The sequence below is a fragment of the Cupriavidus gilardii genome, from assembly GCF_013347325.1.
Taxonomy (GTDB): Bacteria; Pseudomonadota; Gammaproteobacteria; order Burkholderiales; family Burkholderiaceae; genus Cupriavidus; species Cupriavidus gilardii.
On sequence record NZ_CP054624.1, the window covers coordinates 57,672 to 114,208 of the forward strand.

49 protein-coding genes (2 of these 49 cut by a window edge) are annotated in these 56,537 nt (G+C 68.8%); 31 read left to right on the forward strand and 18 right to left on the reverse strand.

Going from position 1 to position 56,537, the window contains the following annotated elements:
* On the forward strand, nt 1-1,147 hold the end of the coding sequence (locus FOB47_RS00215) for a bifunctional diguanylate cyclase/phosphodiesterase (RefSeq protein ID WP_244959235.1). It extends 1,670 nt beyond the left edge of the window; the window shows 1,147 of its 2,817 coding nt (coding positions 1,671-2,817); the start codon falls outside the window, past its left edge; it ends in the stop codon at nt 1,145-1,147.
* Between the two features lie 395 nt (nt 1,148-1,542).
* Nucleotides 1,543-2,454, forward strand: coding sequence for a DMT family transporter (locus FOB47_RS00220; RefSeq protein ID WP_174779634.1), 912 nt, complete (start codon nt 1,543-1,545; stop codon nt 2,452-2,454).
* Between the two features lie 15 nt (nt 2,455-2,469).
* On the opposite strand, the gene FOB47_RS00225 is transcribed toward FOB47_RS00220, so the two are convergent.
* Entirely contained in the window at nt 2,470-2,787 is a 318-nt protein-coding gene (locus FOB47_RS00225) for a hypothetical protein (RefSeq protein WP_244959236.1), read from the reverse strand.
* 651 nt (nt 2,788-3,438) lie between these two features.
* On the opposite strand from FOB47_RS00225, the gene FOB47_RS00230 reads away from it, so the two are divergent.
* Nucleotides 3,439-4,389 (forward strand): antitoxin Xre/MbcA/ParS toxin-binding domain-containing protein, encoded by a 951-nt coding sequence (locus tag FOB47_RS00230; protein WP_174779635.1) that lies wholly within the window; start codon nt 3,439-3,441, stop codon nt 4,387-4,389.
* Between the two features lie 46 nt (nt 4,390-4,435).
* Here the strand turns inward: FOB47_RS00230 and FOB47_RS00235 are convergent, their stop codons facing one another.
* Together FOB47_RS00235 and FOB47_RS00240 are read right to left on the reverse strand one after the other, a co-directional pair.
* The gene (locus FOB47_RS00235) at nt 4,436-5,590 is read right to left on the reverse strand and encodes an asparaginase (protein WP_174779636.1); all 1,155 of its coding nucleotides are present in this window, start codon (nt 5,588-5,590) and stop codon (nt 4,436-4,438) included.
* Nucleotides 5,591-5,806: 216 nt separating this feature from the next.
* On the reverse strand, nt 5,807-7,360 hold the full coding sequence (locus FOB47_RS00240; protein ID WP_053824486.1) for a methyl-accepting chemotaxis protein: 1,554 nt from the start codon (nt 7,358-7,360) through the stop codon (nt 5,807-5,809).
* Nucleotides 7,361-7,727: 367 nt separating this feature from the next.
* Between FOB47_RS00240 and FOB47_RS00245 the strand changes: the two genes are divergently transcribed.
* The 5 genes from FOB47_RS00245 (at nt 7,728) to FOB47_RS00265 (ending at nt 12,620) form a co-directional block, all read left to right on the forward strand.
* Nucleotides 7,728-8,411: a PepSY-associated TM helix domain-containing protein gene (locus FOB47_RS00245; protein WP_174779637.1), complete on the forward strand. Its 684-nt coding sequence runs from the start codon at nt 7,728-7,730 to the stop codon at nt 8,409-8,411.
* Between the two features lie 13 nt (nt 8,412-8,424).
* Complete coding sequence (locus tag FOB47_RS00250; RefSeq protein WP_053824485.1) at nt 8,425-8,991, forward strand: DUF2271 domain-containing protein; 567 nt, start codon at nt 8,425-8,427, stop codon at nt 8,989-8,991.
* Nucleotides 8,992-9,062: 71 nt separating this feature from the next.
* Nucleotides 9,063-9,896: a DUF4198 domain-containing protein gene (locus tag FOB47_RS00255; RefSeq protein WP_244959237.1), complete on the forward strand. Its 834-nt coding sequence runs from the start codon at nt 9,063-9,065 to the stop codon at nt 9,894-9,896.
* 22 nt (nt 9,897-9,918) lie between these two features.
* Nucleotides 9,919-11,013 carry an FAD:protein FMN transferase gene (locus tag FOB47_RS00260; protein WP_244959238.1) on the forward strand — a complete coding sequence of 365 codons (1,095 nt, stop codon included), beginning with the start codon at nt 9,919-9,921 and terminating at the stop codon, nt 11,011-11,013.
* Nucleotides 11,010-12,620, forward strand: a complete 1,611-nt coding sequence (locus FOB47_RS00265; protein ID WP_174779638.1) for a sulfite reductase subunit alpha — start codon at nt 11,010-11,012, stop codon at nt 12,618-12,620. Before FOB47_RS00260 ends, FOB47_RS00265 begins: the two co-directional genes overlap by 4 nt.
* A gap of 75 nt (nt 12,621-12,695) precedes the next feature.
* Here FOB47_RS00265 and FOB47_RS00270 read toward each other — a convergent pair whose 3' ends face one another.
* Nucleotides 12,696-14,201, reverse strand: coding sequence for an amino acid permease (locus FOB47_RS00270; RefSeq protein ID WP_174779639.1), 1,506 nt, complete (start codon nt 14,199-14,201; stop codon nt 12,696-12,698).
* A 122-nt stretch (nt 14,202-14,323) separates the two neighbouring features.
* Between FOB47_RS00270 and FOB47_RS00275 the strand changes: the two genes are divergently transcribed.
* From FOB47_RS00275 to FOB47_RS00290, 4 genes are all read left to right on the forward strand, one after another.
* Nucleotides 14,324-15,349: a mechanosensitive ion channel family protein gene (locus FOB47_RS00275; RefSeq protein ID WP_244959239.1), complete on the forward strand. Its 1,026-nt coding sequence runs from the start codon at nt 14,324-14,326 to the stop codon at nt 15,347-15,349.
* Nucleotides 15,350-15,576: 227 nt separating this feature from the next.
* Nucleotides 15,577-17,319 (forward strand): MBL fold metallo-hydrolase, encoded by a 1,743-nt coding sequence (locus FOB47_RS00280; protein WP_217488898.1) that lies wholly within the window; start codon nt 15,577-15,579, stop codon nt 17,317-17,319.
* An 89-nt stretch (nt 17,320-17,408) separates the two neighbouring features.
* Entirely contained in the window at nt 17,409-18,494 is a 1,086-nt protein-coding gene (locus FOB47_RS00285) for a Zn-dependent alcohol dehydrogenase (RefSeq protein WP_174779640.1), read from the forward strand.
* Nucleotides 18,495-18,590: 96 nt separating this feature from the next.
* Nucleotides 18,591-19,556, forward strand: a complete 966-nt coding sequence (locus FOB47_RS00290; protein ID WP_174779641.1) for a LysR family transcriptional regulator — start codon at nt 18,591-18,593, stop codon at nt 19,554-19,556.
* 20 nt (nt 19,557-19,576) lie between these two features.
* Here FOB47_RS00290 and FOB47_RS00295 read toward each other — a convergent pair whose 3' ends face one another.
* Together FOB47_RS00295 and FOB47_RS00300 are read right to left on the reverse strand one after the other, a co-directional pair.
* A complete protein-coding gene (locus FOB47_RS00295; protein ID WP_144425998.1) occupies nt 19,577-20,080 on the reverse strand; it encodes a DUF6630 family protein in 504 nt (167 codons plus the stop codon).
* A 67-nt stretch (nt 20,081-20,147) separates the two neighbouring features.
* Nucleotides 20,148-20,837: an ArsR/SmtB family transcription factor gene (locus tag FOB47_RS00300; protein WP_053824482.1), complete on the reverse strand. Its 690-nt coding sequence runs from the start codon at nt 20,835-20,837 to the stop codon at nt 20,148-20,150.
* Between the two features lie 81 nt (nt 20,838-20,918).
* Here FOB47_RS00300 and FOB47_RS00305 point away from each other — a divergent pair, with 81 nt between their 5' ends.
* The 4 genes from FOB47_RS00305 (at nt 20,919) to FOB47_RS00320 (ending at nt 24,493) form a co-directional block, all read left to right on the forward strand.
* Complete coding sequence (locus FOB47_RS00305) at nt 20,919-22,070, forward strand: cytochrome P450 family protein (protein WP_174779642.1); 1,152 nt, start codon at nt 20,919-20,921, stop codon at nt 22,068-22,070.
* Between the two features lie 51 nt (nt 22,071-22,121).
* On the forward strand, nt 22,122-22,484 hold the full coding sequence (locus FOB47_RS00310; protein ID WP_174779643.1) for an antibiotic biosynthesis monooxygenase family protein: 363 nt from the start codon (nt 22,122-22,124) through the stop codon (nt 22,482-22,484).
* Nucleotides 22,485-22,493: 9 nt separating this feature from the next.
* On the forward strand, nt 22,494-23,249 hold the full coding sequence (locus tag FOB47_RS00315; RefSeq protein WP_174779644.1) for a sulfite exporter TauE/SafE family protein: 756 nt from the start codon (nt 22,494-22,496) through the stop codon (nt 23,247-23,249).
* 92 nt (nt 23,250-23,341) lie between these two features.
* Nucleotides 23,342-24,493 carry an extracellular catalytic domain type 1 short-chain-length polyhydroxyalkanoate depolymerase gene (locus tag FOB47_RS00320; RefSeq protein WP_174779645.1) on the forward strand — a complete coding sequence of 384 codons (1,152 nt, stop codon included), beginning with the start codon at nt 23,342-23,344 and terminating at the stop codon, nt 24,491-24,493.
* Between the two features lie 11 nt (nt 24,494-24,504).
* On the opposite strand, the gene FOB47_RS00325 is transcribed toward FOB47_RS00320, so the two are convergent.
* Nucleotides 24,505-24,849: a 2Fe-2S iron-sulfur cluster-binding protein gene (locus tag FOB47_RS00325; protein WP_174779646.1), complete on the reverse strand. Its 345-nt coding sequence runs from the start codon at nt 24,847-24,849 to the stop codon at nt 24,505-24,507.
* Nucleotides 24,846-25,460, reverse strand: a complete 615-nt coding sequence (locus FOB47_RS00330; RefSeq protein WP_174779647.1) for an IMPACT family protein — start codon at nt 25,458-25,460, stop codon at nt 24,846-24,848. The genes FOB47_RS00325 and FOB47_RS00330 overlap by 4 nt, the downstream gene beginning before the upstream one ends.
* Nucleotides 25,461-25,591: 131 nt before the next feature.
* Between FOB47_RS00330 and FOB47_RS00335 the strand changes: the two genes are divergently transcribed.
* Nucleotides 25,592-26,212: a DUF938 domain-containing protein gene (locus FOB47_RS00335; protein WP_174779648.1), complete on the forward strand. Its 621-nt coding sequence runs from the start codon at nt 25,592-25,594 to the stop codon at nt 26,210-26,212.
* A gap of 48 nt (nt 26,213-26,260) precedes the next feature.
* On the opposite strand, the gene FOB47_RS00340 is transcribed toward FOB47_RS00335, so the two are convergent.
* Nucleotides 26,261-27,025, reverse strand: a complete 765-nt coding sequence (locus FOB47_RS00340) for a sulfite exporter TauE/SafE family protein (protein WP_174779649.1) — start codon at nt 27,023-27,025, stop codon at nt 26,261-26,263.
* A 305-nt stretch (nt 27,026-27,330) separates the two neighbouring features.
* On the opposite strand from FOB47_RS00340, the gene FOB47_RS00345 reads away from it, so the two are divergent.
* From FOB47_RS00345 to FOB47_RS00355, 3 genes are read left to right on the forward strand one after another with little or no spacing between them, the layout of a single operon-like run.
* On the forward strand, nt 27,331-28,764 hold the full coding sequence (locus tag FOB47_RS00345; protein ID WP_244959240.1) for a TolC family protein: 1,434 nt from the start codon (nt 27,331-27,333) through the stop codon (nt 28,762-28,764).
* Between the two features lie 34 nt (nt 28,765-28,798).
* On the forward strand, nt 28,799-29,980 hold the full coding sequence (locus FOB47_RS00350; RefSeq protein WP_053824474.1) for an efflux RND transporter periplasmic adaptor subunit: 1,182 nt from the start codon (nt 28,799-28,801) through the stop codon (nt 29,978-29,980).
* Nucleotides 29,981-29,993: 13 nt separating this feature from the next.
* Complete coding sequence (locus FOB47_RS00355) at nt 29,994-33,125, forward strand: efflux RND transporter permease subunit (RefSeq protein WP_174780795.1); 3,132 nt, start codon at nt 29,994-29,996, stop codon at nt 33,123-33,125.
* A gap of 71 nt (nt 33,126-33,196) precedes the next feature.
* Here the strand turns inward: FOB47_RS00355 and FOB47_RS00360 are convergent, their stop codons facing one another.
* Both FOB47_RS00360 and FOB47_RS00365 read right to left on the reverse strand, forming a co-directional pair.
* Nucleotides 33,197-34,429, reverse strand: coding sequence for a CaiB/BaiF CoA transferase family protein (locus FOB47_RS00360; RefSeq protein WP_174779650.1), 1,233 nt, complete (start codon nt 34,427-34,429; stop codon nt 33,197-33,199).
* A gap of 37 nt (nt 34,430-34,466) precedes the next feature.
* The gene (locus FOB47_RS00365) at nt 34,467-35,309 is read right to left on the reverse strand and encodes an enoyl-CoA hydratase/isomerase family protein (RefSeq protein WP_244959241.1); all 843 of its coding nucleotides are present in this window, start codon (nt 35,307-35,309) and stop codon (nt 34,467-34,469) included.
* A gap of 111 nt (nt 35,310-35,420) precedes the next feature.
* Here FOB47_RS00365 and FOB47_RS00370 point away from each other — a divergent pair, with 111 nt between their 5' ends.
* Both FOB47_RS00370 and FOB47_RS00375 read left to right on the forward strand, forming a co-directional pair.
* Entirely contained in the window at nt 35,421-36,230 is an 810-nt protein-coding gene (locus FOB47_RS00370) for a GntR family transcriptional regulator (RefSeq protein WP_174779651.1), read from the forward strand.
* A gap of 281 nt (nt 36,231-36,511) precedes the next feature.
* Nucleotides 36,512-36,823: a hypothetical protein gene (locus tag FOB47_RS00375; protein WP_082371890.1), complete on the forward strand. Its 312-nt coding sequence runs from the start codon at nt 36,512-36,514 to the stop codon at nt 36,821-36,823.
* 118 nt (nt 36,824-36,941) lie between these two features.
* Here FOB47_RS00375 and FOB47_RS00380 read toward each other — a convergent pair whose 3' ends face one another.
* Nucleotides 36,942-37,382: an HU family DNA-binding protein gene (locus FOB47_RS00380; protein ID WP_053824472.1), complete on the reverse strand. Its 441-nt coding sequence runs from the start codon at nt 37,380-37,382 to the stop codon at nt 36,942-36,944.
* 217 nt (nt 37,383-37,599) lie between these two features.
* Nucleotides 37,600-38,508 carry a DMT family transporter gene (locus tag FOB47_RS00385; RefSeq protein WP_174779652.1) on the reverse strand — a complete coding sequence of 303 codons (909 nt, stop codon included), beginning with the start codon at nt 38,506-38,508 and terminating at the stop codon, nt 37,600-37,602.
* Between the two features lie 279 nt (nt 38,509-38,787).
* Between FOB47_RS00385 and FOB47_RS00390 the strand changes: the two genes are divergently transcribed.
* The gene (locus FOB47_RS00390; RefSeq protein ID WP_174779653.1) at nt 38,788-40,305 is read left to right on the forward strand and encodes a sensor histidine kinase; all 1,518 of its coding nucleotides are present in this window, start codon (nt 38,788-38,790) and stop codon (nt 40,303-40,305) included.
* A gap of 49 nt (nt 40,306-40,354) precedes the next feature.
* On the opposite strand, the gene FOB47_RS00395 is transcribed toward FOB47_RS00390, so the two are convergent.
* Nucleotides 40,355-40,852, reverse strand: a complete 498-nt coding sequence (locus FOB47_RS00395; RefSeq protein ID WP_174779654.1) for an acyl-CoA thioesterase — start codon at nt 40,850-40,852, stop codon at nt 40,355-40,357.
* 375 nt (nt 40,853-41,227) lie between these two features.
* On the opposite strand from FOB47_RS00395, the gene FOB47_RS00400 reads away from it, so the two are divergent.
* The 6 genes from FOB47_RS00400 to FOB47_RS00425 all read left to right on the forward strand — a co-directional run bounded on the left by FOB47_RS00400 (nt 41,228) and on the right by FOB47_RS00425 (nt 48,183).
* Nucleotides 41,228-41,995: a GntR family transcriptional regulator gene (locus FOB47_RS00400; RefSeq protein ID WP_174779655.1), complete on the forward strand. Its 768-nt coding sequence runs from the start codon at nt 41,228-41,230 to the stop codon at nt 41,993-41,995.
* A gap of 107 nt (nt 41,996-42,102) precedes the next feature.
* The gene (locus FOB47_RS00405) at nt 42,103-43,653 is read left to right on the forward strand and encodes an acetolactate synthase large subunit (RefSeq protein ID WP_174780797.1); all 1,551 of its coding nucleotides are present in this window, start codon (nt 42,103-42,105) and stop codon (nt 43,651-43,653) included.
* A 249-nt stretch (nt 43,654-43,902) separates the two neighbouring features.
* The gene (locus tag FOB47_RS00410) at nt 43,903-44,310 is read left to right on the forward strand and encodes a Zn-ribbon domain-containing OB-fold protein (RefSeq protein ID WP_174779656.1); all 408 of its coding nucleotides are present in this window, start codon (nt 43,903-43,905) and stop codon (nt 44,308-44,310) included.
* Between the two features lie 4 nt (nt 44,311-44,314).
* Nucleotides 44,315-45,475, forward strand: coding sequence for a thiolase (locus tag FOB47_RS00415; protein WP_174779657.1), 1,161 nt, complete (start codon nt 44,315-44,317; stop codon nt 45,473-45,475).
* 299 nt (nt 45,476-45,774) lie between these two features.
* Nucleotides 45,775-46,899, forward strand: a complete 1,125-nt coding sequence (locus FOB47_RS00420) for a hypothetical protein (protein WP_174779658.1) — start codon at nt 45,775-45,777, stop codon at nt 46,897-46,899.
* A gap of 300 nt (nt 46,900-47,199) precedes the next feature.
* Nucleotides 47,200-48,183, forward strand: a complete 984-nt coding sequence (locus tag FOB47_RS00425; protein ID WP_174780798.1) for a Bug family tripartite tricarboxylate transporter substrate binding protein — start codon at nt 47,200-47,202, stop codon at nt 48,181-48,183.
* Between the two features lie 169 nt (nt 48,184-48,352).
* Here FOB47_RS00425 and FOB47_RS00430 read toward each other — a convergent pair whose 3' ends face one another.
* From FOB47_RS00430 to FOB47_RS00445, 4 genes are all read right to left on the reverse strand, one after another.
* Nucleotides 48,353-49,246, reverse strand: coding sequence for an HTD2 family dehydratase (locus FOB47_RS00430; protein WP_053824724.1), 894 nt, complete (start codon nt 49,244-49,246; stop codon nt 48,353-48,355).
* A gap of 114 nt (nt 49,247-49,360) precedes the next feature.
* Nucleotides 49,361-50,740 (reverse strand): MmgE/PrpD family protein, encoded by a 1,380-nt coding sequence (locus FOB47_RS00435; protein ID WP_053824464.1) that lies wholly within the window; start codon nt 50,738-50,740, stop codon nt 49,361-49,363.
* Between the two features lie 67 nt (nt 50,741-50,807).
* Nucleotides 50,808-51,977, reverse strand: coding sequence for an acyl-CoA dehydrogenase family protein (locus FOB47_RS00440; protein WP_174779659.1), 1,170 nt, complete (start codon nt 51,975-51,977; stop codon nt 50,808-50,810).
* Nucleotides 51,978-52,120: 143 nt separating this feature from the next.
* Complete coding sequence (locus FOB47_RS00445; protein ID WP_006576792.1) at nt 52,121-53,023, reverse strand: LysR family transcriptional regulator; 903 nt, start codon at nt 53,021-53,023, stop codon at nt 52,121-52,123.
* 148 nt (nt 53,024-53,171) lie between these two features.
* Between FOB47_RS00445 and FOB47_RS00450 the strand changes: the two genes are divergently transcribed.
* Complete coding sequence (locus FOB47_RS00450) at nt 53,172-54,122, forward strand: SDR family NAD(P)-dependent oxidoreductase (protein ID WP_174780799.1); 951 nt, start codon at nt 53,172-53,174, stop codon at nt 54,120-54,122.
* A 1,199-nt stretch (nt 54,123-55,321) separates the two neighbouring features.
* Nucleotides 55,322-56,537 carry the 5' portion of a PrkA family serine protein kinase gene (locus tag FOB47_RS00455; protein WP_174779660.1) on the forward strand. 707 nt of this gene lie beyond the right edge of the window, so only the first 1,216 of its 1,923 coding nucleotides appear in the window; it begins with the start codon at nt 55,322-55,324; its stop codon lies beyond the right edge, outside the window.

Consider the following 56,537-nt stretch of genomic DNA (forward strand, 5'->3'; position numbering starts at 1 on the left):
TGGCGACGATGTGTTGCGGACCATGGCGGACCGGCTGCGCGCCGCCGTGCGCCGAGCCGATCTGGCGGCGCGGATGGATGGCGACGAGTTCGCGGTGGTGTTGTCCGACATCGCCGACGACAGCGAGGCCGAACTGGCGGCCGCCAAGATCGTGGCGCGGCTGTCCGAGGAGCTGCGGCTCGGTGGCGTCAGGCTGCGCGTCGTGCCGTCGATCGGCATGGCGCTGTTCCCGAGCGACGGCAATACCGTCGCCGACCTGCTGCAGGCGGCCGATGCGGCGCTGCACGCGGCCAAGCAGGGCGGCCGTGGCCAGGTGCGCCGCTTCTCGCCGGACATGAAGGAGGCGTCGCTGGCCCGCTTCACCATCGAAGGGCTGCTGCGGCGGGCACTGGCCGAGCAGGAATTCACGCTGCGCTATCAGCCGCTCGTCGATACCGCCAGCCAGCGCATCGTCGGGGTCGAGGCGCTGCTGTCCTGGTACACCGCCGAGCGCGGCGCGATGCAGCCGGGCCAGTTCATCCCGATCGCCGAGCAATGCGGACTGATCGTGCCGATCAGCGAATGGGTGTTGGCCACCGCGTGCCGCGAGATCCAGACGCTGCGGATGCGTACCGGCCTGGACCTGGAGGTCGCGGTCAATATCTCGCCGCCGCACCTGCAGCAAGAGGACTTCCCCGCGCTGGTCGACCGCTGCCTGCGCGAAAGCGGCCTGCCCGCCCGCAATCTGGCGATCGAGGTCACCGAGGGCATCCTGATCGAGGGTACGCCGCAGACGATCGACGCCTTCCGCGGCATTCGCGCGCTCGGCGTCGGCCTGTCGATCGACGACTTCGGTACCGGCTATTCGGGTTTGAGCTATCTGACGCGGCTGCCGATCAACAAGCTGAAGATCGACCGTTCCTTCGTCGCCAATCTTGCCGAAGGCGATGGCAATGGCGAGGACCGGGCCGTGGTCGCGGCGATCATCGCGCTCGGCCATCAGCTGCGGCTGCAGGTCGTGGCCGAAGGCGTCGAGACCGCCGACCAGTTCCGCTTCCTGCGGGAACAGGGTTGCGACGCGGTGCAGGGCTTCCTGTTCGGCGCCGGCGTGCCGCTGGCGGAGCTGATCGAGCGCTGCGAACGCGGCGTGGCGGTACAGGCTGTCTAGCGAAGACATGTCCGCGGTGCGCCCGCAGAAACGGGTACGTTTTTGGCCCGGCATGGCGCCGCTTCGCGACCGCGGTGCCGCCGCACCAAAAAAAGAAGCCGCCAGTTGCCTGGCGGCTCGTCGGGAATGCGTCGGAGGGGTCAATTAACTCTGGCGCAGGTCAGAGTTTAATTTCACTTAAGGCGTTTTGTCACTGCTTGTAATATTTACCCTTTCTGTTGTGGGGTCAAGCTGATGCCGTCACGCAACAGTTGCGTCCTTACATCGCCAAGCCGGACTCCGGGACCATGCGGATGTCCGAAAACGGCTTGCCATCGGTGGCCGACGAGCGTCAAATCCGGCCATCTGCGCACATCCGCGCGCCTGTACCGGACGCCACGAGCGCCGATCCCATCATGACCCCCGCCGATTGCCTCCGTCTGCTCTCGCTGTCCGCCATCTGGGGCGCCAGCTTTCTGTTCATCCGTGTCGGCGCGCCGGTGCTCGGCCCGCTGACCGCCGCCTTCGTCCGTGTGGTCATTGGTGCGCTGGCATTGGCAGCGATCCTGGCCGTGCTGCGTATCCGTTGGGACATGCGCGGCAAATGGGGCCGCGTGATGGTGCTGGGCGCGATCAACTCCGGCATTCCCTTCGTGATGTACTCGGTGGCCGCGCTGTGGCTGCCAGCCGGATATTCCGCGGTGTTCAACGCCATGACGCCGCTGATGGGCGTGCTGATCGGCGCGCTGTTCTTTGCCGAACGGATGACGCTGGCCAAGGCTGTCGGCGTATTGATTGGCGTGGCCGGCGTGGCGGTGTTGACGCGGACCGGCCCGGTCGCGTTCAGCATGGAAGTGATCCTCGGCGCTCTCGCCTGTCTTGCCGCGACCGCCTGCTATGGGTTGGCCGGCTTTCTGACGCGCCGCTGGATCGGCCAGCAGGGCGGACTCGACGCGCGGCTGGTGGCGGCGGGCAGCATGGTTGGCGCGACGTTGTTCCTGCTGCCGTTTTGCGTGGCGTCGCTGGTTCGAGAGAACACGCTGCCGGCGGCAAGCGCCGGCGTCTGGGCGGCAATGGCGGCGTTGGGCATCGTCTGTACCGCGCTCGCCTATATCCTGTATTTCAGGCTGATCGCCGATATCGGACCGGTGCGCGCGCTCAGCGTGACGTTTCTGATTCCCCCGTTCGGCATCGTATGGGGTGCCGTGTTTCTCGGCGAGTCGCTGTCCTGGGCTCACGCGGTGGGCGGGGCGCTGATCGGCGTGGCGTTGTGGCTGGTGCTGAAGCCGGCGGCGGTGCCGGCAGTGCCGGCCACGGGACGACCGTGATCCGGCGGTGGTCGGTCATCGAGTGAGTCGGCGTCCGGGCGCCCAGGCCGCGGCGGCGCCGGCCCCGCCATTGCGCTGGCCGGTCAGGCCGGCGGCGACGTTGTAGCGCTCGCGCACCAGCATGATCACCTGCCGCGCATGCGGCAGGTCGCGCACGGCATCGTCATCGCAACGACCGGGAAAATCGACCTCCGCGCTCCAGTTGCAACCGGTGTGGTCGGGCCGATGCACGCATACCGCGCGCAACTGGCAATCATGGCAACCTGGCTGCTCGCGCAACTGCCGCGCCAGGATGCGTTTCAGTTCGGTCAGTGGCTTGAACAGGCGTTCCATCGCGAAGCTCCATCGAGGGGCCGGCATGGCGAAGCGGCGGACAGTCAGAGGAGAGCGCTCGATGCGCCGGCGCGCACAGCGCGCCGGGCGACGGATGTTCCGGCTGCCGCGCCCTGGCCGGGCGCCCGGAAAAGACACGCCGTGCACGGCACGGCGCCAGGAATAAAAAGGTGGCTTTGCTTGCCGACGGAGTTTGGCGATCAAGAAAGCGGGGTCTGGTTGCTCCCCTGATCCTCCGGCGACTGGCTACTGCCAAACGCTCCGCGGTACGGAGCGGTCCCCACAAAAGACGGTTTGGCGGACACCGCCAGGCGGCGTCGCGGAATTCTCGCGGCAGGCGCTGGTGCTGCGCCGCCGGCTGGTCTGCGACGGGCCCTGAAACTCAGGTATCGGCGTCGTCAGACAGTGATGCGATAGTAAATGAGAATTGATCTCATTACAAGTATTGATTGAGCGGAGATACTTTTTGTTACATCAGTGGCGCGGCGTGACGGTGGCTCCGCCTATGCGGCGTATCGCATGTTGACGTCACGAACCTGGCTCGGTACCCTTTGCTGAACAACTAACCCTTGAAACCGGCGTGGCTTTGTCCATCCGGTGCCTGGGAGAAAAAGCCGGCGCAAGCCGGTTTTTTCGTTTCAGGGGACATCCATGCAGCTAGGGGAAATGGCGCCGAGTGCCCTACGTACTCGGGTCTATGTGGACGGCTACAACTTCTACTATGGCTGCCTCAAGGGCACCTGCTACAAGTGGCTCGACCTCTACCAGCTATTCTCGCAGCAAGTCCTTCCTTCGATCCTCGTACAACGTGCGGGCGTACCGTGCCGGTCCGAGCTGCTGCCGGAAGCGATTCAATACTTCACGGCCAGAATCATCGAAACCGCGGCCAAGGCAGCCGATTCAGTCTCTTCGCAGGCACGCTATCACTCGGCATTGCGCAAGCTCCATGACGGCCGCATTCGAATCGTCGAAGGGTATTACTCGCTTACCAAAGTGAGAATGCCCCGCATCGATGAAGCCTGCCCGGGACGGTGGCCGCGCGACTGCGATCGGGTCGCGGTCTGGAAACTCGAGGAAAAGCAGAGCGATGTCAATCTTGCGCTGCATGCCTATCATGACGCCGCCTCCGATCAGATCGACCAAGCCGTCATCGTGTCGAACGATACGGATCTGATGCCAGCGCTCCGGATGATCCGCGCACATACGAAGGTGATCGTCGGCCTGGTCATCCCTACGCTCGATCGGCAACGATTGCCGAATGCCGATTTGGCGGCCCATTGTCATTGGGTGCGCCGCCATCTCACCGTCGAGGAGCTGGCCGCTTCACAGTTGCCGCGCGTGATCCATGGCGGGAAAAAGCCGACGGTCAAGCCCGATTCATGGCATGCGCATCCGGAGCTATTCGAGGAAGCGCTGCAATTGGCCACCGCGGTCCGGGGCAGCCGGTCGGCGGCATTTCAATGGTTCGATGCCCCCTCGCCGTATCTCGGTGGGCAGACTCCGATCAGTTTGATGACGACGGAGGCGGGCCTAAGGCAGGTGATCGCCTACATGCGGACCTGGACGGCGGATCGCTCGCGCTGCCTGAGCGGGCCGGGCTAACCCGGGCCTCAAGCGATCCGCCTTGGCACTTCAGTACCTCAGCACATCAATACTTCCACAAGATCTTCTGCAGCTCGCGCGTGTCGTTCGTTTTGGTCAGCGCCAGCGCGGTCAGGATGCGGGCCTTCTGCGGCAGTTGGTCGTCGACCACCACCCAGTCGTATTTGTCGTCGGGCTGCTCGCCGTTGCGGATCACGATGCCGCTGCCGGTGCGCGAGGCGCGGACGATCTGCACGCCCTTGGCGCGCGCGGCCTTCAGCGGCTCGACCATGTACTCGCCGACGCTGCCATTGCCGGTGCCGGCATAGACGATGGCCTTGGCGCCGTTCCTGACCGCCGCGTCGACGCTGCCCGGATTCGCGTTGCCGTAGCCATAGACGATCGCCACTTCAGGCAGGCTGTCGATGCGGTCGATGTCCCATTCCGTCGCGGTGGTGTGCGGACGTGCCGGCAGCCGGTAATACAGCGTGCGGCCCTCGACCACATAGCCCAGCGGGCCGAACGGCGAGCGGAACGTCTCGGTCTTGAAGGTATTGCTCTTGGTGACGTCGCGGCCCGTGTGGATCTCGTCGTTCAGCACCACCAGCGTGCCCTTGCCCTTCGATTCGGGGCTGGAGGCGACCAGCACCGCGTCGTACAGATTCAGCGCGCCGTCGGCGCCCAGCGCCGTACCCGGGCGCATCGAGCCGACCACCACCACCGGCTTGTCGCTCTTGAGCGTCAGGTTCAGGAAGTAGGCGGTTTCTTCGATGGTGTCGGTGCCGTGCGTGATCACGACGCCGTCGACGTCCGGCTGCTTCAGCAGTTCCGACACGCGCTTGCCGAGCTTGAGCAGGCGCTCGTTGTTGAAGCTTTCCGAACCGATCTGGAAGACCTGCTCGCCCTTGACGTTGGCGACCTTCGAGATTTCCGGCACCGACGCGATGATCTTGTCCACCGGCACCACCGCGGACTGGTAGGCGGCGGTATTGATGGCCGAGGCGCCCGCGCCGGCGATGGTGCCGCCGGTGCCGACGATCACGATATTGGCCTTGCGGACCTGGCTTGGCGCCGCCGCGGCCGCAGCCGTGGTGGCCGCGGGGGCAGCCGGTGCCGCAGGGGCGGCAACCGTCTGCGCATGGGCAGCGCCGCCGAGTAGTCCGGCGCAAAGCAGCAGCGCGGCAATCGGACGGACGGGGTGAAGGATGGTGGTACGGGCCATGATGCTCCTCTGAATGGATGGCTTCGCGTCGCCTTGTGAGCGCGCGGCCGTGTGCAACTGTCCTTGTTCGTATTGGATTGCCTGCGCCTGCCGTACCGGCTGTTCACCGGTTCACGTCAAGCGCAGAGCGTGGACTATACACACGACGCCGTAGGCCATCCAGAGCCACCCAGCGGTTCGATCAACGTACCAGCCCGGCCCCAACACCGTGGGCGGTCAAGCCGCCAACCGGAACGTCCCCACCGCCCGGTGCAGCGCGTCGGCCTGGTCTTCCAGCGAAGCGGCCGCCGCCGCCGCCTGTTCGACCAGCGCGGCGTTCTGCTGCGCCATCTGGTCCATCTGCGTGACGGCCTGGTTCACCTGTTCGATGCCGCCGGTCTGTTCCTCGGTGGCGGCGCGCATCTCGCCGATCAGGTCGGTGACGCGCTTGACCGCCTCGACGATCTCGCCCATCGCCTTGCCGGCGTTCTCGACCAGCGCCGAGCCGTCCTCGACGCGCTGCGCCGAGTTGCCGATCAGCGCCTTGATCTCCTTGGCGGCGGTGGCGCTGCGCTGGGCGAGGCTGCGTACTTCGCCGGCCACCACGGCAAAGCCGCGGCCCTGGTCGCCGGCGCGGGCGGCTTCGACCGCGGCGTTCAGCGCCAGGATATTGGTCTGGAAGGCGATGCCCTCGATCACGCCGATGATGTCGACCACCTTGCCAGACGCGTCCTTGATCTCGCCCATCGTCGAAACCACCTGATGGACGAGCTCGCCGCCGCGCACCGCGATCTCCGACGCGCCTTCGGCAAGCCGGCTGGCCTGACGCGCGTTGTCGGCGGTCTGGCGAACGGTGCTGGTCAGCTGTTCCATGCTGGCGGCGGTCTCTTCCAGCGAGGCGGCCTGTTCCTCGCTGCGGCGCGACAGGTCGGCATTGCCGGCGGCGATCTGCTTGGCGGCGCCGGCGATCGAATCGGCCGAGCCGCGGATGGTGCCGATCGCGCCGGTCAGGCGCTGCTGCATCTGCGCCATCGCGAACAGCACGCTGCGCTGGTCGCCGGGCGCGACCTCGACGCGGCTGGCCAGATCGCCTTCCGCGATCCGGCTGGCGATATGCGATGTGAGCGCTGGCTCACCGCCAAGCTGTTTATGCAGGCCGTTGGCGATGCGGACAACGACCAGGCTCATCAGCGTGCCGATGACCAGCAGCAGACCGAGCGATTGCCACAGCGAGGCGCGGAAGGCCGCGTCGATATCGTCCAGATAGACGCCGGAGATGAAGTTCCAGTCCCACGGCTTGAAGTTGGCGACATAGCTGAGCTTCGGCTGCGGGGCCTCGGCGCCCGGCTTGGGCCACAGGTAGTGGACGAAGCCGGTGCCCGGACCCTTGCCGATCTCGGCGATGTCGCGGAACAGGTAGGTGCCGGCCGGGTCCTTGAAGTCGGCCATGCTCTTGCCGTTCATCTCCGACTTGATCGGGTGCATCACGACCACGGTGTCCGAGCGCATCAGCGTGAAATAGCCATCGCTGCCAAAGCGCATCGTCCGAACCTTGTCGACGGCGAATTCCTTGGCTTGCTCGACCGTCAGCTTGCCGGCCTTCGCCTCGGCCTCGTAGGCCTTGACCACCGACAGCGCGGTCTCCGTGACGTGGACAAGGTCGGTGCGGCGCTCGTCCAGCCGCATGTTGCGCATTTGCCAGGCATCCCACAGCAGCAGCGCCAACAGGCACACCCAGCTGAGCACCAATGGCAGCAGCAATTTCTTTCTCAAGCTAAGACGTTCCAGCATCGTGTTTCCCCGTGGTCCACCGTAAAAATTGTGTTTGTCGGCGGCATAACGGCGAGCCGCCGGACAAACTTGACCGGGATCGGCCTAGGGCTTTCCACGAGTGCAAATGCGGACATAATCGTGTCAGTACGCGTAAAGTTACATGCACTTACTTACAAGTTGCGGCCACGTGAAATGCGTTGTAATACTTCTCGATCACGTCTGCATTGCAGGACCAAATGAGAACAATTATTCTTTCGGTCTCCTGAAACTCCCGTTGCGACGGGCCCACGAGGGACGGCCAACGCAAGCGCAGCGCGCATCGCCGCCGTCCCGCACGCCGCATTGCCCCGGCGACAGCAACACGCAGTGGCGCCGGAACACAGTCATGAACCAATCCCGTCTGGACCCCCGCCTGGACCCGCCGCTGGACACACGTCTGGGCGCGGCGCAGCAGCGCCGGGCGTTCTGGCTCAAGCATCTGCATCAATGGCACTGGATCAGCTCCGCGCTGTGTCTGATCGGCATGCTGCTGTTTGCCGTGACGGGCTTCACGCTGAACCATGCGGGCCAGATCGAGGCCGAGCCGAAGGTCGTCAGCCGCACTGCCGAGGCACCGGCCCCGGTGCTGGCGGCGTTGCAGGCCCGCGAAGCGGCCCTGGCCGGCCAGGACAAGGCCCCGGTGCCCGTGGAGCTGGCCGACTGGCTGCAGCGCGAATTCGATGTCGATGCGCATGACCGCGAGGCCGAATGGTCGGCCGACGAAATCTACGTGCCGCTGCCGCGGCCGGGCGGCGATGCCTGGGTCAGCGTTGCGCTGGACAACGGCGAGACCCAGTACGAGCTGACCACGCGCGGCTGGATCTCGTATCTGAACGATCTGCACAAGGGCCGCAATACCGGCGGCGCGTGGAGCCTGTTCCTGGACGTGTTCGCGTTCGCCTGCCTGGTGTTCTGCGTGACCGGCCTGTTCCTGCTGAAGCTGCACGCCGGGGGGCGCGTCGCCACCTGGCCGCTGGTGGGCCTGGGGCTGGTCGCCCCGCTGCTGCTCGCGATCCTGTTTATCCATTGACGAGGTTTTCTCTATGCGTCGTTTGCTTAGCGTCTCCCTGACCGGCCTGAGCGGTCTGGGCGGCCTGGTTGCCATGCCCCTTGCCGCGCCCGCCGCGGCCGCTGAGATCCAGGTCAAGGTCGAGATCCCGCGCCTGAGCGTCGCCGAATATCACCGCCCCTATGTGGCGATGTGGCTGGAGCGCGCCGACCAGAGCCCGGTCGCGACCCTGTCGGTCTGGTACGACGTCAAGCTGAAGAATGCCGAGGGCACCAAGTGGCTGAAGGACATGCGCCAGTGGTGGCGCAAGGCCGGCCGCGATCTGCAGATGCCGGCCGATGGCATCTCCGGCGCGACACGCGCGCCGGGCGAGCACACCGTGACCTTCACCGACGGCAAGGCGCCGCTGGCCACGCTGCCGGCGGGCGAATACCAGCTGGTGGTCGAAGCCGCCCGCGAAGTCGGCGGCCGCGAACTGCTGCGCGTGCCGTTCACCTGGCCGCCTGAAGATGCCAGATCGGGCGCCAAATCCGCTGCCAGGTCGGCGCAGGCCAAGGGCCAGCACGAACTGGGCGCCGTCACCGTCAGCCTGAAGCCGTGAGCGGCGCGCGCTGCGCCGCTGTCCGCCGCATTCCTTTCGACGCTTTCCGATCCCGTGCCCTGGAGCCCTCGATGAACCGTTCCGCGATGTCCCCACTGTCCCTCTGCGCCAGGCTGTCCGCGCTGGCCCTGGTTGCGCTGCTGCCGCTGTCGGCGCACGCCCACCGCCAATGGCTGCTGCCGTCGGCGACCGTGCTGTCGGGCAGCGACCCGTGGGTCACCGTCGACGCGGCGGTGTCCAACGACCTGTTCTATTTCGAGCATTTCCCGCTGCGGCTGGACAACCTGAGCGTCAGCGCGCCCGACGGCAGCCCGGCCAAGGCCGAGAACCAGAGCACCGGCCGCTATCGCAGCACCTTCGACGTGCATCTGACCGCGCCGGGCACCTACAAGCTGGCCGTGGTCAACAACGGCCTGTTCGCCAGCTACAAGGAGAACGGCCAGACCAAGCGCTGGCGCGGCTCGGCCGACGAGTTTGCGCAGAAGGTGCCGGCCAACGCGCAGGAGCTGCAGGTCACCCAGTCGGAGAGCCGGCTCGAGACCTTCGTGACCGCGGGCAAGCCGACCACCCAGGCGCTGAAGACCACGGGCCGCGGGCTGGAACTGGCCCCGGTCACGCATCCGAACGATCTGTTCGCGGGCGAGCCGGCCAATTTCCGTCTGCTGCTCGACGGCAAGCCGGCGGCCAACGTCGAGGTCGAAGTGGTGCCGGGCGGCAACCGCTATCGCGACCAGCTCGGCGAGATGAAGGTCAAGACCGATGCCGACGGCAAGTTCACCATCAAGTGGCCGTCGCCGGGCATGTACTGGATCGAGGCCGAAGTGCGCGACGACAAGGTCTCGCTCAAACCCGCCAAGGCGCGCCGCGCGGCCTATATGGCGACCTTCGAGGTGCTGCCGCAGTAAGCGCGGCGGATTGGACTTACCGATGCTGCCGATGTCCGCCGCCGCGGCGCCTCGCACGCAGTCCGCGCCGGCGTCCGCGCCTGCCTTCGCTGCCCGGCGCGTGCTGGTGCCGCTGCGCTTCGATGCGCCACCGTCACTGCCCGAGGGCGCGGTGGTGCTGCATCGATGCGGCGGGCAGACGATGGGCACGACCTGGTCTGTGCGTTGCCTGATTGCGGACGATCACGGGAAAGAGGGCGAGGCCGCCGCGATCGAAGCCGGCATCGATGCGCTGCTCGCGCAGATCGTCGCCCAGATGAGCAACTGGCTCGACGACTCCGATATCGGCCGTTTCAACGGCGCGCAAGCGGGAAGTTGGCTGACGTTGCCGCCCGCCTGCTTCTCGGTCCTGCAGACCGCGCTGGCGGTCGCGCGCGACAGTGGCGGCGCCTACGATCCGAGCGCGGGACCGCTGGTATCGCTGTGGGGCTTCGGGCCCGACGGCCCACGGTCGGCGCCGCCCGGCGCCGACGAAGTGCAAGCGGCGCGGGCCCGCTGCGGCTGGGCGCGCATCGAGCTCGACGAGCAAGGGCGGCGTGCGCGCCAGCCCGGCGGCGTGTCGATCGACCTGTGCGCGATCGCCAAGGGCTATGCGGTCGATGCGGTATCGGCATGGCTGTCGGCGCGCGGCGTGTCGCACCATCTGGTCGAAATCGGCGGCGAGCTGCGCGGCGAGGGCGTCAAGCCCGATGGCATGCCGTGGTGGGTCGAGCTGGAAAGCCCGCCTGCCGCCGATGATGCCGCCGCCGATGCCGCGCGGACCGTGGTGGCGCTGCATGGCCTGTCGGTCGCGACCTCCGGCGATTACCGGCGCTATTTCGACAGCGGCGGCCGCCGCTACGCGCACACGCTGGACCCCCGTACCGGCTATCCGGTCAGCCACGCGCTCGCGTCGGTGACCGTGCTGCACCGTCGATGCATGATGGCCGACGCGCTGTCGACCGCGCTGACCGTGCTCGGCCCCGAGGCCGGCATGGCGTTTGCAACGCAGCGCGGCATCGCGGCGCGGATGCTTCTGCGCACGCCGAGCGGCTTTACCGAACGCATGTCGCCGGCTTTCGCGGCGATGCTCGCATGAACGCGCCGCGACGATTCCGCCTTCCCTCGCTGGCGAGCGCGCTCAGCGGCGTCGCGGGCGCATCCGGCCTGGCGCTGTCGCTTGCCGGTGCGGGCAAATGGCCGACCGCGGGCGGTGTCGCGCTGGCCTACGCCGGTTTCTGCGGCGCGATTCTGGCGCTGCATCGCCATCGGCACCAGCGCAGCGCGGCCTTCGCTTCGACCGCCGACGATGCCACGCTGATCGCCTATGCCAGCCAGACCGGGTTTGCGGAGCAATTGGCGATGCAGACCGCGCAGGCGCTGCAACGCGCCGGCTTGCCGGTGCGCGTCGCCTCGTTTGCGGAACTCGATCTGTCCGCACTGACGCGCTGCCGACAGGCGCTGTTCGTGGCCAGCACCACCGGCGAAGGCGATGCGCCCGACAGCGCCGCGGGTTTCACGCGCAAGCTGGCCGCTGCGAGCGGCCATGGCCTGAGCCGCCTGCGCTACGGCATCCTCGCGCTGGGCGACAGCAGCTACGCGAATTTCTGCGCCTACGGCCATGCCTTGGCCGCGGCGCTGCAACGCGCACAGGCGCGGCCGCTGTTCGATCTGGTCGAGGTCGACAACGGCGACACCGGCGCGCTGCGCCATTGGCAGAACCACTTGTCGGCGCTGGCCGGCGGCGCCGAGATCGCCGACTGGGAGGCGCCGCGCTATGGCCGCTGGCGGCTGGTGGAACGCCGGCTGATGAATCCCGGCAGCGCCGGCGCGCCGGCCTTCCATCTGGCGCTGGAGCCCGAATCGCCGGCCATGCTGGACTGGCATGCCGGCGATATCGCCGAGATCGGCCCGCGGCTGCCGCCCGATCAGCTCGCGCAATTGCTGCGTGACCTGTCCCTCGATGGCGCGACGCCGGTACGCTGCGATGGCGAGGCGATGCCGCTGGCGCAAGCGCTGGCCACGCGCATGCCGTTGCCCGCGCCGCATGCCGAAACGATGCGCGGCTTGTCGCCGCAGGCGCTGGTCGACGCGCTGCCGCCGCTGCCGCACCGCGAATATTCGATCGCCTCGCTGCCCACCGATGGCCGCCTGGAGTTGCTGGTGCGCCAGACCCGCCACGACGACGGCAGGCTCGGCCTGGCTTCGGGCTGGCTGACCGAACACGCGCCGCCTGGCGCGGTCATCGCGCTGCGCGTGCGCACCAACCGCGCGTTCCACGCACCGGCCGACGACCGGCCGCTGCTGCTGATCGGCAACGGCACCGGCATGGCCGGCCTGCGTGCGCTGCTGAAGGCGCGCGCCGCTGCCGGTCATGCGCGCAACTGGCTGCTGTTCGGCGAACGTAGCGCGGCGCACGACGCCTTCTATCGGGAGGAGCTGGCGGCCTGGCAGGCGAGCGGCATGCTGCAGCGCCTGGACCAGATCTGGTCGCGCGACGGCGCGCCGCTGCGCTACGTGCAGGACGCGGTGCGCGCCGCTGCGCCCCAGATCCGCGAATGGATCGCCGCGGGCGCCGCGGTCTACGTCTGCGGCAGCCTGCAGGGCATGGCCGCCGGTGTCAACGATGCGCTCGCCGAGGTGCTGGGCGCGCAGACGCTCGCGACGCTGGCCGAGACCGGGCGCTATCGGCGCGACGTCTACTGAGCAGGGCCCGTTGGCCGCCCGCCGAGCTGTCGCCCCCGCGAACGCGGGAAGGCGACATGCCCTTCGTACGATCGCTCATTCCATGCCTGGAAACCGCATGTCCTCGTACCTGATGAACCGCGTCTTGCGTGTCCACCGGTAGCCGAGCCAGATCGCCAGGAAGATCGGAATGCCGATATAGGTGGCGGCCACCGACCACCAGTCGATATTGCCGCTGAGGAAGGCCTGGTAGTTCTGTCCCAGCGCGATCACCAGGCACAGCACGAACGCGAAGATCGGACCGTATGGGAAGAACGGCGAGCGGTACGGCAGCCGCGACAGATCGAGGCCACGCCGCATCCAGCCCTTGCGGAAGCGGTAGTGGCTGATGGCGATGCCCAGCCACGCGATGAAGCCCGTCATGCCGGACAGGCTCAGCAGCCACAGATAGACCGCCTTGCTCTCGAACAGCGAGGTCAGGAAACACAGTGCGCCGACCGCGGTGGTGGCCAGCAGCGCGGGCATCGGCACGCCGTTGCGCGTCAGCCGGGCGAACACGCGCGGCGCGCGGCCTTCGGTGGCCAGGTTGTACAGCATCCGCGTCGACGCATACATGCCCGAATTGCCGGCAGACAGCACCGCCGTCAGGATCACCGCGTTCATCAGGCCAGCGGCGAAGGCCAGCCCCGCATTGCGGAACACCAGCGTGAACGGGCTGACGCCGATCGTCTGCACATCGCTCTTGAGCAGGCTCGGATCGGTATAGGGAATCAGCACGCCGATCACCGCGATGGCCAGCACGTAGAACAGCAGGATGCGCCAGAACACCTGCCGCACCGCGCGCGGAATATTGCGCGCCGGGTCGGCCGATTCGCCGGCGGCGACGCCGATCAGCTCGGTGCCCTGGAACGAGAAGCCGGCGATCATCGCCACGCCGATCATCGCGGGCAGGCCGCCGACGAAGGGCGCATCGCCCAGCGTCAGGTTGGCCAGGCTGGCCGGCACGTCGCCGCGCAGGATGCCGAAGATCATCAGCGTGCCGATCGCGATGAACGCGATCACGGTCACCACCTTGACCAGCGAGCACCAGTATTCGGCCTCGCCGAAGCCGCGTACCGAGATCGCGTTGAGCCCGAACATCAGCGCGAGGAACAGTCCGCTCCACAGCACGCCCGGCGTATCGGGGAACCAGTACTGCATCACCAGCTGCGCGGCCGCCAGCTCCACCGCGATCGTCACCGCCCAGTTGTACCAGTAGTTCCAGCCGAGCGCGAAGCCGAAGCCCTCGTCGACATACATCGAGCCGTAGGTCGAGAACGAGCCGGCCACCGGCATATAGGCGGCCAGCTCGCCCAGGCTCGTCATCAGGAAGTAGACCATCGCGCCGATCAGCAGATACGCGGCCAGCGCACCGCCCGGGCCGGCCTGGGCGATGGTCGCGCCGGAGGCGACGAACAACCCGGTACCGATCGAGCCGCCGATGGCGATCATGCTCAGATGGCGGGCCCGCAGCTTGCGCTGCAGGCGCGGCGCGGCGGCGCCCGAGGCGGTGTCGCTCTCGACGCCGACGCCGGCGCCGCGCGAGTCTTGGGAAGCGGTCATGGTGAACACAGGAAGGCCAGCAATGGGGCGGCATCCTATAAGAAAACCCGCCGCCGGGATAGCCGGGCCGCCAACTCGGTAGAATCGTGGCTTCCCTGCCCGCGTGGCCTGGCGGTGCCCCGATGCGCCGCGGTCCCGACACCATGAAGCTGAACCTCGATTTCAACGACAGCATCCTGCTGCATATCGTGCTGAGCGTGCTCATCGTCCTGATGGGCGTGCTGCTGGTCAAGCTGAGCAACCGCTTCTTTGTCTCCCGTCAGCTCGCCGACCGCGACAATCTGCGCAGCTATCGCACCTGGACCGTGGCCTCGCGCAATCTGATCGGCGCGGTGGCCTTTCTGCTGCTGCTCGGCATCTGGGTCTCCGAACTGAAGAGCGTCGCGATCTCGCTGGCCGCCTTTGCCGCCGCGCTGATGATCTCCGGCAAGGAACTGGTGATGTGCTTCCTCGGCGCGTTCATGCGGATGATCGCGCGCCCGTTCCAGCTCGGCGATCTGGTCGAGATCGGCCAGTACGCCGGCGAGGTCATCGACATGGACGCGCTGACGACCACGCTGGTCGAGGTCGCGCCGACGCGGCAGTTCACCGGCTTCACGGTGCAGGTGCCCAACAGCCTGCTGCTGACCGTCGCGGTGCGCAACCATTCGCAGGCGGGCAAATACACGCTGGACACGGTGCGCATTCCGCTGGCCGCGCAGTGCGACCCGGACCGCATCGAGGCGGAACTGCTGGACATCGCACAGCAGGCCTGCGAGCCGTTTCTCGAGGCCGCGGGCCAGAGCCTGCGCCGCTATGGCGATACGCGCTTCCTGGACCTGTCGCAGTTCGCGCCGCGCGTGATGTTCGAACCGGTCGGCACCGACCGGCTCGATGCGATCGTGCGTTTCCCCGCGCCGGTGGGCGGGCGGCTGCCGGTGGCGCAGCAGATCATCCGGCGCTTCTATCGGCAGCGGATCAACGACAGCAAGCAGGCAGGCGGCGATGTCGCCGCCGAGGCCGGGACCGGGAACGAAAAGCGGGAAGCCGAACGACGCGAGGCCGCCGAGGATCGGGCGCGGATGGCGCGCTCGGTACGGCCCGGCGCGGCCGGCAGCCCTGGCAACCCGGACACCAGCGGGCCGCCCGCCTCGTCGCCGGCGTTCTGATCGCCGGCCAGGGCCAATGGGTCCCTGCCTTCGCGGGACGACGGGCCGGGGCCGGCCTCGCCTGCATGGCGCGTGCCGCGGCCGGTGACCGCACAGCGCTGCCGCTTCCCTGGCGCAGTGCGCCATGACCGCCGCGACGCTTGCCCTTACACTAGGGCGATCCGATGACGGCCCGCACCGCATTCAAGCGGTTTCCGCGCGCCTCTCGCCTATCCGTTCCAATCCGTATGAATCCATCGAACCCCACTCCGGACGCCGCCGCCGGCGCTCCATCTGCTGCGCCGGCGGCGCGCCCGCGCGCGCCGTCGCTGCGCCATGCGGCCAGCGTGCTGGTGCTGCGCGACGGCGCGGCCGGCATGGAAGTGCTGCTGGTGCGCCGGCCCGAACGCCAGGACGATCGCAGCAGCGGCGCCTACGTGTTTCCCGGCGGCACGCTCGATCCGCAGGACAACCAGCTGCACGGCCTGTGCGAAGGGCTCGACGATGCCGCTGCCAGCGCGCGGCTGCGCCTGCCCGCAGGGGGTCTGGACTTCTACCTGTGCGCGGTGCGCGAATGCTGCGAGGAGGCGGGCCTGCTGTTCGCCTACCAGCGCGACGGCGAGATGGTGGCGCTCGAACGCTTCGACGACGCGCAGCTGGCCTGGCTGCGCGAGGCGGTGCGCTACGGCGGCCCGGGCATCGCCGAGGTGTGCCGCCGCTTCGATCTGCGGCTGGCGATGGACAAGATGGCCTATATCAGCCACTGGCTGACGCCGCCGGGCCTGCCCAAGCGTTTCGACACGCGCTTCTTCGTCGCGGTGCTGCCGCCGGGCCAGAGCGCGATGCACGACGGCGTCGAGGCGGTCGACCATCGCTGGGTGCGTCCGTCGGAGGCGATCGCGCCGGACAGCGGCATGACGCTGGTCAACGTGACGCGCCGCATGCTGGCGTCGATCGCGCATTTCCCCACCGCGCAAGCTTGTTTCGACTACGCGCAGGGGCTGCGCGAGATCGCGCTGATCATGCCGCGGCTGGCCAATGGCCCCAGGGGCGTGCGCCCGGTACAGCCCGACGAGCCTCCCTATGCCGAGATCGCGCGCATCGATCCGGACGGGGCCGGCCATGGCCGCTATGCGCTCGAACCGGGCGTGCCGGTGCGGCTGTCCGACCGCGTCTGGCGCGTGACCGCCGACAACGGCAACGCGATGACGGGCCCCGGCACCAACACCTATCTTGTCGGCGGCGGCAAGCGCAACGAATGGGCGGTGATCGATCCGGGCCCCGACGACGAGGCGCATCAGCGCGCGGTGCTGGCCGCCGCGCCCGGCCCGATCCGCTGGATCCTGGCCACGCATACGCATATCGATCATTCGCCGGGCGCGGTACGGCTGCGCGAGGCAACCGGGGCTCAGGTACTGGGACGCCTGGCAAACCGGCCCGAGCGGCAGGACCCGACCTTTGCGCCCGACCGTGTGCTGGAGCACGGCGAGCGCATCGTACTGGGCGACATCGATCTACCGGGCGACGCCATCACGCTGCGTGTACTCCATACCCCGGGCCATGCGTCGAACCATCTGTGTTTCCTGCTCGAGCAGGAGAAGCTGCTGTTTACCGGCGACCACGTGATGCAGGGCTCGACCGTGGTGATCGGCCCGCCCGATGGCGACATGCGCGCCTATCTGGCCTCGCTGGCCGCGCTGCTGGACGAAGACCTCGAATGGCTCGCGCCGGGCCACGGCTTCCTGATGCCGCGGCCGCGCGAGGCGATCCGCCTGCTGATGCGCCATCGCCAGCATCGCGAGGCCAAGGTCGTCAATGCGCTGCGCGAGCTGGGACCGGCGCCGATCGAAACGCTGCTGCCGCGGGTCTACGACGACGTGCCGCCACGCATGCTGCCGGTCGCGCAGCGCTCGCTGCTGGCGCATCTGCTGAAGCTGCAGGCCGACGGACAGGCGCAGGAAGCGCAGGGCGACTGGCGCATGCTGCAGTAAGGGCCGCTCCCCGGCCCGGCCGATGCGCCGGCGCGCGCAACATCGCAGTGGATTCCCCGATAGCCCAACAAGCGGAACAAGGAGACACCATGAAAGCTGCCGTGCTGCATCAGCCCAGGACCCCGCTGGTCATCGAAGACCTCGCCATCGACAAGCCCGGCCCGCGCGAGGTGCTGGTGCGTACCGCGGCGGTCGGCGTCTGCCATTCGGACCTGCATTTTCTCGACGGCGCCTATCCGTTCCCGATGCCGGTGGTGCTGGGGCACGAAGCGGCCGGCGTGGTCGAGCAGGTCGGCGCCGAAGTGCGCACGGTCAAGCCCGGCGATCATGTGATCACCTGCCTGTCGGCCTACTGCGGCCACTGCGAACACTGCCTGAGCGGCCATCTGTCGCTGTGCGTCGCGCCCGATACGCGCCGGCGCGAAGACGAAGCGCCGCGGCTGCGCGCCAGCGGCGCGGCGATGAACCAGTTCCTGAACCTGTCGGCCTTCGCTGAGCAGATGCTGATCCACGAGCATGCGCTGGTCGCGATCCGGCGCGACATGCCGCTGGACCGCGCCGCGCTGATCGGCTGCGCGGTGACCACCGGCTTCGGCGCGGTCGCGCATACGGCCGGCGTGCGGCCCGGCGAAACCGTCGCGGTGATTGGCTGCGGCGGCATCGGCCTGGCCACGATCAACGCCGCCGCGCTCGCGGGCGCCGGCCGCATCATCGCGATCGACCGCCTGCCCGGCAAGCTGGAACTGGCGCGCCGCTTCGGCGCCACCGATGTGGTCGACGCCAGCGCGGCCGAGCCGGTCGACGCGGTGCGCACGCTGACCGGCGGCGGCGTGCATCACGCGTTCGAGGCGATCGGGCTGAAGGCCACGGCCGAGCAGGCGTTCGCGATGCTGCGCCGGGGCGGCGCGGCCACCGTGATCGGCATGCTGCCGCCCGGCGTCAAGATCGAGCTCAAGGGCACCGACTTTCTCGCCGAGAAACGCATTCAGGGCTCGATGATGGGCTCGAATCGCTTTCCGATCGACATGCCGCGCCTGGTGGACTTCTATCTGTCGGGCCGTCTCGAGCTCGATGCGCTGATCGCGCAGCGGCTGCCGCTCGAGCGCATCAACGAGGCCTTCGACGAACTGCGGCGGGGCGAGCTGGCGCGCTCGGTGATCCTGTTCGAGCATTAGTCCGGCGGCGGGCGCGCCGCGATCCAGCGATGGCGCGCGCGCTGTGGGAAAATCCCGCCCGCGCGCCGCATCCGTCAGGCGCCGGCGAACGAGACGATGAAGACGATCGAATGGAAGGATTGGGAAATCTTCTGCCGCGTGGTGGAGGCAGGCACCTTCACGCATGGGGCCGAACTGGCCGAGGTGCCGAAGTCGTCCGCGAGCGCGGCGATCGCCCGGCTTGAAGCGGAGCTCGGCGGACGGCTGTTCGAGCGCAACACGCGCCGCGTGCGCGTGACCGAACAGGGCCAGCGCCTGTACGAACGCGTCGCGCCGCACTTCGCCGCATTGCGCGAGATCAGCGCCGAGGCGGCCTCGGCCAGCGAGCAGGTCAGCGGCACGCTGCGGATCGCCACGCCGTACGAGGTCGGCTCGCAGCATCTGGCCCCGAGCCTGTCGCGCTTGCTGACACTGCATCCAAACCTGAAGGTGCAGATCGATGTCACCTGGGACCAGCCGGATCTGCTCAAGCACGGCTACGACCTTGCCTTCGTGATGACCAACACCACGCTGCACGACAGCTCGTTTGCCAGCAAGCGCGTGGTGCTGGTCGAGCGCGCGTTCTATGCCGCGCCATCGCTGATCCAGGCGCGCGGTCTGCCGCGCTCGCCAGGCGATCTGAACGGCTGGCCCGTGATCGGCAATGCCGACGATCGGCGCTGGGAATTCGTGCAGGACGGCGTCGAAGTGGCCGTGCTGCCGGTCGATCCGCGCATTCGCACGCATAACGCCGAGATCCGGCTGAAGGCCGCGACCGACGGCCTCGGCGTGGCGCGCCTGTCGCCGAAGTTCGTCGACGAGCAGGTGCGCCAGGGCCAGCTGGTACGCGTGCTGCCGGCCTATGCGTCCTCGCCGCTGAAGGTCTACGTGCTGATGCCCGCGCGCAAGCTGATGCCGGCCGCGGTGCGGGCGCTGCTCGACGTGATGGAGCACACGGTCGGGGCCGCGGCGCCCGCGCGTGGGGCGCGGCGCGCGGGAAAGGTGGAGGCCAGGGCCGAACCCAGGGACAACCTCAAGGCCTGATGCAGCGGCAGCTGGCCCGCTCAGAACGGCTGATCGCCGGTCCGCAGTTCGATGTCCAGCGTTTCGCCGATCGCCAGGATCTCGTCATCGTCCTCGGCGCGCGCGATCCAGCCCGCGTAGACGCCCGAACCGATCTCCCAGTGCCATAGCGTGTAGCCGGCCGTGCGCAACTGCTCGTAAGCCTGCTCCATCAGCTCGGGCACGCTGGTGCTCCCGAGGAAGTCCTCGTCGTCGGGGTCGTCTACGCCCCAATCCAGTACCACGTCCACACGCAACGCCAGCTGGTTGATGCAGTCGATAAAGGTCGCGGTGTCATGCTGTTCCACCTGGAAACCCGCTTCCCAGTCGACCACGTCCTGCACCACCGACAGCAGTTCGGCGCCTTCCACCGTATCGTCGGCTTCCTCCAGCGCTTCGTCGAGCAGCGCCAGCTGCTTCTCGACCATCGCGCCATCGTCGAAGTTGATCATGCCGAGCAGCCGTTCGACCGCCTGGCGCGACTCGTCGTCGATTACTCCATTCACGCCCAGTCCTCCCGCTTCCGTATGCCAAGCCAGTGTGCCGGCCCGATCCGCCGATCGGCTGCCGAACCTAGTCCGCCAGCTGGCCGATTTCGCGCAGCCCTCTTGGCGTGACCCGCAGCGCGCGCGACGACGGGGTGCGCTCGACCCAGCGCCGCTGCAGCATCGCATCGAGCATGGCCGCGCCCAGCGCGCCGCCAAGATGCGGCTTGCGTTCGCTCCAGTCCGGACAGGTGCAGGCGAACTGCCGCCGCTTGCGGCGCGCGCCATCCAGGTCCACGCCGAGCTGCACCATGCCGTGCGCGCCGTGCTCGGACAGTTCCACCGCGCTGTCCCGCACCACGATCCAGCCCGAACGCGTCATCCGCGCAAACAGGTCGACCGCCAGTTCGCCGGCCAGATGGTCGTAGCAGGTGCGCGCGTGGCGCAGCGTGGCCGGCGCCGTGCGAGATGGCGGCACCGCACGCAGGCGCGGCGGGCGGCTTGCCTGCGAGGCCGCGGCCAGCGCCTCGATCGCGACGCCGATCTCGGGCGCGGCCAGCCGGTAATAGCGATTGCGGCCATGCGTCTCGACCGCCAGCAGGCCGCCCTCTGCCAGCCGAGCCAGATGGCCGCTGGTCGACGAGGCCGACAGCCCTGCAATCAGCCCGAGCTCGCCGGCCGGTCTTGCGCTGCCATCCATCAACGCCCACAGCATCGCGGCGCGGCCCGGGTCGGCCAGCAGGCCGGCCAACTGACTGATGCTGGGAGCGTATTCCATAGTTCATTCCACGGTGAAACAACGATCGCAGTATAGGCCGATACTTGCCGATATCAACCTTGCCTTCTTGCCGTCCATCCCATGATCCCGGACCCGACAACGCCGCCCCCCGATCCGCTGGCGGCAGTGACGCATCGCGCCCCCTATCGCTACTATCGCGAACTCGCCCGGCAGCAGCCGTTTCACCGCGACGCCATGCTGATGCTGTGGGTCGCCGCGGGCCCGGCCGAAGTGGCGGCGGTGCTGTCGCATCCGGCGTGCCGCGTGCGGCCGCCGGGCCAGCCGGTGCCGCCGCCGCTCGCGCAGTCGCCGGCGGGGACCTTGTTCGCGCGGCTGATCCGCATGAACGACGGCCAGCGCCATGCGCCGCTGAAGGCGGTGCTGCAACGGCAACTGGCGACGCTAAATCCGGAGGACGTGCGCGCGGCCGCATCGGCATCGGCGCGTCTGTTGCCGGTGACGGACGATCACGCGGCGACCGCGAACCGCTGGACCGGTGCGCTGCCGGTGAACGCCATCGCGCATTTGCTGGGCTTCACCGCCGTGGATGACGACGTCACCGGCTGCCGGATCGCCACGCAGATCGCAAGCTTTGCCGCAGCCATGTCGCCGCTGGCGGGTCCGGCCGAGATCGAGGCCGGCATCGAGGCGGCGGCATCGCTGCAGACACTGCCGCTGCGTGCCGACACGCCGTGGGCGAAGGCGTTGTGCGCGGAGGCACGCGCCGCCGGTGTCGACGACGACGCGATCGCCGCCAACCTGCTCGGCCTGATGGTGCAGAGCTGCGAGGCCACCGCCGGGCTGATCGGCAATACGCTGTTGTGGCTCGCGCACGATGCCGCCGCGGCCGACGATCTGCCCACCACGGTGGCAACAGTGCTGCGGGCCGATCCGCCGATCCACAACACGCGCCGCTTCATGGCGGAGGATGCGCGCGTCTGCGGCGTGCCGCTGCGGCGCGGCGACGGCATCCTGGTACTGCTTGCCGCGGCCGCTGCGTCGGAGGTCCGGATCGACAATGTCTCGGCTTCGGTCAATACGCCGGGCAAGCGCGGCGAGCGCCCCTGGACCTTCGGCCATGGCGCGCATCGATGTCCCAGCGACGCGCTGGCGGCGGCGCTGGCCGAAGCGACCGTCGCCGCGCTGCTGGCGCGCGGCATCGAGCCTGCCGTGCTGGCCCGGGCGTATCGTTATCGGCCGTCGCTGAACGCGCGGATCCCGCATTTCCTGTGATGCCCGCCTGCCGGGATTCCGATGACCGCCACGATTTCCATGAGGACCCCCATGATTGCCGTGATCTTTGAAGTCGAATTCGCCGCCGGGCAGAAGGATGCCTATCTCGATATCGCCGCGCAGTTGCGCCCCACGCTCGACGCGATCGACGGCTTTATCTCCGTCGAGCGTTTCCAGAGCCTGAGCACGCCGGGCAAGGTGCTGTCGCTGTCGTTCTTCCGCGACGAGGCGGCCGTGCAGGCCTGGCGCAATACGGTCGAGCACCGCCATGCGCAGGCCGCGGGCCGCGGCGGCGTGTTCGCCGACTACCGGCTGCGGGTCGCGCAGGTGCTGCGCGACTATGGCATGCATCGACGCGAGCAGGCGCCCGGCGACAGCCGTGCCGTGCACGATGCCGCGGCCGACGGTCAGTGAGGGCGCGGCATGGATACGCATACGCTGGTTGCTCAAGCGCTGTTCATCGGCCTGACGTTCCTGCTGGCGGGCTTCGTCAAGGGCGTGGTGGGGCTCGGCCTGCCGACGGTCGCCGTCGGCCTGCTCGGGCTGGTGATGCCGCCGATGCAGGCCGCGGCGCTGCTGGTCGCGCCGTCGATGGTGACCAATGTGGTGCAACTGGCCGCCGGCCCGCGCTTCGGCGCGCTGATGATGCGGCTCTGGCCGATGCTGCTCGGCATCGTGGCGGGCACGCTGGTGGCCGGCGCGCTGGCGCCGCCGTCGGCGATGCAGCAGGCCACCGCGGCGCTCGGGATCGCGTTGATCGCCTATGCCGCCGTCGGGCTGTCGTCGTGGCAGCTGAACGTGCCTGCCGCCCATGAGCGCTGGCTGGCGCCACTGATCGGCCTGGCCACCGGCGCGATCACCGCGGTGACCGGCGTGCTGGTGATTCCGGCGGTGCCGTATCTGCAGGGGCTGCGACTGGCGCGCGAGGAACTGGTGCAGGCGTTGGGCCTGTCGTTCACGGTATCGACCGTGGCGCTGGCGATCAATCTGCTGATGCATGGCGTACTGGGGCAGGCGCCGGTGCTCGGCGCCTCGCTGGCGACGCTGATTCCCGCGCTGGCCGGCATGTGGCTGGGCCAGAAGCTGCGCAATCGGATCAGCGCGGCGCTGTTCCGGCGGCTGTTCTTCATCGGGCTGCTGCTGCTCGGGGCGGATCTGGCCTGGCGCGGCTGGCATTGACCGGGCGGCTGCCCGGGGCCGGCGATCGGCATGCCGCATAATGGCCTTCCGAGCCGTGGACCTTTCCACGGGCCAACTTGCAAGGCTGACCGATGCCGACCCAACGCCGCCGCACCGTCAATCCGTGGGCCAAGCTTGGCAAGACCGCTGCCCGCCAGATGCAGCAGATGCAGCGCGCGGTCGCGCGCAACGTCACCAAATCGGTAGCGCGCACCGTCGCCAATACGGTCGCGCATTCCGTCACGCAGGCCGCGCATCAGGGCAAGGAAGCGCGGCGCGTGTTGTCCGGTGTCGCCTCGCCGGTGCCGGCGCCGACGAGCCGCGGCGGCGGTCGCTGGCTGGATGGCATCTGGGGCTTCGGGCCGCTGGCGCAGCGCCACTATCGGCTGTTCATTCCTTCGGGAGTCGGCGCGTCGCGGCCCGCGCCCTTGCTGGTGCTGCTGCATGGCTGCGGGCAGGATGCCGCCAGCTTTGCCGCCTGCACCCGCGTGGCGGCGCTGGCGCGGGCGCGCCGCTGCATCGTGCTGCTGCCTGAGCAGTCCTCGCGCGCCAATGCGCATCGCTGCTGGAACTGGTTCCGGGGCGAGGCGCAGGCCGCGGCGGAGGCCGGCCTGCTGATGGGGATGATCGACCATGTCTGCCGCATGCATCCGGTGCAGCCCGAGCGGGTGCATCTGCTGGGACTATCCGCCGGCGGCGCGATGGCGTTGATGCTGGCGCTGCGCTATCCCGACCGCTTCGTCGCGGTGGGTTCGCACTCCGGAGCGGCCCCGCATCTGGCCCGCAATGCCACGCAGGCAGGCCGCGTGATGCGCGGCTCGCTGAACGGGCACACGGCCGCGCAGCTGCAGGCCCTGCGGCTGCAATTGCATGGCAGGATGCCGCCGCCGCTGCTGCTGATCCATGGCGATGCCGATCGTGTGGTCGCCTACGACAACGCGATCGCCAGCGCGACGCTGTGGTTGTCGCTGTCGACCCCGGGCGCGTTGCCGGCCGCGGCGGCCCAGCCGTCGGTGCGCGTGCTGCGGCGGGGCGAGCGCCGACCGGTCGTGGTGCATGACTGGCGCCGCGACGGCGGGCTCCATATCCGGCTGGTACGTGTCGACGGCCTGGGCCATGCGTGGAGCGGTGGCGCGGCCAGCCAGGCCTATGCCGATCCGGCGGGACCCGATGCGCTGCGGATCGCGTGGGCGTTCTTTGCCGCGGTCGCGCCGGCACCCGTACGAAGGCGCGCGGTCGCCTGAGCGTGGCTCGCTCAGTCCTGCCGCCGCGCACCGGGCGCGACGATTTCGACATCGGATTGCGCGCAGGCCACGCAGGGCAGCAGATAGCCGTCGTCCTTCTCGTCGGGACTCAATCCCGGCCATTCGATCCGATAGCGGATGCTGCCGGATGCCAGCCGGCACAGGCAGGCGCGGCAGGTGCCGTTGCGGCAGGAACTGGGCAGGCGAATGCCGGCGCGCAAGGCGGCTTCCAGGATCGATTGCGTCGGCTCGGCGGCGAACTCGAGCCCCGCGGGGGCGATACGCACGCGCAGCGGCGGCGCGTCGTTCGGCTCGCTCGTCGGCTTGCTCGTCGGCTCGCTGGACACCTCGCTCATCGGCGTCCCTCGTTGTCCTGATCCATCCGCGGAAACTGCGCGCGGCCATGTGTTGCATTGCGCAACGCCATCTGCGCGGCTTCGACTTCGCTGGCGGGCAGCGTGACGATCAGCCTGACCGTCGAACCATGGGCGCTGTCGGCCAACGTGTGACCGGTCTGTTCGAGCCAGCGTCGCACGCGTGCCTCGTCGGCATAGTCGACCTCGACGGCGAAGCTCGCATACGCGATGCGCTCGACCCGTTCGGCGGTCTTGAGCGCGGCGGCGATCGCATCGGTATAGGCGCGCACCAGTCCGCCCGCGCCGAGCTTGATGCCGCCGTAGTAGCGCACCACCGCGGCCAGCACGCCATCGAGCTCGTGATGGCGCAGCACTTCGAGAATCGGCCGCCCCGCGGTGCCCGACGGCTCGCCGTCGTCCGACATGCCCGACTGTCCGCCGGCCAGCAGCGCCCAGCACAAATGCGTGGCGGTGGGATGCTCGGCACGCAGCGTCTGCACGACCCGCATCGCTTCGTCGCGATCGGCGACCGGCACGGCAACGGCGAGAAAGCGGCTCTTGCGGATATCGAGCTCGGCGTGGACGGGTGAGGAGAGGGTGTACGTGGGCAAGGCGGTGACAGCGGGGAAATGGCAACGGCGGGGCCAGTGTATCGCAGTGGCGATTCGGCTCGACGGAGAGCCCGTTGCTGGTAGGCTGTCAGCCTCGCCGTTCGAACCGGCTGCCTGATCGACTGATACCCATGCCGCCTGACCACGTCCATCCCAATCACCGCCGCATCGCCCCCGCCGCCGAGCGCAACCGCGAACCGATTCTCGAGGTGCTGCGGCGCGTCCTGCCGCCGGCCGGCACCATTCTCGAGATCGCCAGCGGCACCGGCCAGCACGCCAGGCACTTCGCCGCGGCCAATCCGGAATGGGTCTGGCAGCCCAGCGACCCGGATCCGGCGGCGCGCCATTCGATTGCGGCGTGGAAAGCGGAGGCGGGTTTGCCGAATCTGCGCGACCCGTTGGCGCTGGATGTGGGCCAGGCCGACTGGGGCATCGACCATGCCGATGCCGTGGTCTGCATCAACATGATCCATATCGCGCCGTGGCGGGCAGCCGAAGCGCTGTTCGCCGGCGCCGCGCGCTTGCTGCCTGCCGGCGGCGTGCTCTACCTGTACGGACCCTACCGTCGCGACGGCGAGCACACGTCGCCGAGCAACGCGATCTTCGACCAGCAGCTGCGGGCGAGCGATGCTTCCTGGGGCGTGCGCGAGATGGAGGCGGTGATCGAGCTGGGCGACAGCGTCGGGCTGCGCTTCGACGAAGCGGTGCCGATGCCGGCGAACAACTTCAGCGTGGTGTTCCGCAAGAACTAGCGCGAGCGCGGCCGCGCATCACGCCGAGCACCCTCCGGCACCAGGCTGTCAGCCCCGCACCAGCATCACCACCGCGATCGCGATCAGGCAGGCCGAGAACCACGCGCGCAGCTGGCGTTCGGGCATCCGGTGCGCCAGCGCGACGCCCCACGAGATCGTCAGCATGCCGCCCAGCGACAGCGGGATGCCGCTGGCCCAGTCGACGTGGCGCGCCTGCGCATAGGTCGCCAGCGCGACCACCGCGCCGGGCGTGACCAGAGCCAGTGCCAGCCCTTGCGCCGCCGCCTGGCGGAAGCCGAACAGGCCGACCAGCGCCGGCGCCGCGACCACGCCGCCGCCCACGCCAAAGAACCCGGACATCGCGCCGCCGACCACGCCGACCGCCGGAATCCAGCGCGGCGACAGCCGCTGCTGCTGGGCCGTGACCGCGCGTCCGGGCAACAGCCGCCACAGGAAATAGACGGCCATGCCGATCATGAACAGCGCGAAGATCCGCCGCAGCAGCACCGCGTCCATCTCCGTCGCCAGCCGCGCGCCGACATAGGTGGCGAGCACCGCGGACAGGCCGAGCACCAGCGCGGTACGCAGCGCGATATCGGCGCGGCGCCGGTACTGCCAGAAGCCGATCAGCACATTGGGGGCGATCATCACCAGCGCGGTGCCCTGCGCCAGTTGCTGGTCCATGCCGTAGAGCAGGCCCAGCGCGGGGATCGCGATCAGGCCGCCGCCGATGCCGAACAGCCCGCCGACCGCGCCGAGCGCACCGCCAAGAAGAAACGTCAACAGTGCGGGGAGCAGCGGAATATCGGGCATCGTCGGTCGAGGTTGGCGTGGCGGGCGCCACCGCGGCGCCTCGCACAAAGGTATCGATCATAAAACATGGACGCACGGCGCACACGGCCGATCTCAGGGCATTCCCTCGGAATCGCGCGCTGCAAGCTAATCGTCAAGAACTTGAAAGCCGATTGAAATCCCGTTTCGCTCCAATGCCGCCGGAGATCGTGCCAGGCCCCCGATAGCGCGCGCCAACAGCGCCAGCAGCGGCGGCCGCACGGTCGCGTCGCGCCGGCATTGCCGGCGCGCTTCGTGTCTGCGTTGCCTGAATCGAGCCTGTCATCGTGCATGTCCGTCGTCATCGCTGTGCCCATCTCCGCCTGTTGCTCGCGGCGATCGCTGCCTCGCTGCTGCTGGGCGCGCCAGCCCGCTTCGCCGCCGCTGCGCCGCCGTCCACTGCCGTCGCAACGCAGCCGGACGGCGAATGCCGCGCGCCCGGCGCCGGCGCGACGCTGACGTTGTCCGAGGCGCGCGCGCTCGCGCTGCGCTGCAATCCGGAGCTGATCGCCGCACGCCGGGCCGTGCAGGCCAGCGAGGCCGACATCCAGATCGCCGGGCAGCGTCCGAACCCGGTGCTGAGCGTGGGCGTGGAGAACATCAACCCGCACGCCGGCGTCGGTGCCGGCAGCTGGCGCAACAAGACCGTCGACTCGACGGTGCGCATCGACCAGGTGATCGAGACCGCCAACAAGGCCGGCCTGCGGGTCAGGACGGCGCAGGCGGCCAACGAGGCCGCTGGCCGCCAGGTGCAGGCGGCCACCGTGCAGCAGATCGCCGCGCTGGAACAGGCCTTTTTCGATGCGGCGGTCAGCCAGCAGCGCGTCGACGTGCTGGCGCAGACGCTGGCGCTGTACGAGCGCGCCCAGCAGGCCAATCAGATCCGCTACAAGGCCGGCGACCTGTCGCGCGCCGACGTGACCCGGCTCGAGCTCGACGGCCTGCGCGCCCGCGCCGACTGGCGCGACGCCCGCGCCGATCATCAGCGCGACCTGGCCGAGCTGGCGCAGCGCATCGGCATCGGCGGCACGCTGCAGGACGTCGCGCTGTCGCCGCAGTGGCCGGGCCTTGACGAGCCGGTGCCCACGCTCGACGAGCAGGCGCTGCAGGCGCGGCCCGATGTTGCCGCCGCGCAGGCACGTCTGCAGGCCGCCGCGGCCGCGCGCGAACTGGCGCGCGCGGGTCGCGTGCCCGACGTGACGGTCGGCGCGCAGGCCGAGCGCTATCCGGTCTCGGCCACCAACCAGCAGGGCAGCGGCAACAGCTTCGGCGTGTTCGTCAGCATCCCGCTGTATGTCCGCCACAGCTATGGCGGCGAAGCGCAGCGCGCCGAGGTCGATTACTACGCGGCGCTGGACGAGCGCAACCGCGTGCTGCTGGCCGCCGGCAACGAGGTTGGCCGGCTGCGGACCGCGCTCGATGCCGCGCGCGAATCGCTGCGCCAGATCGACGAGGCGGTGCTGCCCGCGGCCGAGCGCGTCGCCGCCGATGCCGAGTTCGCGTTCGGCAAGGGCGCAATCGGCGTGCTGGAGCTGCTCGATGCACGCCGCGCGCTGCGGCAGACGCGACTCGACGCCGCGCAGGCGCGGGGAACCTATGCCAAGGCGCTGTCCGCCTATCTGGCCGCCACGCGCACCGCGGATGACCTGGTCGCCGGGCCCGCGGCCGGCCCTGCCGATCTGCCGCTGCAAGACGTCGCTCCCTACCTTTCCGTCCACTAGCCGGACACCTTCCGGCTTTCCGATCCCCGTCGCCATGACCCTCCGTTCCCTGTTGACGATCGTCCTGCTTGGCACACTGCTGGGCCTGAACGCATGCGGCCGCAAGGCCGAACCGGAGTCCGAGTCGCCGCGCGTCGAAGGTGCGGCCATCATCTTCCCCGATACGGTCAAGTCCTTGCCCGGCGTTTCCGCCGAGCCGGTGCGGCGCGGCGCCGAGCGCGTGCTGACGCTGCCCGGCCGGCTGGTCTGGAACGAGGACCGTACCGTGCGCGTGACCAGCCCGTTCGCCGGGCGCGTCGCCGAGATCCTGGTGCAGCCCGGTACCACCGTCGCCGCGGGCCAGCCGCTGGCGCTGCTGTCCTCACCCGACTTCGGCGCGGCGCAGGCCGACGCGCGCAAGGCGGCCGCCGATGCCGCGCTGGCGTCCAAGGGGCTGGCGCGGCAACGCGAGCTGTATGGCGCCGGCATCGTCGCGCAGAAGGACCTGGAGCAGGCGCAGGCCGAGGCCGCGCGCGCCAGTGCCGAACTGCAGCGTGCGCAGGCGGCGCTCCGGCAGGTCGGCGGCGAACTGGGCAAGCCGGGGAGCGTGGGCGTTGGCGCGCCGGATCGCTTCGCGCTGCGCGCGCCGATCTCGGGCCTGGTGGTCGAACGCAACCTGAACCCTGGCATGCAGCTGCGGCCGGACCAGCCGCCGGCCGCGCCGCTGTTCCTGCTGACCGATCCCGCCGACCTGTGGGCGCAGCTCGACGCGGCCGAGGCCGATCTGGCGCTGTTCCGCACGGGCGGCAGCGTGACGCTGAGCTCCACCGCCTATCCAGGCGAGTCCTTCCCGGCGAAGGTCGTCAAGATCGCCGACTACGTCGACCCCGCCGCGCGCAGCATCAAGGTGCGTCTGTCGGTGCCGAACCCGCAGCGCAAGCTCAAGGCCGAGATGTTCGTCACCGCGCGCATCGAGGCCGCCGGCTTCGACGGCATCGCGGTGCCCGCCAGGGCGGTGTTCCTCGCCGACAACCATCACTATGTGTTCGTCCGCGTCGATGCGCATCGCTTCGAGCGCCGCGAGGTCAAGATTGGCGCCAGCCTGCCCGGTGTCACCGAAGTGGTGTCCGGGCTCGAGGCCGGCATGCAGGTGGTGACCGAAGGCAATCTCTATCTGCAGGACATCCTGCGCGATGCGAGCGCGGCGCAGGCCGCGCTGCGCCAGCAAGCTCGATGAGGGCGGCCGCGTCATGATCTCGCGCATCGTCCATTTCGCGCTGCACCAGAAGCTGTTCGTCTGGATGGGGCTGGCGCTGTTCGTCGCCGCCGGCCTGGCGGCCTTCAAGAACCTGCCGATCGAGGCCTTCCCTGATGTCTCGGACGTGCAGGTCAACGTGATCACGCTGTATCCGGGCCGCGCGGCCGAAGAGGTCGAGCGCCAGGTCACGATCCCGATCGAGACCGCGCTGGCCGGCACGCCCAATTCGGTGCGGGTGTTCTCGCACACGCAGTTTGGCCTGTCCTATCTGATGGTGACCTTCAACGACAAGGCTACCGACGTCACCGCGCGCCAGCAGGTGATCGAGCGCCTGCGCGGCGTCGATCTGCCCGACGGCGTGCAGCCCGACCTGGCCCCGCTGTCGACCGCGATCGGCGAGATCTACCGCTTCCGGCTGAAGGGCAAGGGCCATACGCCGCAGGAGCTGCGCACGCTGCAGGACTGGGTGGTCGAGAAGAACCTGCGCCAGGTGCCCGGCGTCGCGGACCTGGTGACGATCGGCGGCACCATCAAGCAGTACGAGGTCAACCCGAACCTGGCGCGGATGCGCGACGCGCATGTCTCGCTGGCGCAGCTGTTCGAGGCGCTGCAGCGCGGCAACTCGAACGCGGGCGGCGGCGCGGTCGCGCAAGGGCGGCAGCAGTATCTGCTGCGCTCGCTGGGCAGTTTCCGCAGCTCGGCCGATATCGCCAACGTGGTGGTCTCGGAGGTCAACGGCACGCCGATCCTGGTCAAGGACATCGCCGAGGTGCGCGTCGGCGCCGCGCCGCGGCAGGGCCTGATGGCGCAGGATGACGAAGAGGACATCGTCTCCGGCATCGTGGTGATGCGCAAGGGCGAAAATCCGTCCGAGGTGCTGACGGCGCTGAAGGCGAAGATCGCCCAGCTCAACGAGCAGATCCTGCCGCGCGGCGTCGAGATCGTGCCGTACTACGACCGCGCCGACCTGATCGACAAGACGCTGCACACGGTGTTCGGCAACCTGGTCGAGGGCGCGCTGCTGGTGATGGCGGTGCTGTACCTGTTCCTGGCCAACGTCCGTGCCGCGGCGATCGTCGCGCTGGTGATTCCGCTGGCGCTGCTGTCGACGTTCCTCGGCCTGACCTGGGTCGGCATTCCGGCCAACCTGCTGTCGCTGGGGGCGATGGACTTCGGCATCATCGTCGACGGCGCGGTGATCGTGGTCGAGAACATTTTCAAGCGCCTCGGCGAGCTGAAGGAGCAGAAGATCCGCGACAGCCGCGCACGCCTGCAGGCGATCGCGCGCGCGACCACCGAGGTCGGCCGCCCCACGGTGTTCTCGATGGTGATCATCATCGCGGCGCACCTGCCGATCTTCACGCTGCAGCGCCACGAGGGAAAGATCTTCGCGCCGATGGCGTACACGGTGACGGGCGCGCTGGTCGGGTCGCTGATCGTGTCGCTGACGCTGGTGCCGCTGCTGTGCTACCTGCTGCTGAAGAAGGACATCGCGCACCACGACAACGCGGTGGTGCGGCTGTGCAAGCGCGCCTATGCGCCGATGCTGGCGTGGGCGCTGGACCACAAGCGCGCGGTCGTCGCCAGCGCGGTGGCGCTGCTGGTGGTCACCGTCGGCGTCGGCAAGCTGCTCGGCAGCGAATTCCTGCCCGAGCTCGACGAGGGCGCGATGTGGGTCAGCTTCGACCTGCCGGCCTCGGTATCGACCGACGAGGCGCGCGAGCAGGCGGCCCGGCTGCGCCGGACGATACGGCAGACGCCGGAGGTCAAGTCGACCATCTCCAAGGTCGGGCGGCCCGACGACGGCACCGATCCGAAGCTGATCAATACGGTCGAGATCCTGGTCGACCTGAAGCCGGAAGCGCAGTGGCGGCGCGGCTTCGACAAGCGCCGCATCATCGGCGAGATCAACGCCAATCTGCGCAAGCTGCCCGGCATCGAGCCGAACTTCTCGCAGCCGGTGCGCGACAACATCCTCGAGAGCATCTCGCAGATCAAGGGCCAGATCGTCATCAAGGTGCAGAGCGACAGCCTCGAACAGAACAAGCGCGTGGCCGACCAGATCCTCGCCAACGTGCAGACCGTCCCCGGCGTGATGCGCGCCTTCATCGACCGCGACGGCGAGCTGCCGCAGTATCTGCTCGACTTCGACCGGGCCCAGGCGGCGCGCTACGGCATCAATGTGGCGGACGTGCAGGACCTGATGGAAACCGCGCTCGCCGGCAAGGCAGCCACCGAGCTGTGGGAGGGCGAGAAGCACTTCAGCGTGGTGGTGCGGCTGGCGCCCGGCGAACGCGCGCTGCCGAACCTGCCGAACATCCTGATGCAGACCGCCGAGGGCGCGCAGGTGCCGCTGTCGCAGCTGGTGCATTTCCATGCGGCGTCCGGCGCGATGAACATCAGCCGCGAGAACGGCCAGCGCACCACGTCGATCGGCGTCTTCATCCACGACCGCGACATGGGCAGCGTGGTCAAGGACATGCAGGCGCTGGTGGCGAAGAACGTGCGCGCCGACGACGTCAAGATCGGCTGGTCCGGCGAGTTCGAGAACCAGCAGCGCGCGATGGCGCGGCTGTCGATCGTGGTGCCGCTGTCGGTGCTGCTGATCTTCCTGCTGCTGTTCCAGGCGTTCAAGTCGTTCAAAAGCGCGACGCTGATCCTGTCGAACATCCCGTTCGCGCTGGTCGGCGGCGTGTTCGCGCTGTTCCTGACCGGCATTCCGCTGTCGGTGTCGGCGGCGATCGGCTTTATCGCGCTGTTTGGCCAGGCGGTGCTCAATGGCGTGGTGATGGTGACCTACTTCAACCAGCTGCGCGAGCAGGGGCTGCCGCTGCGCCAGGCGGTGCTGGCCGGGTCGATGGACCGCCTGAGGACCGTGCTGATGACCGCGCTGCTGGCGATGCTGGGCCTGTTCCCGATGGCGGTTTCGCGCGCGATCGGCTCGGAGACGCAGCGGCCTTTGGCGATCGTGATCATCGGCGGGCTGATCACCGCGACGGTGCTGACGCTGATCGTGCTGCCGACGCTGTACGAATGGATGGTCGGCCGCAGCTGGCCGGATGAGGCGGCGGAGGAGGAGGGGGAAGCCGTGGAGGTTCGGCGGGATGACGCGGCGGTGGTTTGAAGGATCGCTGTAAAACCAACTCCCTCTCCCAACCCTCTCCCCCGTGAGGGGGAGAGGGCAAACAACGCCCCTTATCCCTCGGCCCTCGCAACATCCCTCACTACGCCGGCCCGCAGCATTTCGGCGATCTGCTTTTCGCCATACCCGCATTCCGCCAGCAACGCCCGCGTATCCTCCCCCAGCCGCGGCGAAGGCCGCACGTACCGCGCCGGCGTCTCCGACAGCTTGATCGGCAGTCCGATGCTCTTTACGGGCCCGGCCTCGGGGTGCTGCTGCTCGACCACCATTTCGCGCGCCAGCGTCTGCGGATGCGACAGCGCCTCGCCGATCGAATGCACCGGTCCGGCCGGCACGCCCGCGGCGTCGAACGCCGCCAGCCATTCGGCCGACGGCTTCGTGCGCAGGATCTCGGCCATGGCCGGCAGCAGCGTGTCGCGGTGGCGCATGCGGTCCGAGTTCAGCCGATAGCGCGGATCGGTCAGCCATTCGGGCCGGCCCAGCACCTGCGCGATCCGTTCCCAGTTCTTCTCGTTGGCACCCCCGACGATGATGTGGCCGTCCTGCGTCGGAAAGGCCTGGTACGGGGTCGCCAGCACATGCGCGGAGCCGCTCGGCCCCGGCGATTCGCCGGTGGCGAAATGGATCGCCGCATGCCAGTACAGCTGCTGCAGTCCGGCCTCGATCAGCGAGGTCTCGACGATCTGGCCGCGTCCGGTCTTCTGCTTGTGCTGATAGGCGGCCAGGATGCCGACCGCTGCCAGGATGCCAGCATTGATGTCGGCGATCGAGTTGCCGGTGCGCAGCGGCGGACCGCCTTCCTCGCCGGTGATGCTCATCAGCCCGGTATAGCCCTGCGCGATCAGGTCGAAACCGCCCTTGTCGGCGGCCGGGCCGGTGCGGCCATAGCCCGAGATCGCGCAATAGATCAGCCCCGGGTTGATCTCCGACAGCACGTCGTAGCCGAGCCCGAGCTTTTCCAGCGTGCCCTTGCGGAAGTTCTCGATCAGCACGTCGGCGTCGCGGACCATCCGCAGCAGCACCTCCTTGCCCTCGGGCGTCTTCAGATCGAGCGCGATCGCGCGCTTGTTCCGGTTCAGCATCAGGAACGGTGCCGACACGCCGTTGATGCGCGGATCGCGGTAGCCGCGCGCATCGTCGCCGCCGTCGGTCTTCTCGATCTTGATCACGTCGGCGCCGAGGTCGGCCAGCATCATGCCGCAGGTCGGGCCGGCCATGATCTGGGCCAGCTCGAGCACGCGCATGCCGGAGAGGGCACCGGCCTGCGTGGAGCGTTCGGAATGCATGGGGGTTGCCATCGCTGTCCTTCGAGGTGGAGGCCGCTCAGCGGCCGTGGAACTCGGGCGTCTGCTTGGCCAGGAAGGCGCGGTAGCCGCTGCGGAAGTCCTCAGTGTCGAAGCAGTCGAATGCCTCGTCGCGCTCGCGCTCGCCCAGCGGCGTGCCGGCCGCCAGCTGGCGCGCGAACTTCTTGTGCCAGCGTGCGACCAGCGGCGCGCCGCTGGCAATGCGCTGGGCGGTCGCGGCCGCTTCGGCGGCGACCTGGTCGTCGGGCACCACGCGCGATACCAGCCCCATGCCATGCGCCTCGTCGGCGCCGACGATCCTGCCTTCGAACAGCAGCTCCAGCGTGCGCGACTCGCCGATCAGCCGGATCAGCGGCGCCATCTCGGCATGGGCCATTACCAGCCCGAGGTTCTTGATCGGTGCGCCGAAGCGGCTGCCCTGGCCGCAGATGCGGATGTCGGCCATCGCGGCAATCTCCAGTCCGCCGCCGACGCAGATGCCGTGGATCTGCGCGACCACCGGATGCCGGCAGTCCTGCAGCGCCTGCGCGGTGGCGTGCATCACCTTGCCGTAGGCGGTGGCCTGCGCCTTGTTCGAGCGCGCCTGGGCGAACTCGCCGATATCGTTGCCGGGGGAGAAGGCGCGCTCGCCGGCGCCGCGCACGATCACGCAGCGCACGCCGTCGTCGGCGGACAGCGCGCGGAAGGCCTCGCCCAGCTGCTGCCACATCGACAGCGTCATCGCGTTGAGCTTGGCCGGGCGATTGAGCACGACGGTGGCGATTGGGCCGTCACGGAGCGTCAGCACCGGGCTGTCGTCGGTGTTGCCCTGGTGCGAGTCCGGGCGGGAGTCGGGAGAAGCGGAAGCGGGCGTCACGGTCATCGAAGGCGCTCCTGGAGGGTTGGCTGGCGGCTCGGCGCATGGCGTCTTGCCGTAGCGTTGATTTGGTATACCATATCCCAAATCAACGCTCGCACAAAGGACGCATCGCCCATGGTTTACCCGGAAACCGCGCCGGAACAGTCTCCGGCAACGCTGGCCCCCGACCTGCCGCCGGCACGCGCCGGCGGGGAACGGGGCCGCCGTACCGGAGCCGCCGCCGCGGCGTCCCTGTCCGCGGACGGCGACGACCCGCTCGCGATCGCGCATCCGACGCTGGCCGCCGTCGTGGCCGAGCGCCTGCGGCAACTGATCATCGAGGGCACGCTGGTGCCCGGCGTCTGGCTCAACGAGCGAGACCTGTGCGAGCGGCTGCGCGTCTCGCGCACGCCGCTGCGCGAGGCCTACCGGATCCTTGCCGCCGACGGCCTGGTGATGCTGCTGCCCAAGCGCGGCGCGCAGGTGATCGCGATGTCCGAGCGCGACGTCGCCGATGTGTTCGACGTGCTGGCGGTGCTGGAAGGACTGACCGGACGGCTGGCCGCCGAGAAGGCCAGCGACGAGGAGCTCGCGCAGATTGCCCGGCTGCATCGTGCGATGCTCGACGCCTACGCCGCCCGCGATCTGCACGCCTACTACGAGGCCAGCATGGGCACCCATCTGGCGATCAGCGCCGCCGCCCATAACCCGACGCTGGCCGACACCCATCGCCGGCTCAATCTGCGCGTGCAGAACCTGCGCTTCCGTTCGAACCAGGACCGGGACGAATGGGCCCACGGCGTGGAAGACCACCAGCGCTTCGTCACCGCGCTGCTGGCACGCGATGGCGCCATGGTCGAGACGCTGATGCGCGAGCACGCGCTGCAGAAGAAGGCGGTGGCGATGCGCGCGGCGCGTGAGCGCGAGGCCGCGGCGGCGCGATAGTCGCAATCAGTTATTTCGGCTGTAACGCTGCATTACGTGGCCGGTGCGCGCCCCGCGGTGACCGCAGCGGGGCCGCATGCCGGGCGGGGCGGCACAAGGGCCGCTATTTCGGCGCCGGCGAGGGCGCGGCGGTTCGCCGCCAGGGTATCCACGGCAGTCTCCGCGGTCTGCCCGCCTGTGAGACGGGCTTACAACTGCATCCGTCCAGGACCGTTCCGCATCGCTACAGTCGAGCCATGTTCAACGCGCCGCCAAGCCGGGCAGCGCATCAGGAGAAAAACATGACTCGCCAATTGCTGATCGCACTCGGAACGCTGGCCGCCGGCGCGATGTTCGGTCTTGTCTCGCCCGCCCAGGCGCATTCGGACCGCCACGATCATCGGCATGGCTACCATCGGCACGAGCACTATCGTCCGGCCCCGCCGCATGTGCGGCACCGCGACTATCGCCACGACTACCATCGCTACCATGCGCGACCGCACCACGGCCATGGCCATTACGTATCGCGCCCGGGACACCGCTATGTGCCCGAGCGCTGGGTGCGGGACTCGCACGGGCATGTCGTGCGGCGCCCCGGGTATTGGACGCGTTAAAGCACACCGGCTTCGTCGGCCAGCAGGCGGCGACCAATAAAAAAACCCTCGCCTCAACGAGGCGAGGGTTTGCGTGCCGGCGCGTATCGCGCCGAGGCAGGCCGGGGATGCGGGCCGATTACAGCGCCGCGTCCTTCAGCTTCTTCAGCGCGCGGACCTTGACCTTGACCGACGCCGGCTTGGCAGCGAACCACTGCTCCTGGCCGGTGAACGGGTTCTTGCCGAAACGCTTCTTGGTGGCGGGCACTTGCACGGCGGTGACCTTCAGCAGGCCGGGCAGCGTGAATTCGCCCGCGCCCTTCTTGTTCAGCGCGCCGATCATGGTGCTTTCCAGCTGGGCCAGCACGGTCTTGACCGTCTTCGGATCGAGCTCGGTCTGCGCGACCAGGTGCGACACCAGGCTGGACTTGTTGAAGGTGTCCTTCAGCGGCTTGGGCGTCGGCGCTGCCGGCGCTGCCTTCTTGGCGGCCTTCACCGGAGCGGCGGCCTTCTTGGCGGGCGCCTTGGCGGCGGTCTTGGTTGCTGCAGTCTTCGCGGTCGGTTTAGCTTTGGTGGCCATATCGATGTCGTGAACAGGTTCAATGTTGGAGCGCAGTACCGTCGGATGCCGCCGGGCAGCGCCGCGCACAGAATAGCAAAACGGGCGAACGGTGCCTATTTTCAAGGGGTTTTCGGCGTGATTTGGCGGTTGGGCCAAGCAATGTGTCGCGCGGATGCCACCATCCCCGCGCTCGTCGCCGTCGCGATGCCGTGCGCGCTCCGATTCGGTGCCCCGATCAGCGGCGTTGCGCGACCCAGATCCCGGCCACGATCGCGGCCAGTTCGACGCCGTGATACCAGCTCGGCCACTCGCCCAGCAGCAGCGTGGACAGGATCGCCGCAAAGGCCGGCGTCAGCGTGACGAAGAACACCGGCAGCTGCGCGCCGGCACGCGCGACCGCGCGATCCCAGGCGAAATACGCCAGCAGCGACGGCACCGTGGCGACGTAGGCGAGGATGCCGACCGTCCTGGTGCTCCAGACGATGGCCTGGCCGTCGATGCCGAGCTCCCAGGCGACGAAGGGCACGCTGACCGCCACGCCGGCGACGATCTGCGCGTACAGCAGCACGATCAGCGGCAGCGCCGGCCGCTGCTTGCGCAGCAGCCACGTATAGCCGCTCCAGGCCAGCGTCGCGGCCAGCATGAACAGGTCGCCGGGCACGAAGTCGAGTTGCGCGAGCCGGCCCAGTTCGCCGCGCACCAGCACGAAGGTCACGCCGACCAGGCACAGCAGCGCGCCCGCGATATGGCTGCGCGTGGCCGGCTCACGAAAGAACGTCACGCCGACCGCCAGCAGGAACAGCGGCATCGATGCGCCGATCAGCGTCACGTTGATCGGCGTCGACGTCGTCAGCGCCAGATATTGCAGCGCGTTATAGCTGGCGATCGACAGCACGCCGAGGGCGAGGATCAGTCCCGCGTGGCGCCGCAACGCGGCCGCGTGCTCGCGCACGCCGCTCCACGCCAGCGGCGTCAGCAGCAGCCCGGCCAGCAGCCAGCGCAGGAAATTGAGCGTGATCGGCGGCACGGCGCCGGCCGCCAGATGGCCGACGATGGCGTTGCCGGCCCAGCTCAACGGCGGAAAGGCCAGCAGGAAGAGGGTCAGCCAGCCGGCGCGCGAGCCGGCGATCGGGGAGGTGGGCATGCGAAAGGAGGGGGCGAGCGCGCAGGCGTCGATGCCGGCGGCGCGGTGGCGTAGACACTGGAGCGCGCATTATGCCGCCAACGGGGGGTTCGCATGCGCCAGGCCCCGCTTTTGCAGGGGGATTGCGCGCTCGCAACCCTACCGGCGTGCTACCCCCGATCGGGGATGGCGTATTCAACCTCGGTTACCGCAGAGTGCAACCGAAATCAGTACGGCGGCGCAGCGTTAGGGCATACCATGTCCGCTTTCCGCCGGTCTGGCAGCTCAAACGGTCACGTCATGTACGCCATCCTGCCCGCCTTCGTCTCGTCGATCTTTCTCGGTTACGGCCTCTACGTGCTGGTGACGAGGGGCGTCACGCGTCTGACCACGACGTTCTTCCTGATGTGCGCGACGACGTTCGCGTGGCAGGGAACCTGGGCCTTCCTGTTCCAGACCACGCATCCCGACGTGGCGCTGCTGCTGGCCAAGGTCGGCTATCTGTTCATCGTCTTCCTGCCGACCACCTTCTATCACTTCATCACCGAGGTAACCGAGCGCCGCGGCGAGCGGCCGTGGCTGCTGGTGTCCTACGGCATGTCGCTGTTGCTCGCGGTGGTATTGCTGACATCCGATCGGCTGGTCGCCGATTACTACCTCTACGGCTTCGGCAACTACCCGCGCGCCGGGATCCTGCACCCGGTCCATGTCGCGCAGACCGTGCTGCTGGCGCTGCGCAGCGGCTGGCTGCTGCTCGATGCGCGGCGCAACGCGGTGGGCGAGAAGCGCCAGCGCCTGACGCTGTGCCTGTGGAGCCTGGGCCTGTATTCGCTGGCCGCGATCGACTATGCGGTCAATTACGGCCACGACTTCTATCCGCCGGGCGTGGTCTTCATCGCGGTGAGCCTGGGCATCATCGCGCTGTCGATCGTCCGCTACGACCTGATGCATCCATACTCGCTGGCGGCCACCGTGGCCCACGAAGTGCGCACGCCGCTGGCGACCATCCGCATGCAGACGCAGGAACTGGCGGCGGTCTGGCCGACCGTGCTGGACGGCTATCGCCGCGCCGTCGAGCATGGCCTGATCGAAGATGGCCTGCGCCCCGGCCAGCTCGAGCGGCTGCCGACGCTGCTTCGCGCGATCCGTGGCGAGGTCGACGGCACCCAGGCCGTGATCGAAATGGCGCTGGCCTCGATCACGCTGGAGCGGCTCGACCGCGGCAGCTTCGTGCCGCACGGCGTCGCGCAATGCGTCCAGTCCGCGCTGGAACGCTACCCGTTCCGCGCCGGCGAGCGCGAACGGGTTTCGGTGCGGGCGATACCGGACGGCTGGCGCTTCCGCGGCTCCGACACGCTGCTGGTCTACGTGTTGTTCAATCTGTTGAAGAACGCGCTGCAGGCGATGCGCGCACATCAGGCCGGCGCCGCAGACGGCGGCCGCATCGAGATCTCGGCGCGCGAATCGGGCGGCTTCTATCAGCTGCGCGTGCGCGATACCGGTCCCGGGATTCCGGCGGACGTGCTGCCGCGCATCTTCGATCCGTTGTTCTCGACCAAGCCGCACGGCAGCGGCGCCGGCATGGGGCTGGCGTTCTGCCGGCGCGTGATGGAGGCCTTCGGCGGCCGCATCGACTGCCAATCGGCGCCGGGCCGCCATACCGTCTTCACGCTGCATCTGCCGGTCGCGGTGGCGGCCGAGCCGCCGGAGCCGGCGCACGCGGCCGCCGCGATCGGCCCGCTCGATGCGCTCGAGCGGATCGAGCCGATGCAGCCGATGCAGTCGATCCAGCCACTGGGCCACGGCACGGCCGCCTGACGCGACGGCCGTGCCGCAGGTCAGCCCGAGCGGCCGACCTGCTTCGCTGCTAGTTGGCCAGCACCGGCGCGCTGACCTCATACTCCTTGACCCGCTCGACGATCTCCTTCGGGAATCGCGCGATCCGCTTGTCCTTGTCGGCGAACACGATCTGCTGGTAGCCCAGCGAAACCGGCCGCTCGTCGACGCAGAAGCGGAACAGCAGATACGCCGAGCACTGCTTGACCTGGAAGGTGTTCAGGTAGCAGTCCACACGCTGGAACGGGAAGGTCTCCTCGACATATTCCTGGTGCGCGCGCTTGGTCACGAAGACGCCGCCCGCGGCCAGCAGGTTGCCGTGGATGCACTCGTGGAACCAGCGCTCGCGGCAGATGCCCTGCCATTCGAAATAGCGCGCGAAGTAGGTGTTCATGAAGGCGTTGGAATCCTTCAGATAGATGTCGATCGTGTGGTGGAACGTCTTGCGGGGAGGGGTCTCGACCTGGTCCTGCGCCAACTGGCCGGTACCGCGGTTCAGGATGTGGGGAATCACGTCACGCATCAACATGGAAAAAGCTCCTGGATCAATGGCTGCGAGCGGCAGCCTCGCTTGCCCCCGGGGGAGAGGGGGCATGGCGCATTCTGGCCGGAGACCCTGCACGGACGTCACCCAACCTTTGCGGGTAGACGAGGGGCTGCGCACGTAAGCGGAACTTGCCATTGCCGTCCCGCCGCTGACTGCGTGATGCCGCACCAACCCGCGGTAAACCCTAGTGGTATAGGTAACTAGACCTTATTACAGTGGCAGTTCGCCGAGTCCGCTCACTGAGTTCGGTGACCGAGTTCGCTCACTGAGTGCGTTTCCCGGGGCCGCGCGTTCGTTTGCATCGGGCCCGTCCGCTGCCCTGCGCCGCGCTTCGGCCCCACCGTCTGCCGCCCATCGATGTCCGATTCCCTGTCCTCGACCGAACTGTTGTCGCGCAGCCGCGAGCCGGTCTATCTGCAGCTGGCGACCATCTTTCGCCGCCGCATCGAGAGCGGGGTCTGGCGGCCCGGCGAACGGATCCCTTCGCTCGAGGACCTGTGCCGGCAGTACGGGGTCGCGCGCATGACGATGCATCACGCGCTGTCGGTACTCGACGACGAAGGCCTGATCGCGCGCTCGCGCGGCCGCGGCACCTTCGTCAAGGGCGGTTGCAAGCGGCGCCGGCCGGTGTCGCTGCCGGTCACCTGGGGCCAGGCGGTCGAGGTCGGCGAGCAGCTCGGCACCGAGGCGCTGGTCGAGTCCGCGGGCAGCGTGCCGTTGCCCGACGAGCTCGGCATGCCGTGCGAGGCCGAGCGCGCGCCCGCCTACCACTTCCTGCGCCGGCTGCACCGGCTCGACGGCCGGCCCTTCGCGATCGGCGAGGTCTATATCGAGGAAGGCCTGTTCGCGCGCAATCCGCGCGCGTTCCGGCAGGGCGCGTCGGTGCCGGTGCTGGATCGCTTTCCGGGGCTGCGGGTATCGAGCGCCCGCCAGCGGCTGTCGATCATCGCGGCCGGTGCGGAATCGGCCGCCGCGCTGGCGCTGCCGGTCGGCGCGCCGGTCGCCGAACTGCGCCGCCACGCATGCGCCGGTGGCGTGATCGTCTATTACGCGCGCATCGAATTTCCGACCGAATACGTCTGCCTCGACTTCGATCTGCTCGACCCGGGCGGCCTGGCCGGATGATCCAGCAGGCCGGCTCACCTATCCCCAACCGATTTCAATTCGATCGACCTGAGACCAAGGAAGCGCGCAATATGGAGACCAACCCAACCCAGCAAGCCGGGCAGACGCTGAACGGCGCCGAGAGCCTGGTCACGACCCTGCTCGCCTGCGGCGTCGATACCTGCTTTGCCAATCCTGGCACCAGCGAGATGCATTTCGTCGCGGCGCTCGACCGCATTCCCGGCATGCGCTGCGTGCTGGGTTTGTTCGAGGGCGTGGTCACGGGCGCGGCCGACGGCTATGCCCGCATGGCCGACAAGCCGGCGGCGACGCTGCTGCATTGCGGACCGGGCCTGGCCAACGGCCTGGCCAATCTGCACAACGCACGGCGCGCGCAGACGCCGATCGTCAATATCATCGGGGACCAGGCCACCTATCACCGGCCGCTCGATGCGCCGCTGACGGCCGACACCGAGGGCTGGGCGCGGCCGGTATCGGTCTGGACCCGCACCGCGCAGCGCGCCGATCAGGTCGGCGCCGATGCCGCGGCCGCGGTGCAGGCCGCCTGCGCCGCGCCCGGCGGCGTGGCCAGCCTGATCCTGCCGTCCGACGTGTGCTGGGACGAAGGCGGCAAGGTAGCCGCGCCGCTGCCGCCGCTGAGCGCGCCCAAGGTGTCCCCGGACGCGATCGAGCAGGCCGCGCGCTGGCTGCGCTCCGGCCAGCCGACGCTGCTGGTGCTGGCCGGCACGGCGCTGCGCGAGGCGCCGCTGGCCGATGCGCACCGCATCGCCGCTGCCACCGACGCGCGGCTGATCACGCCGATGTCCAATGCGCGCGTGTCGCGCGGGCGCGGCCGGTTCGCCGTCGAGCGCGTGCCTTACTCCGGCGATGCCGCGCGCGCCAGGCTGGCCGGCATCCGCCAGGTGATCCTGGTCGGCGCGCCGCCGCCGGTGACCTTCTTCGCCTATCCCGGCAAGTCGCCGCGCCCCTATCCCGAGGACGCGCAGATCCACGTGCTGGCCCGTCCCGAGCAGGACCTAGCCGATGCGCTGGCGCGCCTGGCCGACGCGCTCGGCGCGCCCGCGGTGCCGGTGCCTGATGGCCCCACCCCGGCTGTCGCACCGGCCGGCGTCGCCAGCGGCGCGGTAACGTCCGAAGCCGTCGCGCAGACGCTGAGCGCGCTGCTGCCGGAGCAGGCTGTCGTGGTCGAGGAGAGCGTCAGCTTCGGCCGCGCTTTCTATCCCGGCACCGTGCATGCCGCCCCGCACGATTGGCTGCAGCTGACCGGTGGCGCCATCGGCGCCGGCCTGCCGCTGGCGGTCGGTGCCGCCGTGGCCGTGCCGGACCGGCGCGTGGTCGCGCTGCAGGCCGACGGCTCGGGCATGTACACGGTGCAGTCGCTGTGGACGATGGCGCGCGAGCAGCTCGACGTTACCGTGGTGGTGCTGGCCAATCGCAAGTACGCGATCCTGCTGGGCGAACTGGCCGGCGTCGGCGCCAATCCGGGCAAGACGGCACTGGACATGCTCGACATCGGCAATCCGGATCTCGACTGGGTCAAGCTCGCCGCCGGCATGGGCGTCGAGGGCGCGCGCGCGGCCGACATGGAGAGCTTTGCCGATCTGTTCGCGATGGCGAACAAGCGCAAGGGGCCGTTCCTGATCGAGCTGGTGATTTGAGTTTTTGGGGTTGTGGGCGCCCGACCTTCTTCCCGGCCCTCTCCCGCCAGCGGGTGAGGGAGAACACCGTCGGCATGGGAAAAGCCCGCTGGTTTGCTGTCCTCTCCCGCTTGCCGGAGAGGGGCTGGGGGAGAGGGCAGGGGCATCCCCCTTCACGACCGAATAATCCACCCTTCCGGACAAGCGAATTGCCGAAGCGCTGATGACTGCGGCAAGCTGCCCGCGGAAGGCATCGAGCCAGGAGACAGCATGACGACACCCACCACCGCGGCACAGGCCGAGCAGGGGCCGGACCGCATCTATGCGGCCCTGCTGAACGAAGGGCGCTTTCGCATCCAGCACTGCCGCGACTGCGGCCGCTACGTGTTCTATCCGCGCAATCTGTGCCCGCACTGCGGCGGCGAGGCGCTGGACTGGACCGATCCCAAGGGTACCGGCACCGTGTATTCGACCAGTGTCGTGCGCCGCAAGCCCGATGCGGGCGGCGACTACAACGTCGCGCTGATCGATCTGGACGAAGGCGTGCGGATGATGAGCCGGGTCGAGGGCGTGGCGCCGCAGGCGGTCCGCATCGGCATGCGGGTCAAGGCGCGCGTCGCGCCCGCGGCCGGCGACGGCGTTCCGGCGATGGTGGTGTTCGATCCGGTGGAGGGCTGACGCGATGCCAGCACAATCATTGCGCGGTGGCGTCGCCATCGTCGGCGTGGGCCAGGCCGGACTCGGCGAGGCCCACGGCAAGACCGAAATGGAAATCCTGGTGGAGGCGGCCAAGGCCGCCGGCATGTCGATGCGCGAGATCGACGGCATTGCCACCGCCAGCGTCGGCGCCACCATGTGGGTGATGCCGGTCGCCGAATACCTGGGCATCCATCCGAAGTTCGTCGACAGCACGATGATCGGCGGCTCGAGCTTCGTCGCGCATATGCTGCCGGCGATGCTGGCGCTGGAGGCGGGCGTCTGCGACGCGGTGCTGGTCTGCTACGGCAGCAACCAGCGCACCTCGACGGTCGGCCGCGCCGGCATCGCCAAGGTCCGCTCGGTGCTGGACCCGCAGCCGTACGAGAATCCGTACCAGCCGATGCAGCCGATCACGTCCTATGCGCTCGCGGCCGCGCGGCACATGCACCAGTACGGCACCACGCGCGAGCATCTGGCCGAGGTCGCGGTGGCCGCGCGCAAGTGGGCACAACTCAATCCCGATGCGCTGATGCGCGACCCGTTGAGCATCGACGATGTGCTGAACGCACGCATGGTGTCGGACCCGCTGTCGGTGCGCGACTGCTGCCTGGTCACCGACGGCGCCGGCGCCTATGTGATGGTGCGCGCCGAACGCGCCAGAGATCTGGCCAGGCCGCCGGTCTATGTACTGGGCAACGCCACCGCGACCTGGCACCGGCAGATCTCGAGCATGCCGGATCTGACGGTCACCGCCGCGAAGGAGTCGGGCGAGCGCGCGTTCGCGATGGCGGGCATCAAGCCGGCCGATGTCGACGTGCTCGAGCTGTACGACGCCTTCACGATCAACACGCTGCTGTTCCTCGAAGACCTCGGCTTCTGCGCCAAGGGCGAGGGCGGGCCCTTCGTCAGCGGCGGCGCCATCGCGCCCGGCGGCAGGCTGCCGGTCAATACCAACGGCGGCGGGCTGTCGTGCGTGCATCCCGGCATGTACGGCATGTTCATTACCATCGAGGCGGTGCGGCAGTTGCGCGGCGAATGCGGCGAGCGGCAGGTGGACGGTGCAGAGATTGCACTGGTGCACGGCAACGGCGGCACCTTGTCGAGCCAGTCGACCGCGATCCTCGGCACCGCGGCGGCGCTGTAGCAGGCTCGGCGTTCGAGCCAGTGCTGCGACGGCATGCCGCAGCAAGCCGGCAGCCGGGTACGCAAGCGCGCAAGGCAATGCGGGCGAACGTTTAACACGTTCGTCCGCATTTTTTCGTTTGGCGACATCAGGTCCGCGCGAAGTCTCCCGAACTTGGCATGGGCCGTCAACGATGGCGCCGCGCCACTCGTCTAGAGAATGCGATGGCGAATCGCTGGCCGGCAGGCGCCGCCGGCGGCCGAGCGATCGTCCCCGTGCCCTTGTCCCGCCGTTGCCGAGTCTTTCGAGCCTGCCGCCACATGACGCTACCCGCCTGCCCCATTCCATCGTTCCTCTGTGCCAAGCCACATGCGGAAGACCCGCGATCCCGCACGTGCCAGCCGCCGCTGCGGCCGCGCGATGCCGCGCAAGTCGCGCGCACCGCCACCCGGCTGTTCCTCGGCGAAGGCAGCATCGACGTCACGCTGGCAGCGGATGCCGGCGGGCGCCTGCGTTCGGTTCTCGCCGATATCGCGCGCGAATACCGCCTGGGCCTGCGTCGCTGCGACCGCGCGCCCGATTCCGAGGCAGCGCATGCCGCCCTCGAGCTCGAGATGGGCGTCAAGGTGCTGATGCGGCTGAGCGATTGCCTGGGTGCCCTGTTCGATCCGCATGGCGCCGTGCAAGACCGCGACCAGCAAGAGGATGTCGCCAGGCGAGCCGCGCTGATCGAGTGCGCGGCGGCGATTGCCGACGAGGCGCTGGTCTGCCGTGACGAGCGCGCCGTCAATGCCGGCGCCGCGCCGGTACAGCGCTGCCTGACCATTTCGGCAGCAGGCGGCGAGATTCGCCTGCACAAGTTCTGCCGCTGGCAGCGGAGCTCGGGTCCGCGCGGCGCCGCCGAACCCGATCGCGCCGATCTCGCGGCCGAGGGCGGCACGGCCGATGCCCCGGCGACCCATGGCACCGAGATGGACGCGTGCCTGAGCTTCCGGATCCGGCCCTGGCGCCGCGCCGGGCGCCGGCGCGATGGCGACCCGCGGCGCGTGCTGCTGCGCTGCCGTATCCGGCCGGTGCGTGTGGGAGACGCGCGGCGCATGCACGAAGCCGTGCCGATCCCGGGCCCCGGCGTGCGCCACAGGCTCGCCGCTGGCGACTGGCGGGGTGCGCTGCTGGCGCTGCTGATCCGGTTGTTCCGGCTGCCGATGCGTGGCCGCGGCGAACTCGCGGGCAGGGCCCAGCTGAAGGTCTATCCGATGCCGCGCGACGGGCGCGCGGCGGTCGTTGTGCGGGTGGGCGGCGAAGGGGCGCGGCGGCACGGATACCGTGCGGCCATCCACGGCATCGAAGCGGTCAGGCAGGAACTGCAGGGGCCCCGGCGTCTGCTGCCGGCGCTTGCGCCGGAGCCCGCATGCCGCGACGACGACGGCGTGCGCTGCTACTGACCATCGAGCCCCGCGTGGCGCACCGCGCCATCCGGTGCGCCCGGTTTGCCGCAGCGCACCCACGGCCGCGCGGAAGGCGGCCTTAGCCAAATGCAAATGGCGAGCGCGCCGGCGCACCCACACACTGCGGTGATGGCATCGGCGAAAGCGCCCGGGCTCCCTCTATATGTAAACGGGTAAACGGACCCTGCCCATGCGGACCGAATGTGCGCGAACAACGAAGTGCGCCGGCCGAGCCAGACCGTTCACCTCAGGAGGAGACGCATGGCAACGAAGCAAACACGATGGCGGCCCGCCGGCATGCTGGCGACCGTGCTGGGCGCGCTGATTCCACTGGCCGGCGTGGCCGCGCTGGCGCTGAGCGAAGGCGTGGCGGCGGCCGACCCCTATCCCTCGCGCCCGATCAAGCTGATCGTCGGCTATACGCCGGGCGGTCCGGTGGACACCGCGGCACGCGTCTATGCGGATCATCTCGGACGCGTGCTCAAGCAGCCGGTGGTGGTCGACAATCGCGCCGGCGCCAGCGGCGCGATTGCCGCCGAGGTCACGGCCAAGGCGCCGCCCGACGGCTACACGCTGTACTTCGTCGCCAGCCCGACGATGACGATGACGCCGCTGATCCAGAAGGCGGTCAACTTCAATCCGACCCGGGACTTCAGCCATATCGGGCTGATCACCGATTACACCAACGTGCTGCTGATCAACAAGGACTTCCCGGCCCGCAACGTCGGCGAGCTGGTCGAGTACGCCCGCAGGCACCCGCAGGGCGTGGCGTTCGGCTCGGCCGGCGTCGGCGCGTCCAACCATCTGTCGGCCGAACTGCTGGCGCAGATGAGCGGCGTCAAGATGCTGCACGTACCGTACAAGGGCAACTCGCCGGCGATGACCGACGTGATCAGCGGCAAGATCGCCTTCATGTTCGATATCACCGGCACCGCGATCGGCCATATCCAGGGCGGCAAGGTGCGGCCGCTGGCGGTGACGTCGAAGGAGCGCAACGCCGCGCTGCCGAACGTGCCGACCATGGTCGAGTCCGGCTTGAAGGACTATGCGGTGACCGGCTGGTATGCGCTGATCGGCCCGCCGAAGCTGCCGGCCGAGGTAGTCGACACGCTGGTCAAGGCGCAGCAAGCCGTCGGCGACGATCCGGCCTTCCGCCAGCGCATGACGCAGGGCGGCTACGACCTGAACATCACCGGCCCGAAGCCGCTGGCGGAGCGGATCGAGCGCGAGCTGCGCCTGTGGGGCGGGGTGGTCAAGACGGCGAAGATCGAGGTGGAATGACGGCTGTCGCGTCATTCCCGCAGAGGCGGGACCCGGCGTCTTCGGCCTTGTGAAGGCTTGGTGGCCTGCCGCCGTTCCGAGGCCGCCGGGCCCCGCTTTCGCGGGGACCACGGATGCAGGCGATGCGGGCCGTTGCAGGTGGTTGCGGGCGCGCGGGCAACGGCAGGGGTTATTCCTCGACCACCGCCCATCCCTCCATCGCCTGCCCGCCAGCATCGTCGCCGGTCCACAGCAGCACACGTCCGGGCTGCTGTTCGTCCCGGCGGCCCCCGACCGTGACCACGTCGTGGTCGAACAGCGGCGCCATGCCGCGAAAGCCGAAGCGCCTGACGTTCGCCCGTGGCAGTTCGCGCCGCAACAGGTCGACCATCAGCACCGCCTGCAGCGGACCGTGGACGACCAGGCCGGGATAGCCCTCGACGTCACGCACGTAGTCGTGGTCGTAATGGATGCGATGCCCGTTGAAGGTCAGCGCCGAGAAGCGGAACAGCATGACCGGATCGGCATGCAGCTGGCGCTGCCATTGCGGCTGGTGCGGCAGGCGCGGGCGCGGCGGCTGGGCCTGGCCCGGCTCCGGCATCGCGCGATAGACGATGTCATGGCGCTCGCTCAGTGCCGTCTCGCCGCCGACGGTCAGCACATGGCGGACCGACACGAACCACAGCTCGCCGCTGCGGCCGGTCTTCTGCTGGACCTCCTCGATGGTCGAGGTTCGCGTCACGGTGTCGCCGACCCGCAGCGGACGCTGGAAGTCGAGCTCGCTGCCGGCCCACATCCGCCGGGGCAGCGGCACCGGCGGCAGGAAGCCGCCCAGCACCGCGTGGCCGTCGCGGCCCAGCTTGCGCTGCGGCGCACGCGGCAGGAAATAGAGCCAGTGCCACAGCGGCGGCAGCGGTCCGCTCGCGATCGCGTCGCCGTCCAGGTCCAGCGTGGCGGCGAGGCCGAGCACCGGTTGCAGCGCCAGCGTCTCGGTGCGGCTCTCGCTGCGGCCGATCCACTGGCGCAGCGCTTCGAGGCTGGTATCGGCCTCGGTCTTCGTGTCGTGACTGGTATTGGTGTTGATTCGGGTATCGGCGTGGGCCGGATCGGCCGTCAATGGTTGGGCCACGGGAATCCTCTCAGTGTTGTAGGAATGGCAGGGACGGCGTCTTCGCACCGTCTCTGCGAGCGTAGGAGTTCAGCCTGCGGCCGGCAACCAGTCCGCCATGCTGTCCATGTGTTCGAGCGCCCAGACGCGCGCGATGATCGTGCGCATCTCCGCCTCGCTGGCGCCCTGGCGGAAGGCCGCCAGCTGCAGTGCCTTGGCTTCGAGCTCCGGCCGGCTCAGCGTGTTGTCCGGATCGCCCTTGGGTACATCCACGCGTGCTTCGAGCGTGCGGCCGTCGGTGGTCGTCACGGTGACGCGGCCGATCCACTGGCGCGGATAGGCGGCGTTGATCTCGGCATCGAGCGCCATCGCCACCTTGTCGCGGAAGGCCGCGACGCGCGCATCGCGCAGCGCGTGCTGCTCGAACTCGCCCAGGCCCGCGTGGCCATGCCAGGCGACCAGCCCGAGCACCGTGCCCATCGAGAACTTCGCCTGATGAATCGTGACCGGATCGACCACGGGGCCCAGTACGTCGATCGCGCCCTGGTGAACGTGCGCGGTCACGCTGGCGATCTGCTCGGGATCGACGCTCTCCCGCTGCATCAGCGCCTTCAGCGCGTCGGCGGCCGGGTGGGTGTGCCGGCATGAGGCGAAGAACTTGAACGAGGTCTCGGCGGTGGCCCAGCGCGTGCCCAGGCCGTCGGTCAGCCGCGCCGGATCGGCGTCGCTGGACATGCCGGCCGCCATGCCTTGCGCCCCCTCCAGGATGCGGCGCGCGCCGGTGAAGCCGGCCCGCGCCAGATGCGCCGACATCAGGCCGTCGGCGGCCGCCTTGGCGGTATGCAGCTGCTTCGAATCGGCGGCGTCGCGCAGGAATTCCCACAGGCCCGCGGCCTGGGTGCCGGCCGAGCCCAGCGCCTGGTTGATGCCCTCGGCATCGAGCCCGTACAGCTTGGCCACCGCGGCCGCGGCGGCCAGCGTGCCGACCGTGCCGGTGGTATGGAACACGCGATAGTGCGAGCGGCCCATGAATTCGCCGATGCGGATGCCGGCCTCGTAGCCGGCGATCGCCGCGGTCAGCAGCTGCGCCCCGCTGCTGCCCTCGGCCTGGGCCGCGGCCAGCACCGCGGGAAACACCACCGCGGCCGGATGCAGCACCGAGCCGTTGTGCACATCGTCCTGCTCGACCACATGCGAGGCCGCGGCGTTGACCAGCGCGGCGAACCACGGCGAGGTGCGGCGGCGATCGACCAGCACCTCGGCCGGGCCCTGCTGCGGGCCCATCGCCACGGCGAACTCCTGCAGCCGGCGGATCGCCGGGGCGTCCTTGCCGGCGAGGGCCGAGGCGATCCAGTCGAGGAACAGGTCCTTGGTGCGTTCGACCACGGACGGCGGCACGTCGGACAGCGTGAAGCGGGCAAGGAACTCGCAGAGTTCGCGCGTGGGATAGGAGCTTGTGGAGCTGGGCATCGGCTTGGCGTGGAACGGGTTGGCGCGGCGGGGGAGCGGCGGGGGGAGCGGTGAGGTAGCTGCCGCCCTAGAAGGACCGCGGCAGCCCCAGCACGTGCTCGGCCACGTAGGACAGGATCAGATTGGTCGAGATGGGTGCGACCTGGTACAGACGCGTCTCGCGGAACTTGCGCTCGATGTCGTATTCGGCGGCGAAGCCGAAGCCGCCGTGGGTCTGCAGGCAGACGTTGGCCGCTTCCCACGAGGCATCGGCCGCCAGCAGCTTGGCCATGTTGGCCTCCTTGCCGCAGGGCTGGCCCGCGTCGAACAGCTCGGCGGCCCGGTAGCGCATCAGGCTGGCGGCCTCGACGTTGACGTAGGAGCGGGCGATCGGGAACTGGATGCCCTGGTTCTGGCCGATCGGGCGGTCGAACACGACGCGCTCGCACGCATAGTGGCTGGCGCGCTCGACGAACCAGTAGCCGTCGCCGATGCATTCGGCCGCGATCAGGATCCGCTCGGCGTTCAGCCCGTCGAGGATGTACTTCAGGCCCTTGCCTTCCTCGCCGATCAGGTTCTCGGCCGGGATCTCCAGGTTGTCGAAGAACAGCTCGTTGGTCTCGTGATTGACCATGTTGCGGATCGGCTGGACCGTCAGGCCGTTGCCGATCGCCTCGCGCAGGTCGACCACGAACACGGACAGCCCTTCGGACTTGCGCTTGACCTGGTCCAGCGGCGTGGTGCGCGCCAGCAGCAGCATCAGGTCCGAATGCTGCACGCGCGAGATCCAGACCTTCTGGCCATTGACGACATAGCGGTCGCCCTGGCGCACCGCGGTGGTCTTGAGCTTGGTGGTATCGGTGCCGGTGGTCGGCTCGGTCACCGCCATCGACTGCATGCGCAGCTCGCCCGCGGCGATGCCCGGCAGCCAGCGCTGCTTCTGCGCCTCGGAGCCGTGCCGCAGCAGGCAGCCCATCACGTACATCTGGCCGTGGCAGGCGCCGGAATTGCCGCCGCTGCGATTGATCTCCTCCATGATCACGGAGGCGGCCGTCAGCGGCAGGCCGGAGCCGCCATAGTTCTCCGGAATCAGCGCCGACAGCCAGCCGGCCTGCGTCAGCGCCTGGACGAACTCTTCGGGAAAGGCGTCCTGCTGCTCGACGCGCTGCCAGTAGGCGGAATCGAAGCCGGCGCACAGATCGCGCACCGCTTCGCGGATTTCGGGGTAATGCGCATCGCGCGCCTGGTCGATCGTCATCGGTGGGCCCTTCGCGGGGAATCACGGGAATGCGGCCATTATTCCCGAGCCCGCCGCGCACCGACATTCGCATTTGCCAAAGAGCGGCTTAGGGCGCGCCTTACCTGCGCCCCGGAGCCCGCGCCGCGGCGCGGGACGACGGCTCAGACGGGCTCGCGGGCCGCGTCGATCAGGTAGTGGACCAGGGTCTCGGCGAACTGCGGCAGCTCCCTGCCGGGCCGGCGCACCAGGCGCAGCTCGCGCCTGGCCCAGTCGTCCTCCAGCGTGATGAAGCGCAGCACCTTGCGGCTGGCGTAGCGGCGCGCACAGCTGTTGGGCACGATCGCGATGCCGGCGCCCGCCTCGACCATGCGGCAGACCGCATCGAAGCTGCCGACCTGGATGCGCAGGCTGATGCGCTTGCCCATGCCGCTGGCGATGCGGTCGAGAAACGACTGGATCGCGCTGAACTGGTTCAGCCCGACGAAGCGGCAGGTGTCGAGCAGATCGGCGAAATGCAGCCGCTTGAACTGCGGCAGCGGGTGGTTGACCGGCGCGATCACGATCAGCTCGTCGCTGCACAGCTGCATCACGTCCAGATCCTCGGTGGCGACCTCGCCGGCGACGATGCCAAGGTCCGCCGCGCCGGCACCGATCGCCGAGACGATTTCCTGCGACAGGTGTTCCTCCAGCTCGATGTCGACGTCCGGGTTTTCCGACAGGAAGCGCGACAGCGCGCTGGCGAGGAAGGAGTTGGTCGCGGTGGTGTTGGCCAGCAGCCGGACCTTGCCCTTGACGCCCTTGGCGTAGGGCCGCAGATCGGCATGCAGGCATTCGAGCTCGCGAAAGACCTCGCGCGCGTGGCGCAGCAGCGCGTCGCCGGCCGGCGTCAGGCGCACCCCCTTGACCTGGCGGATCAGCAGCTGGGTCTGGAACGCTTCCTCCAGCTGCTTGATGCGGGTGCTCGCCGCCGGCAGCGACAGGAAGCTGCGTTCGGCCGCCCGCGTCAGGTTATGGGTTTCCCCTACGTTCAGAAACAGGCGCAGGTCGGTCAGGTCGTAATGCATCGTGTCGTGATGGGTTTGGCGGGATCGAACGGAGGGTTTCGGCGCGCGGAAGGCGTCTTTTGGGATTGGCGAATTCTCCTTTCGCTGCCGGCAATTTATCGTATATGCCGCTTCAATAGAACCTCGTAGGTGGGACAGGAGACCGATGATGACGGCGAAGGTGGAAGGATCGGCCGCAGGCAAGACGGCAGGCACGATGGCTGGCAAGGTCGCGGTGGTGACCGGCGCGGGCGGCGGCATCGGCCGCGGCATCGCGCTGGCGCTCGGCGCCGCGGGCGCGCGCGTGGTGGTCAACGATATCGGCGTGTCGCTGAGCGGCGAGGGCGGCGATGCAGGGCCGGCGCAGCGCGTGGTCGAGGAGATCCAGGCCGCCGGCGGCGAGGCGGTGGCCAACACCGACAGCGTGGCGAGCTGGCAGGGAGCCAACGCGATCGTCCAGTGCGCGCTCGACCGGTTCGGCCGCATCGACGCCGTGATCAACAACGCCGGCAATCTGCGCGACCGCATGTTCTTCAAGATGAACGAGGAGGAATGGCGCGCGGTGATCGACGTGCATCTGCACGGCACCTTCTTCGTCAGCCGCGCGGCCGCGCCGTACTTCAAGGACCAGCAGGGCGGCGCCTATGTCCATATGACCTCGACCTCCGGCCTGATCGGCAATTTCGGCCAGGCCAACTACGCAGCGGCCAAGCTGGGCATCGCCGCGCTGTCCAAATCGATCGCGCTGGACATGGCCCGTTTCAACGTGCGCTCGAACTGCATCGCACCGTTCGCCTGGAGCCGGATGACCAGCTCGATTCCGTCGGAGACGCCCGAGGAGCGGGCGCGCGTGGCCAAGCTGCAGAAGATGGAGGCAGGCAAGGTCGCGCCGATGGCGGTGTTCCTCGCCAGCGAAGCGGCGCGCGAGGTCAATGCGCAGATCTTCGCGGTGCGCGCCAACGAGATCATGCTGATGAGCCAGCCGCGCCCGGTGCGATCGGTGCATGCCAGCGAAGGGTGGATGCCGGAGTCGATCGCCGAGATCGCGATCCCCGCAATGCGCAACAGCTTCTATCCGCTGGAGCGCTCGCCCGACGTCATCAACTGGGATCCGATCTGACCTCCGCCGCTGCCGGCAGTGCGCCGGCAGCGCTGCCAGCGCTGGCAGCACGATGTGCCGGGTGCTGACGCCCGGCGCGTTGTCGTCCCTCTGTCCCTGGACGCTCAGTGGCTTGGTCTCGGTCGCTCGGTCTCGGTCGCTCGGTGCGCCCGACCTCTGTCCGTCTGTTCCGCTCTTCTTCCTCCGGCGTTCGTCCGCTTCCTCGTTTTTCTTCGATCGATTGTCGCCGACGCGCAAGTCGTCGCGCATTGCGGTTTCCCCTGATCGTGGTCCACTGCCGTCGATGACGGCCGTTCGTTCCGCCGGCGCTGCCGCATCGTTCGACTCGCGTGCCGCATGTGGCCCGCAACTTGCTGGTGTACCGGCAACGGTGGCCGACGGATGCCGCCGCGCGGGCAACCGCGACGGGGACACAGCGATGCGATCGACGCGGTCGAATGCGAGCTGGAACCTGTAGCGGTTTCGGCATTCCAATGGGCACGCACCCTCGCGGTGCGCGCCACGATTCCAAAGGGGAGACGCGATTGCCTCGACGGTGCATGGAGACAACCGGCGAACGATGCTTCGCCACGCCCGGGCGGACCGCAGCACGACGCCCGGCTCGATGGGTAAACCCTGCTTTCCCGCAACGCGATGCGCGATGTCGCGGCGCTCCGTTTTCATCCTGCTTCGACCCCGCCTTCGCGCCTCGCTTCGGTCGCGATTGCGCGCAGCGCGAACACGTCGGCAGCGTGTCGCGCAACGTTGCGCGCGAGACCCTGGCAGCCGCAACGATGCAGGATGTGCCAACGTACGACCCCACCCGTTCCAAGGTTTTGCAGTCCCGGTATGTCGGCGATGCTCGTCGGAAGCAATCGTTACAAACGGGTCAGTGCAGCACCAAAGGGAAAGGTGTAAGGTGTGTCCCAGAACATGGTCGCACCGCCCAGTGCGAACCGGTCAGCGTGCCGCTCAGTCGCACGCCGCCAGGACGCAGTTTTCGCGAGCAGGACAGCGCCGTTGCGAGTGCGCAATGCGCGTCAACAAGCTCTTCCCCCTGGGCGTTATTTGACTATGATGAAGTAAAGACTTCGCAACATGGTCAGTCTTCCGCCAAGCCGGGGTGGCGGTATTCAAAGGCTGATACGTGGAATGAGGCAGGGTACCTACCTGCAGACGGACTGCGTTCGCCTCGGACGAGACTCTGACGGGAGTGAGGTATGGACATTTTCGGCCACTACGCCACGCGCTTCGAAGCTCGCAAGGAAGAGGAATACAGCATCCAGGAGTACCTGGAGATCTGTAAGAAAGACCCTACTGCCTATGCGACCGCGGCCGAGCGCATGCTCGCCGCGATCGGGCAGCCGGAGCTGGTAGACACGCACCACGACCCGCGACTGTCGCGCCTGTTCTTCAACAAGGTCATCAAGATCTATCCGGCGTTCCGTGAGTTCTACGGCATGGAGGACACGATCGAGCAGATCGTCTCGTTCTTCAAGCATGCCGCGCAGGGTCTCGAGGAACGCAAGCAGATCCTCTACCTGCTCGGGCCTCCCGGCGGCGGCAAGTCCTCGCTCGCCGAGAAGCTCAAGTCGCTGATGGAGCAGATCCCCATCTACGCGCTGAAGGGCTCGCCCATCCATGAATCGCCGCTCGGCCTGTTCTCGCCCGAGGAAGACGGCAAGATTCTGGAGGAGGACTATGGCATCCCGGTCCGCTATCTGAACACGATCGCCTCGCCATGGGCGGTCAAGCGCCTGCACGAGTTCAACGGCGACATCACGCGCTTCTGCGTGGTCAAGCTGCGGCCCTCGGTGCTGTCGCAGATCGCGATCGCGAAGACCGAGCCGGGCGACGAGAACAACCAGGACATCTCCTCGCTGGTCGGCAAGGTCGATATCCGCAAGCTCGAGGACTATCCGCAGGACGACCCCGACGCGTACTCGTATTCCGGCGGCCTGTGCCTGGCCAACCGCGGCCTGCTCGAGTTCGTCGAGATGTTCAAGGCGCCGATCAAGGTCCTGCACCCGCTGCTGACGGCGACGCAGGAGGGCAACTACAAGGGCACCGAGGGCTTCGGCGCGATTCCGTTCGACGGCGTGATCCTGGCCCACTCGAACGAGGCCGAATGGCAATCGTTCAAGGCCGACAAGAACAACGAGGCCTTCCTCGACCGGATCTATATCGTCAAGGTGCCGTACTGCCTGCGCGTGTCCGACGAGGTCAAGATCTACGACAAGCTGCTGCGCAGCAGCTCGCTGTCGGCGGCGCCATGCGCGCCGAACACGCTGAAGATGATGGCCCAGTTCGCGGTGCTGACACGGATCAAGGAACCGGAGAACTCGAACATCTTCTCGAAGATGCGGGTCTACGATGGCGAAAGCCTGAAGGACGTCGACCCGAAGGCGAAGTCGTACCAGGAGTACCGCGACTACG

What these genes read in the sequence shown, in the direction of transcription:
- FOB47_RS00220 (WP_174779634.1), top strand. Translation starts at nt 1,543, where the DNA reads ATGACCCCCGCCGATTGCCTCCGTCTGCTCTCGCTGTCCGCCATCTGG.
- FOB47_RS00225 (WP_244959236.1), bottom strand. Translation starts at nt 2,787, where the DNA reads ATGGAACGCCTGTTCAAGCCACTGACCGAACTGAAACGCATCCTGGCG.
- FOB47_RS00230 (WP_174779635.1), top strand. Translation starts at nt 3,439, where the DNA reads ATGCAGCTAGGGGAAATGGCGCCGAGTGCCCTACGTACTCGGGTCTAT.
- FOB47_RS00235 (WP_174779636.1), bottom strand. Translation starts at nt 5,590, where the DNA reads ATGGCCCGTACCACCATCCTTCACCCCGTCCGTCCGATTGCCGCGCTG.
- FOB47_RS00240 (WP_053824486.1), bottom strand. Translation starts at nt 7,360, where the DNA reads ATGCTGGAACGTCTTAGCTTGAGAAAGAAATTGCTGCTGCCATTGGTG.
- FOB47_RS00245 (WP_174779637.1), top strand. Translation starts at nt 7,728, where the DNA reads ATGAACCAATCCCGTCTGGACCCCCGCCTGGACCCGCCGCTGGACACA.
- FOB47_RS00250 (WP_053824485.1), top strand. Translation starts at nt 8,425, where the DNA reads ATGCGTCGTTTGCTTAGCGTCTCCCTGACCGGCCTGAGCGGTCTGGGC.
- FOB47_RS00255 (WP_244959237.1), top strand. Translation starts at nt 9,063, where the DNA reads ATGAACCGTTCCGCGATGTCCCCACTGTCCCTCTGCGCCAGGCTGTCC.
- FOB47_RS00260 (WP_244959238.1), top strand. Translation starts at nt 9,919, where the DNA reads ATGCTGCCGATGTCCGCCGCCGCGGCGCCTCGCACGCAGTCCGCGCCG.
- FOB47_RS00265 (WP_174779638.1), top strand. Translation starts at nt 11,010, where the DNA reads ATGAACGCGCCGCGACGATTCCGCCTTCCCTCGCTGGCGAGCGCGCTC.
- FOB47_RS00270 (WP_174779639.1), bottom strand. Translation starts at nt 14,201, where the DNA reads ATGACCGCTTCCCAAGACTCGCGCGGCGCCGGCGTCGGCGTCGAGAGC.
- FOB47_RS00275 (WP_244959239.1), top strand. Translation starts at nt 14,324, where the DNA reads ATGCGCCGCGGTCCCGACACCATGAAGCTGAACCTCGATTTCAACGAC.
- FOB47_RS00280 (WP_217488898.1), top strand. Translation starts at nt 15,577, where the DNA reads ATGAATCCATCGAACCCCACTCCGGACGCCGCCGCCGGCGCTCCATCT.
- FOB47_RS00285 (WP_174779640.1), top strand. Translation starts at nt 17,409, where the DNA reads ATGAAAGCTGCCGTGCTGCATCAGCCCAGGACCCCGCTGGTCATCGAA.
- FOB47_RS00290 (WP_174779641.1), top strand. Translation starts at nt 18,591, where the DNA reads ATGAAGACGATCGAATGGAAGGATTGGGAAATCTTCTGCCGCGTGGTG.
- FOB47_RS00300 (WP_053824482.1), bottom strand. Translation starts at nt 20,837, where the DNA reads ATGGAATACGCTCCCAGCATCAGTCAGTTGGCCGGCCTGCTGGCCGAC.
- FOB47_RS00305 (WP_174779642.1), top strand. Translation starts at nt 20,919, where the DNA reads ATGATCCCGGACCCGACAACGCCGCCCCCCGATCCGCTGGCGGCAGTG.
- FOB47_RS00310 (WP_174779643.1), top strand. Translation starts at nt 22,122, where the DNA reads ATGATTGCCGTGATCTTTGAAGTCGAATTCGCCGCCGGGCAGAAGGAT.
- FOB47_RS00315 (WP_174779644.1), top strand. Translation starts at nt 22,494, where the DNA reads ATGGATACGCATACGCTGGTTGCTCAAGCGCTGTTCATCGGCCTGACG.
- FOB47_RS00320 (WP_174779645.1), top strand. Translation starts at nt 23,342, where the DNA reads ATGCCGACCCAACGCCGCCGCACCGTCAATCCGTGGGCCAAGCTTGGC.
- FOB47_RS00325 (WP_174779646.1), bottom strand. Translation starts at nt 24,849, where the DNA reads ATGAGCGAGGTGTCCAGCGAGCCGACGAGCAAGCCGACGAGCGAGCCG.
- FOB47_RS00335 (WP_174779648.1), top strand. Translation starts at nt 25,592, where the DNA reads ATGCCGCCTGACCACGTCCATCCCAATCACCGCCGCATCGCCCCCGCC.
- FOB47_RS00340 (WP_174779649.1), bottom strand. Translation starts at nt 27,025, where the DNA reads ATGCCCGATATTCCGCTGCTCCCCGCACTGTTGACGTTTCTTCTTGGC.
- FOB47_RS00350 (WP_053824474.1), top strand. Translation starts at nt 28,799, where the DNA reads ATGACCCTCCGTTCCCTGTTGACGATCGTCCTGCTTGGCACACTGCTG.
- FOB47_RS00355 (WP_174780795.1), top strand. Translation starts at nt 29,994, where the DNA reads ATGATCTCGCGCATCGTCCATTTCGCGCTGCACCAGAAGCTGTTCGTC.
- FOB47_RS00360 (WP_174779650.1), bottom strand. Translation starts at nt 34,429, where the DNA reads ATGCATTCCGAACGCTCCACGCAGGCCGGTGCCCTCTCCGGCATGCGC.
- FOB47_RS00365 (WP_244959241.1), bottom strand. Translation starts at nt 35,309, where the DNA reads ATGACCGTGACGCCCGCTTCCGCTTCTCCCGACTCCCGCCCGGACTCG.
- FOB47_RS00370 (WP_174779651.1), top strand. Translation starts at nt 35,421, where the DNA reads ATGGTTTACCCGGAAACCGCGCCGGAACAGTCTCCGGCAACGCTGGCC.
- FOB47_RS00375 (WP_082371890.1), top strand. Translation starts at nt 36,512, where the DNA reads ATGACTCGCCAATTGCTGATCGCACTCGGAACGCTGGCCGCCGGCGCG.
- FOB47_RS00380 (WP_053824472.1), bottom strand. Translation starts at nt 37,382, where the DNA reads ATGGCCACCAAAGCTAAACCGACCGCGAAGACTGCAGCAACCAAGACC.
- FOB47_RS00385 (WP_174779652.1), bottom strand. Translation starts at nt 38,508, where the DNA reads ATGCCCACCTCCCCGATCGCCGGCTCGCGCGCCGGCTGGCTGACCCTC.
- FOB47_RS00390 (WP_174779653.1), top strand. Translation starts at nt 38,788, where the DNA reads ATGTACGCCATCCTGCCCGCCTTCGTCTCGTCGATCTTTCTCGGTTAC.
- FOB47_RS00395 (WP_174779654.1), bottom strand. Translation starts at nt 40,852, where the DNA reads ATGTTGATGCGTGACGTGATTCCCCACATCCTGAACCGCGGTACCGGC.
- FOB47_RS00400 (WP_174779655.1), top strand. Translation starts at nt 41,228, where the DNA reads ATGTCCGATTCCCTGTCCTCGACCGAACTGTTGTCGCGCAGCCGCGAG.
- FOB47_RS00410 (WP_174779656.1), top strand. Translation starts at nt 43,903, where the DNA reads ATGACGACACCCACCACCGCGGCACAGGCCGAGCAGGGGCCGGACCGC.
- FOB47_RS00415 (WP_174779657.1), top strand. Translation starts at nt 44,315, where the DNA reads ATGCCAGCACAATCATTGCGCGGTGGCGTCGCCATCGTCGGCGTGGGC.
- FOB47_RS00420 (WP_174779658.1), top strand. Translation starts at nt 45,775, where the DNA reads ATGACGCTACCCGCCTGCCCCATTCCATCGTTCCTCTGTGCCAAGCCA.
- FOB47_RS00425 (WP_174780798.1), top strand. Translation starts at nt 47,200, where the DNA reads ATGCTGGCGACCGTGCTGGGCGCGCTGATTCCACTGGCCGGCGTGGCC.
- FOB47_RS00435 (WP_053824464.1), bottom strand. Translation starts at nt 50,740, where the DNA reads ATGCCCAGCTCCACAAGCTCCTATCCCACGCGCGAACTCTGCGAGTTC.
- FOB47_RS00440 (WP_174779659.1), bottom strand. Translation starts at nt 51,977, where the DNA reads ATGACGATCGACCAGGCGCGCGATGCGCATTACCCCGAAATCCGCGAA.
- FOB47_RS00445 (WP_006576792.1), bottom strand. Translation starts at nt 53,023, where the DNA reads ATGCATTACGACCTGACCGACCTGCGCCTGTTTCTGAACGTAGGGGAA.
- FOB47_RS00450 (WP_174780799.1), top strand. Translation starts at nt 53,172, where the DNA reads ATGACGGCGAAGGTGGAAGGATCGGCCGCAGGCAAGACGGCAGGCACG.